The sequence below is a fragment of the Ralstonia sp. 25mfcol4.1 genome (genome assembly GCF_900104095.1).
Lineage (GTDB): Bacteria > Pseudomonadota > Gammaproteobacteria > Burkholderiales > Burkholderiaceae > Cupriavidus.
On record NZ_FNJO01000015.1, the window covers coordinates 1 to 57671 of the forward strand.

The 57671-nt window shown below is 64.6% G+C and carries 48 protein-coding genes, 1 pseudogene and 2 riboswitches (1 of these 51 running past the window's edge); of the genes and pseudogenes, 41 read left to right on the plus strand and 8 right to left on the minus strand.

The annotated features are described in order from the left end of the window. From BLQ58_RS22630 to BLQ58_RS22675, 10 genes are all read left to right on the plus strand, one after another. On the plus strand, positions 1-408 hold a 408-nt coding region (locus tag BLQ58_RS22630; RefSeq protein WP_139186148.1), incomplete at its 5' end, for an ATP-binding cassette domain-containing protein. A 111-nt stretch (positions 409-519) separates the two neighbouring features. After that, positions 520-1728, plus strand: a complete 1209-nt coding sequence (locus tag BLQ58_RS22635) for an ABC transporter substrate-binding protein (RefSeq protein WP_029051214.1) — start codon at positions 520-522, stop codon at positions 1726-1728. Positions 1729-1887: 159 nt separating this feature from the next. Further along, positions 1888-2772 (plus strand): branched-chain amino acid ABC transporter permease, encoded by an 885-nt coding sequence (locus BLQ58_RS22640; RefSeq protein ID WP_029051213.1) that lies wholly within the window; start codon positions 1888-1890, stop codon positions 2770-2772. Then, positions 2772-3815 (plus strand): branched-chain amino acid ABC transporter permease, encoded by a 1044-nt coding sequence (locus BLQ58_RS22645; protein ID WP_029051212.1) that lies wholly within the window; start codon positions 2772-2774, stop codon positions 3813-3815. Before BLQ58_RS22640 ends, BLQ58_RS22645 begins: the two co-directional genes overlap by 1 nt. A 379-nt stretch (positions 3816-4194) precedes the next feature. Then, complete coding sequence (locus tag BLQ58_RS22650) at positions 4195-4686, plus strand: hypothetical protein (protein ID WP_139186149.1); 492 nt, start codon at positions 4195-4197, stop codon at positions 4684-4686. A gap of 127 nt (positions 4687-4813) precedes the next feature. Next, positions 4814-5572: a sulfite exporter TauE/SafE family protein gene (locus BLQ58_RS22655; RefSeq protein ID WP_029051210.1), complete on the plus strand. Its 759-nt coding sequence runs from the start codon at positions 4814-4816 to the stop codon at positions 5570-5572. A 349-nt stretch (positions 5573-5921) separates the two neighbouring features. Then, positions 5922-7070 (plus strand): ABC transporter substrate-binding protein, encoded by a 1149-nt coding sequence (locus tag BLQ58_RS22660; RefSeq protein ID WP_029051209.1) that lies wholly within the window; start codon positions 5922-5924, stop codon positions 7068-7070. A 214-nt stretch (positions 7071-7284) separates the two neighbouring features. Further along, a complete protein-coding gene (locus tag BLQ58_RS22665; RefSeq protein ID WP_029051208.1) occupies positions 7285-8337 on the plus strand; it encodes a branched-chain amino acid ABC transporter permease in 1053 nt (350 codons plus the stop codon). Positions 8338-8445: 108 nt separating this feature from the next. Then, positions 8446-10221 (plus strand): branched-chain amino acid ABC transporter ATP-binding protein/permease, encoded by a 1776-nt coding sequence (locus tag BLQ58_RS22670; RefSeq protein WP_175459979.1) that lies wholly within the window; start codon positions 8446-8448, stop codon positions 10219-10221. 10 nt (positions 10222-10231) lie between these two features. Continuing rightward, on the plus strand, positions 10232-10975 hold the full coding sequence (locus tag BLQ58_RS22675; protein WP_029051206.1) for an ABC transporter ATP-binding protein: 744 nt from the start codon (positions 10232-10234) through the stop codon (positions 10973-10975). Between the two features lie 143 nt (positions 10976-11118). Here BLQ58_RS22675 and BLQ58_RS22680 read toward each other — a convergent pair whose 3' ends face one another. After that, the gene (locus tag BLQ58_RS22680) at positions 11119-12042 is read right to left on the minus strand and encodes a LysR substrate-binding domain-containing protein (RefSeq protein WP_029051205.1); all 924 of its coding nucleotides are present in this window, start codon (positions 12040-12042) and stop codon (positions 11119-11121) included. Between the two features lie 127 nt (positions 12043-12169). Between BLQ58_RS22680 and BLQ58_RS22685 the strand changes: the two genes are divergently transcribed. From BLQ58_RS22685 to BLQ58_RS22815, 28 genes and pseudogenes are all read left to right on the plus strand, one after another. Beyond that, a complete protein-coding gene (locus tag BLQ58_RS22685; RefSeq protein WP_029051204.1) occupies positions 12170-13186 on the plus strand; it encodes a Bug family tripartite tricarboxylate transporter substrate binding protein in 1017 nt (338 codons plus the stop codon). A 3-nt stretch (positions 13187-13189) separates the two neighbouring features. Next, entirely contained in the window at positions 13190-14080 is an 891-nt protein-coding gene (locus BLQ58_RS22690; protein WP_029051203.1) for an N-formylglutamate amidohydrolase, read from the plus strand. Between the two features lie 245 nt (positions 14081-14325). Further along, positions 14326-16281 (plus strand): tRNA uridine-5-carboxymethylaminomethyl(34) synthesis enzyme MnmG, encoded by a 1956-nt coding sequence (gene mnmG / locus BLQ58_RS22695; RefSeq protein WP_029051298.1) that lies wholly within the window; start codon positions 14326-14328, stop codon positions 16279-16281. After that, complete coding sequence (gene rsmG / locus BLQ58_RS22700; protein WP_029051309.1) at positions 16282-16989, plus strand: 16S rRNA (guanine(527)-N(7))-methyltransferase RsmG; 708 nt, start codon at positions 16282-16284, stop codon at positions 16987-16989. A gap of 76 nt (positions 16990-17065) precedes the next feature. Then, on the plus strand, positions 17066-17839 hold the full coding sequence (locus tag BLQ58_RS22705) for a ParA family protein (protein WP_029051308.1): 774 nt from the start codon (positions 17066-17068) through the stop codon (positions 17837-17839). A 32-nt stretch (positions 17840-17871) separates the two neighbouring features. After that, positions 17872-18765, plus strand: coding sequence for a ParB/RepB/Spo0J family partition protein (locus BLQ58_RS22710; protein ID WP_029051307.1), 894 nt, complete (start codon positions 17872-17874; stop codon positions 18763-18765). Positions 18766-19242: 477 nt separating this feature from the next. After that, positions 19243-19728 (plus strand): ATP synthase subunit I, encoded by a 486-nt coding sequence (locus BLQ58_RS22715; RefSeq protein ID WP_092602229.1) that lies wholly within the window; start codon positions 19243-19245, stop codon positions 19726-19728. Between the two features lie 284 nt (positions 19729-20012). Next, positions 20013-20882, plus strand: a complete 870-nt coding sequence (gene atpB / locus BLQ58_RS22720) for a F0F1 ATP synthase subunit A (RefSeq protein WP_029051305.1) — start codon at positions 20013-20015, stop codon at positions 20880-20882. A 62-nt stretch (positions 20883-20944) separates the two neighbouring features. Further along, entirely contained in the window at positions 20945-21211 is a 267-nt protein-coding gene (gene atpE / locus BLQ58_RS22725) for a F0F1 ATP synthase subunit C (protein WP_008650162.1), read from the plus strand. Positions 21212-21316: 105 nt separating this feature from the next. Next, positions 21317-21787: a F0F1 ATP synthase subunit B gene (locus BLQ58_RS22730; RefSeq protein ID WP_029051304.1), complete on the plus strand. Its 471-nt coding sequence runs from the start codon at positions 21317-21319 to the stop codon at positions 21785-21787. 2 nt (positions 21788-21789) lie between these two features. Next, entirely contained in the window at positions 21790-22332 is a 543-nt protein-coding gene (locus BLQ58_RS22735; RefSeq protein WP_029051303.1) for a F0F1 ATP synthase subunit delta, read from the plus strand. Positions 22333-22371: 39 nt separating this feature from the next. Further along, positions 22372-23913 carry a F0F1 ATP synthase subunit alpha gene (atpA, locus tag BLQ58_RS22740; protein WP_029051302.1) on the plus strand — a complete coding sequence of 514 codons (1542 nt, stop codon included), beginning with the start codon at positions 22372-22374 and terminating at the stop codon, positions 23911-23913. 71 nt (positions 23914-23984) lie between these two features. Further along, positions 23985-24860 carry a F0F1 ATP synthase subunit gamma gene (gene atpG / locus BLQ58_RS22745; protein WP_029051301.1) on the plus strand — a complete coding sequence of 292 codons (876 nt, stop codon included), beginning with the start codon at positions 23985-23987 and terminating at the stop codon, positions 24858-24860. A 33-nt stretch (positions 24861-24893) separates the two neighbouring features. Then, positions 24894-26297: a F0F1 ATP synthase subunit beta gene (gene atpD, locus BLQ58_RS22750; protein WP_029051300.1), complete on the plus strand. Its 1404-nt coding sequence runs from the start codon at positions 24894-24896 to the stop codon at positions 26295-26297. Between the two features lie 129 nt (positions 26298-26426). Next, positions 26427-26843: a F0F1 ATP synthase subunit epsilon gene (locus tag BLQ58_RS22755; RefSeq protein WP_029051299.1), complete on the plus strand. Its 417-nt coding sequence runs from the start codon at positions 26427-26429 to the stop codon at positions 26841-26843. 820 nt (positions 26844-27663) lie between these two features. Then, positions 27664-28620: an alpha/beta hydrolase gene (locus tag BLQ58_RS22760; RefSeq protein ID WP_092602231.1), complete on the plus strand. Its 957-nt coding sequence runs from the start codon at positions 27664-27666 to the stop codon at positions 28618-28620. Between the two features lie 102 nt (positions 28621-28722). Continuing rightward, positions 28723-29826, plus strand: coding sequence for a uroporphyrinogen decarboxylase (gene hemE, locus BLQ58_RS22765; protein ID WP_092602398.1), 1104 nt, complete (start codon positions 28723-28725; stop codon positions 29824-29826). A gap of 512 nt (positions 29827-30338) precedes the next feature. Continuing rightward, positions 30339-32639: a primosomal protein N' gene (locus tag BLQ58_RS22770; protein WP_092602400.1), complete on the plus strand. Its 2301-nt coding sequence runs from the start codon at positions 30339-30341 to the stop codon at positions 32637-32639. 194 nt (positions 32640-32833) lie between these two features. Next, positions 32834-36787 (plus strand): trifunctional transcriptional regulator/proline dehydrogenase/L-glutamate gamma-semialdehyde dehydrogenase, encoded by a 3954-nt coding sequence (gene putA / locus BLQ58_RS22775; RefSeq protein ID WP_092602233.1) that lies wholly within the window; start codon positions 32834-32836, stop codon positions 36785-36787. A gap of 158 nt (positions 36788-36945) precedes the next feature. Next, entirely contained in the window at positions 36946-38097 is a 1152-nt protein-coding gene (locus BLQ58_RS22780) for a branched-chain amino acid ABC transporter substrate-binding protein (RefSeq protein WP_092602235.1), read from the plus strand. A gap of 250 nt (positions 38098-38347) precedes the next feature. Next, positions 38348-38935 (plus strand): PAAR domain-containing protein, encoded by a 588-nt coding sequence (locus BLQ58_RS22785; RefSeq protein WP_092602237.1) that lies wholly within the window; start codon positions 38348-38350, stop codon positions 38933-38935. Positions 38936-39063: 128 nt separating this feature from the next. After that, positions 39064-39791, plus strand: a pseudogene (locus BLQ58_RS22795) (DUF6402 family protein). Continuing rightward, positions 39775-40140, plus strand: coding sequence for a hypothetical protein (locus BLQ58_RS28920; protein ID WP_139186151.1), 366 nt, complete (start codon positions 39775-39777; stop codon positions 40138-40140). Before BLQ58_RS22795 ends, BLQ58_RS28920 begins: the two are co-directional and overlap by 17 nt. Positions 40141-40331: 191 nt before the next feature. After that, a complete protein-coding gene (locus BLQ58_RS22800; RefSeq protein WP_092602243.1) occupies positions 40332-40484 on the plus strand; it encodes a M35 family metallo-endopeptidase in 153 nt (50 codons plus the stop codon). Positions 40485-40509: 25 nt separating this feature from the next. Then, positions 40510-40878: an OmpA family protein gene (locus BLQ58_RS28925; protein ID WP_175459973.1), complete on the plus strand. Its 369-nt coding sequence runs from the start codon at positions 40510-40512 to the stop codon at positions 40876-40878. Between the two features lie 175 nt (positions 40879-41053). Then, positions 41054-43021 carry a tetratricopeptide repeat protein gene (locus tag BLQ58_RS22805; RefSeq protein ID WP_175459974.1) on the plus strand — a complete coding sequence of 656 codons (1968 nt, stop codon included), beginning with the start codon at positions 41054-41056 and terminating at the stop codon, positions 43019-43021. A gap of 184 nt (positions 43022-43205) precedes the next feature. After that, entirely contained in the window at positions 43206-44420 is a 1215-nt protein-coding gene (locus tag BLQ58_RS22810; RefSeq protein ID WP_092602404.1) for a cation:proton antiporter, read from the plus strand. Then, on the plus strand, positions 44420-45535 hold the full coding sequence (locus BLQ58_RS22815; protein WP_092602245.1) for a YbdK family carboxylate-amine ligase: 1116 nt from the start codon (positions 44420-44422) through the stop codon (positions 45533-45535). Before BLQ58_RS22810 ends, BLQ58_RS22815 begins: the two co-directional genes overlap by 1 nt. 65 nt (positions 45536-45600) lie before the next feature. Here the strand turns inward: BLQ58_RS22815 and BLQ58_RS22820 are convergent, their stop codons facing one another. From BLQ58_RS22820 to BLQ58_RS22850, 7 genes are all read right to left on the minus strand, one after another. Beyond that, positions 45601-46365, minus strand: a complete 765-nt coding sequence (locus BLQ58_RS22820) for an MBL fold metallo-hydrolase (RefSeq protein WP_092602406.1) — start codon at positions 46363-46365, stop codon at positions 45601-45603. A gap of 78 nt (positions 46366-46443) precedes the next feature. Next, entirely contained in the window at positions 46444-47820 is a 1377-nt protein-coding gene (locus tag BLQ58_RS22825; protein ID WP_092602247.1) for an L-serine ammonia-lyase, read from the minus strand. Between the two features lie 57 nt (positions 47821-47877). After that, complete coding sequence (locus tag BLQ58_RS22830; RefSeq protein WP_092602249.1) at positions 47878-48423, minus strand: DUF421 domain-containing protein; 546 nt, start codon at positions 48421-48423, stop codon at positions 47878-47880. Between the two features lie 108 nt (positions 48424-48531). Further along, a complete protein-coding gene (gene gcvP, locus BLQ58_RS22835) occupies positions 48532-51456 on the minus strand; it encodes an aminomethyl-transferring glycine dehydrogenase (RefSeq protein ID WP_092602251.1) in 2925 nt (974 codons plus the stop codon). Positions 51457-51535: 79 nt separating this feature from the next. After that, positions 51536-51916: a glycine cleavage system protein GcvH gene (gene gcvH, locus BLQ58_RS22840; protein WP_092602253.1), complete on the minus strand. Its 381-nt coding sequence runs from the start codon at positions 51914-51916 to the stop codon at positions 51536-51538. 112 nt (positions 51917-52028) lie between these two features. Continuing rightward, positions 52029-53156 (minus strand): glycine cleavage system aminomethyltransferase GcvT, encoded by a 1128-nt coding sequence (gene gcvT / locus BLQ58_RS22845; RefSeq protein ID WP_092602255.1) that lies wholly within the window; start codon positions 53154-53156, stop codon positions 52029-52031. A gap of 89 nt (positions 53157-53245) precedes the next feature. Beyond that, positions 53246-53366, minus strand: a riboswitch (glycine riboswitch). Positions 53367-53387: 21 nt separating this feature from the next. Continuing rightward, positions 53388-53475: riboswitch (glycine riboswitch) on the minus strand. A 93-nt stretch (positions 53476-53568) separates the two neighbouring features. Beyond that, positions 53569-53793 (minus strand): glycine zipper 2TM domain-containing protein, encoded by a 225-nt coding sequence (locus BLQ58_RS22850; RefSeq protein WP_066736784.1) that lies wholly within the window; start codon positions 53791-53793, stop codon positions 53569-53571. A 282-nt stretch (positions 53794-54075) separates the two neighbouring features. Here BLQ58_RS22850 and BLQ58_RS22855 point away from each other — a divergent pair, with 282 nt between their 5' ends. The 3 genes from BLQ58_RS22855 to BLQ58_RS22865 form a co-directional block, all read left to right on the plus strand. Then, positions 54076-56163 (plus strand): UvrD-helicase domain-containing protein, encoded by a 2088-nt coding sequence (locus tag BLQ58_RS22855; protein WP_092602257.1) that lies wholly within the window; start codon positions 54076-54078, stop codon positions 56161-56163. A 351-nt stretch (positions 56164-56514) separates the two neighbouring features. Continuing rightward, positions 56515-57246 carry a response regulator gene (locus tag BLQ58_RS22860; RefSeq protein ID WP_092602259.1) on the plus strand — a complete coding sequence of 244 codons (732 nt, stop codon included), beginning with the start codon at positions 56515-56517 and terminating at the stop codon, positions 57244-57246. Positions 57247-57250: 4 nt separating this feature from the next. Continuing rightward, positions 57251-57671, plus strand: the 5' portion of a protein-coding gene (locus tag BLQ58_RS22865) for an ATP-binding protein (RefSeq protein ID WP_092602261.1). Its footprint extends 878 nt past the window's final position; 421 of the gene's 1299 nt are visible here — the first part of the coding sequence; it begins with the start codon at positions 57251-57253; the stop codon falls past the right edge of the window.

Here is a 57671-nt window from a genome sequence, read left to right on the forward strand (position 1 = left end):
GTGCTCAAGGGCGCCCGTGGCGGCGACACCCCCGGCATGAGCGAGGCCGAGATCTACGAGATGTTCCCGAACCTGCGCGAGCGCAAGCAAAGCCAGGGCACGCGCCTGTCGGGCGGCGAACAGCAGATGCTGGCCGTGGGCCGCATCCTGCGCACGGGCGCGAACCTGCTGCTGCTCGACGAGATCTCCGAGGGCCTGGCGCCGGTGATCGTGCAGGCGCTGGCGCGCATGATCCTGATGCTCAAGAAGAAGGGCTACACCGTGGTCATGGTGGAGCAGAACTTCCGCTTTGCCGCGCCGCTGGCCGACCGCTTCTACGTGATGGAGCACGGCACCATCGTCGAACGCTTTGCCGCCAGCGAGCTGCAGGCCAAGATGCCGGTGCTGAACGAACTGCTCGGGGTCTGACCCGCTGCGCCCCACCGGCGCCAGGGTCGCAATTTCGGATCGTGTGAATCGTATTTTTACGAGATGGCAGGAACGGGTGGCAGCTTGCCGCCGCAACTCAGGAGACAAGACATGAAGATGAATCGGCTGGCTGTCGCAGTGGCGGCAACTGTCTTTGGCGCGTTTGCAGGGGGCGCCTCGGCGCAGGTATCGAACGATACGGTGAAGATCGGCTACATCACCGACATGTCGGGCCTGTACGCGGACATCGACGGCCCGGGCGGCCTCGAAGCGATCAAGATGGCCATCGAGGACCACGGTGGCAAGGTGCTGGGCAAGTCGATCGAACTGGTCAGCGCCGATCACCAGAACAAGGCCGACATCGCCGCGTCGAAGGCGCGCGAATGGATGGACCAGCAGGGTCTGGACATGCTGCTGGGCGGCACCAACTCCGCCACGGGCCTGGCCATGAACAAGGTGGCGCAGGAAAAGAAGCGCGTGTACTTCAACATCGGCGCCGGCACGGCCCGCCTGACGAACGAAGAGTGCTCGCCGTACACGGTGCACTACGCCTACGACACGGTAGCGCTGGCCAAGGGCACCGGCAGCGCGGTGGTGAAGCAGGGCGGCAAGAAGTGGTTCTTCCTGACCGCCGACTACGCCTTCGGCCATTCGCTCGAAAGCGACACGGCAGCCGTGGTGAAGGCCAATGGCGGCACGGTGGTGGGCCAGGTGCGCCACCCGCTGTCGGCGTCGGACTTCTCGTCGTTCCTGCTGCAGGCGCAGGCATCGAAGGCTGACATCCTGGGCCTGGCCAATGCCGGCGGCGACACGATCAACGCGATCAAGGCCGCCAAGGAATTCGGCATCACCAAGACCATGAAGATTGCCGGCCTGCTGATGTTCATCAATGACGTGCACAGCCTGGGCCTGAAGAACACCGAAGGCCTGCTGATGACCGACAGCTGGTACTGGGACATGAACGACGACACCCGCAAGTTCGCGAACCGCTTCTTCGGCAAGATGAAGAAGATGCCGAGCAGCCTGCAGGCCGCCGACTACTCCGCCGTCAGCACGTACCTGAAGGCCGTGGAAGCCGCCAAGACCGATGATCCGGACAAGGTCATGGCCGAGCTGAAGAAGATGAAGATCAACGACTTCTACAACAAGAGCTACATCCGCGCCGATGGCCGGAACATCCACGACATGTACCTGATGCAGGTCAAGGCTCCGGCGGATTCGAAGAAGCCTTGGGACTACCTGAAGGTGGCGGCGACGATCCCGGGCGACCAGGCGTTCACGACGGTGGCCGAGTCGAAGTGCTCGATCTTGAAGAAGTAAGTTGTGTTGTCTTGCTCCCTTCTCCCGTGCGGGAGAGGGGCGGGGGGAGAGGGCGGGCGGTCCTGACGGGAGGGATCCCGATTTGAACCGCTGAACCCTCTTCCCCGAACCCCCTCCCACGCGTGGGAGCGGGGAGAAACAATCAGGCAATCGACGCCCATGGATATTTTCGGAATTCCGCTACCCGCCATGCTGTCCCAGCTGCTGCTGGGCCTGGTCAATGGCGCTTTCTACGCGATGCTGAGCCTGGGTCTGGCCGTGATCTTCGGCCTGCTCAACGTGATCAACTTCGCGCACGGCGCGCTGTTCATGCTCGGTGCCGTGCTGGCGTGGGCCGGCATGGAATACGCCGGCCTCAACTACTGGGTGATGCTGGTGCTGTCGCCGCTTGTGGTGGGCCTGCTGGGCGTCGTCATCGAGAAGACGATGCTGCGCTGGATCTACAAGCTCGATCACATCTACGGCCTGCTGCTCACGCTGGGCATCACGCTGATCATCGAAGGTATCTTCCGCTCGATCTACGGCGTGTCCGGCCTGCCGTATTCGCCGCCCGACGCGCTGCAGGGTGCCACGGACCTGGGCTTCATGATCCTGCCGAACTATCGTGCCTGGGTGGTGGCCGCGTCGGTGGTGGTGTGCCTGGCTACGTGGTTCACGATCGAAAAGACCAAGCTGGGTGCCTACCTGCGCGCCGGCACCGAGAATCCGAAGATGGTGGAAGCCTTCGGCGTCAACGTGCCGCTGATGGTGACGCTGACCTACGGCTTTGGCGTGGCGCTGGCGGCGTTTGCCGGCGTGCTGGCGGCGCCGGTCATTCAGGTGTCGCCGCTGATGGGCCAGAACCTGATCATCATCGTGTTCGCCGTGGTGGTGATCGGCGGCATGGGATCGATCATGGGATCGATCATCACGGGCCTCGGGCTCGGCGTGATCGAGGGGCTGACCAAGGTGTTCTATCCGGAAGCATCGTCGACCGTGGTGTTCTTCATCATGGTGATCGTGCTGCTGCTGCGCCCGGCCGGGCTGTTCGGGAGGGAAAAGTGATGAGCGGGCAGACTGGACAAACGGCCGTGGCCGTCGAGGCCAAGGGCTTCAAGGAAGGGACCGGATTGCAGAAGAAGGTGCTCTACGGCCTGCTGCTGCTGGGCCTGATCGTGGCGCCGCTGGCCGGCGCCTACCCGGTGTTCGTGCTCAAGGTGCTGTGCTTCGCGCTGTTCGCGTGCGCGTTCAACCTGCTGATCGGCTTTACGGGGCTGCTGTCGTTCGGCCATGCGGCGTTCTTCGGCGGTGCGGGCTACGCGGCCGGCCATGCGATGAAGGTGTGGGGCGTGACGCCGGAACTGGGCCTGCTGTTCGGCACGCTGTCGGGCGCCGTGATTGGCTACGTGGTGGGTTCGCTGGCCATTCGCCGCCAGGGCATCTACTTCTCGATGATCACGCTCGCGCTGGCGCAGATGCTGTTCTTCTTCTGCCTGCAGGCGCCGTTCACGGGCGGCGAGGACGGGCTCCAGGGCATTCCGCGCGGCAAGCTGTTCGGCGTGTTGTCGCTGGCCGACGACATGACGCTGTACTACGTGGCGCTGCTGATCATCGTGCTTGCCTTCGCGCTGATCGTGCGTACCGTGCACTCGCCGTTCGGCCAGATCCTGAAGGCCATCCGCGAGAACGAGCCGCGCGCGATCTCGCTGGGTTACGACGTCGACCGCTTCAAGCTGCTGGCCTTCGTCATCTCGGCGGCGCTGTCGGGCCTGGCCGGGTCGATCAAGGCGCTGGTGCTGGGCTTCGGCACGCTGACCGACGTGCACTGGTCGATGTCGGGCTCGGTGATCCTGATGACGCTGGTGGGCGGGCTGGGTACGCTGTCGGGCCCGATCGTCGGTGCCTTCGTGGTCGTGGCGCTGGAGAACAAGCTTGGCGACATCGGCACGTTCCTGGCCAACCTGACGGGCATTGGCTGGTTCAACGCGCTGGGCGAGTCGGTGACAATGGTGACCGGCGTGATCTTCGTGATCTGCGTGCTGACCTTCCGCCGCGGCATCATGGGCGAACTGATTGCGCTGACGGGCCGGAAATCGGACAAGCCCTAGCCGGCACCCAGAGTGGAGATCGGGCAACATGCCCGATTTTGGGGCTAGGGTTATTGCTGACTTGTTTCATACGCACCGGTTCGTTACATTGCATATACGGTTTTCGCAGGTTACTTGGAGGCGGAAGCGAGGAGACGACAGGCGCGCACCCGGTGTCGGGTAGCAGCAGCCAATACGATAAAGAGGCGTTGCTGGGTGATCCCTGGCAACGCCTTTTTCATTTCGGCCTCCCGGAAACCGCCGCTCGCGCCACCTGCCCGAGTGGATGTGCGGCTAATGCATCTTTGGCATGACCGCCCGCCAGCCCCCATGCGACAATGCCGGCAGCTTCCTTCGCCCGGCCATGTCCATCCCTTCCGCATCTCCCCGTTTCCAAAAAGTGCAGTATCAGCTACGCGTTGGCGTCAGCGCCGATGGTCCCGCCATCGATGGCTGGCTGAATGCGCGCGCGCCACTGCCGGTGCCCGAAGCACGCGCCAGGCGACTGTCTCTGGATGCCTTGCTGGAGCAGGGCGGCCACGGCATCTGCCTGCTGGGGGGCTGCACCAGCGCGGTGCGCGAAGGCGGCGATTCCCTTGAGGCCGATGCTGCGCTGGCCTGCCTGATGCCTGTCACGCTGGTTCACAGCCTGGCGCTGGGCGGGCGCGTGGCGATAGCGGCCGAGTGGTGGCCGCCGGCCGCCGATGCTGCGGGCTGGCTCGACGCCGCCTCCCAGCTGCTGGCCGACTGGTGCCGTGCTCATGGCATCCGCCATATCCGGCTGGCGCCGGGGCTGGTGGCCGACACTTCGGGGCCGCCGGAAGGATTCGCGCGCGATGCCGACGGCCTGTGGCTGCGCAGCCTGATTCCCACGCCGAAACGCCTGGGCTGACCCGCACAGCGGGCCGTTTTGCCGCCGGGGCGCTGCGGCGCGTTCCGCCGATTCCGCCGATTCCGCAGTTTTCCCCGATTCCTTTCGAATCCCTTCACCGCTTCTCGACCGTTCGGACTGTTCGACCATGGAGTTTGTATTTCTGGCCGCCGCCGCCTTTCTGGCCGGCATGATCGACGCCGTGGCGGGCGGGGGCGGCCTCGTGCAGGTGCCGGCGCTGTTCTCGACCTATCCCAACATGTCGCCGGCCACGCTGATCGGCACGACCAAGGTAGCGTCGCTGGCCGGCACGTCCAACGCCGCCTATCGCTTTGCGCGCAAGGTGCGGATCTACTGGGGCGCCACCGGCCCCGCGATGCTGGCGGCCTTCGTGTTCTCGATGGCCGGCGCGTGGACGCTGACGATGATCCCCGCCGAGCCGCTGCGCAAGGCGCTGCCTTTCGTGCTGCTGATCCTGCTGATCTATACGGTGGTGAAGAAGGATCTGGGCACCGAGCACGCGCCGGTGCTGTCGGGCGGGCGCGAACGGCTGGCGGCGCTGCTGGCCGGCGCGGCGATCGGGTTCTACGACGGCGTGTTCGGGCCTGGCACGGGCAGCTTCCTCATGATCGTGTTCGTGCGCGTGTTCGGCTACGACTTCCTGCACGCATCGGCTTCGGCCAAGATCGTCAACCTGGCCACCAACCTGGCCGCGCTGCTGTTGCTGGCGGCGAAAGGCCATGTGTGGTGGCAGCTCGGCATCGTGATGGCCCTGGCCAACGTGGCCGGCAGCCAGGTGGGCAGCAAGCTGGCGCTGCGCCACGGCAGCCGCTTCGTGCGCAAGGTGTTCATCGCGGTGGTCAGCGCGCTGATCCTGAAGACGGCCTACGACGCGTTCCTGCGCTAAGCCGCCGCAGGTGTCCGCGGCGGGCTGTAAACGCCGCCGGACAACGGAAACCCGCGACTGTTGCGCCTGCGCTGCTGCGGGTTAATCCGGCCTTTTCGTATCACATCGCTGTGTTAGACTCGATTCGCATTCCCGACCGAGCGGTCGGGGAATGCAACTGCGCAATCCGGGGGTAATGGCGCAGGACGGGAAAAAACGGGACGAACTTCGATGTTCCCGGCTGAGATCGGATGCCAGCGTTGCATCCGCCAAAGAGCCCGCCAGAGTGGGCCACAAAAAACTGAAGGCATCCGTCGGCCGGAAGCCGGCGGATGCCTTTTTCCGTTTTTGGAATCGAAGGAGACAAGCCATGACGTTCAAGCGCGCCAGCCTGCTGGCACTTGCCGCCGCCAGTCTGTTCTCGGGCGCGGTCAGCGCCCAGGTGAAGGTCGGGGTCACGGTTTCGGCCACCGGGCCGGCCGCCTCGCTCGGCATCCCCGAGAAAAACACCTTCACGCTGCTGCGCAAGGAAATCGCCGGCAAGAAGATCGAGTACATCGTGCTTGACGATGCTACCGACACGACCACGGCGGTCAAGAACACGCGCAAGCTGATCAGCGAAGACAAGGTCGATGTGGTGGTGGGCTCCACCGTCACGCCCAATTCGCTGGCCATGGTGGATGTGGCTGCCGAAAGCGAGACGCCGATGATCTCGATGGCCGCCTCGGCCCGCATCATCGAGCCGATGGACAGCAAGCGCGCCTGGATCTTCAAGACGCCGCAGAACGACTCGCACATGGCAACCGCCCTGGCCGAGCACATGACCAGCAACAACGTGAAGACGGTGGCATTCATCGGCTTCGCGGACGCCTATGGCGACAGCTGGGCACAGGAATTCGCCAAGGTGGCGGAAATGCGCAAGCTCAAGGTGGTGGCCAACGAGCGTTTCGCGCGTACCGACAATTCGGTGACGGGCCAGGTGCTGAAGATGATGGGCACCAATCCGGACGCCGTGCTGATCGCCGGTTCGGGTACGCCCGCCGCGCTGCCGGCCAAGGCGCTCAAGGAGCGCGGCTACAAGGGCAAGATCTACCAGACGCACGGCGTGGCCAACCCCGACTTCCTGCGCGTATGCGGCAAGGATTGCGAAGGCACGTTCCTGCCGGCCGGCCCGCTGCTGGTGGCCGAGCAGCTGCCCGACAGCAATCCGATGAAGAAGCCGGCCATGACCTACAAGACCGCGTACGAGAAGGCGTTCGGCGGACAGGTATCCACCTTCGGCGGCCACGCCTGGGATGCCGGCCTGCTGCTGCAGAACGCGATTCCAGAGGCGCTCAAGAAGGGCCAGCCCGGCACGAAGGAATTCCGCAAGGCGCTGCGCGATGCGCTGGAGCAGACGAAGAACCTGCCGGTATCGCACGGCATCATCAACATGAGCCCCACCGACCACCTCGGCATGGACCAGCGCGCGCGCGTGATGGTGCAGATCGTCGATGGCAAGTGGAAGCTGCAGAAGTAAGCCGGCAAAGACGACCGGCTGGCAGGGGTCACACGCTGGCAGCGTAGCAACGCAGGGCGCATGGCAGACCATGCGCCCTTTTTTTGCCTCCGTGATTTCCCGCCACCCTCTAGGCATTGCGCGGGGGAGTCTCTAAGCTGAGGCTGCGGTAGCGGCAAGCAGGCAATTTTCAGGCACGGGCGCCCACCACGCGCGCACATAACACGGGCAGACAATGGACCTATCGATTGCGGCCATTCTGGCGCAGGACGGCATCACCTCCGGCGCGATCTACGCGCTGCTGGCACTGGCACTCGTGCTGGTGTTTTCGGTGACGCGCGTCATCTTCATCCCCCAGGGCGAGTTCGTGGCTTACGGCGCGCTGACGCTGGCCGCGATGCAGGCCGGCCATGCGCCGCAAACCACGTGGCTGCTGCTGGCCATGGGCGTGCTGACGTTCCTCTACGATGGCGTGGCGGTGCTGCGCAGCCCCGAACTGCGGCTGAGCGCGCCGCGCCGCATCCTGGTCCTGGCGGGCAAGTACCTGCTGTTCCCGGGCGTCGTGCATGTCCTGGTGCAGCAGTACGGCGGCATGCCGCTGCCGATGCTGGTGCAGATCGCGCTGACGCTGCTGATCGTGATCCCGCTGGGCCCGATGCTCTATCGCCTGGCCTATCAGCCGCTGGCCGAGGCCAGCACGCTGGTGCTGCTGATCGTGTCGGTCGGCGTGCATTTCGCGCTGGTGGGATTGGGGCTGGTGATGTTCGGTGCCGAAGGCTCGCGCACGAATCCGTTTTCCGATGCACGCTTCGATGTGGGCAGCCTCAGCGTGTCGGGGCAGAGCCTGTGGGTCGTGGTGGTGTCAGGTGTGCTGATCGCCGCGCTGTACTTCTATTTCGAGCGCACGCTGCAGGGCAAGGCACTGCGCGCCACCGCCGTGAACCGCCTGGGCGCGCGGCTGGTGGGCATCGGCACGACGCAGGCCGGGCGCCTGTCGTTCACGCTGGCCGCCGCGATGGGCGCGCTGTGCGGCATCCTGATCGCACCGCTGACGACGATCTACTACGAGTCGGGCTTCCTGGTGGGGCTCAAGGGGTTCGTTGGCGCCATCGTCGGCGGCCTGGCCAGCTACCCGGTGGCGGCGCTGGGCGCGCTGCTGGTGGGACTGCTCGAATCGTATTCGTCGTTCTGGGCCAGCGCGTTCAAGGAGGTCATCGTCTTCACGCTGATCATTCCGGTGCTGCTGTGGCGTTCGCTGACCAGCAAGCATGTCGAGGAAGAGGAGTAAGCCATGACGATGCTGACCGACAAGCCGCTGGAGAAGAACGTGGAGTCGCAGAACGGGAATTCCCAAGGCCGGCCGCAATCGCGACGTGACGGACACCTGCGCGGCGTCATGCGCAATCGTGTGCTGGCGCTGGGCTTTGCCGTCGTGCTGGCGCTGCTGCCGGTGCTGCCGACACCGGAGTTCTGGATCACGCTGGGCAACTACATCGGGCTCTACAGCATCGTGGCGATCGGCCTGGTGCTGCTGACCGGCGTGGGAGGCATGACGTCGTTTGGCCAGGCCGCCTTCGTTGGGCTGGGCGCCTACAGCACGGCGTACCTGACCACGCAGTTCGGGCTGTCGCCATGGCTCGGACTGATCGTCGGACTGGTCATCACGATTGCGTCGGCCTATGTGATTGGCCTGATTACGATGCGGATGTCGGGCCACTACCTGCCGCTGGCGACGATTGCCTGGGGCCTGTCGCTGTTCTTCCTGTTCGGCAACCTTGAATTCCTGGGCAAGTACGACGGCCTGAACGGTATTCCGGTGCTGTCGTTCCTGGGTATCGAACTGCAGTCGGGCCGGTCGATGTTCTACCTGATCTGGGCCGTGGTGCTGCTGGCGGTGGTGGCCATGCAGAACCTGCTCAATTCGCGGCCGGGCCGGGCGATTCGCGCGCTGAAGGGCGGCGGCACGATGGCCGAGGCGATGGGCGTGAATACCGCGTGGATGAAGGTGGTGATCTTCGTCGTGGCGGCGATCCTCGCGTGCGTGTCGGGCTTCCTGTACGCGCACCTGCAGCGCGCCGTGAATCCGACGCCGTTCGGGCTCAACTACGGCATCGAATACCTGTTCATGGCCGTGGTGGGTGGGGTGGGGCACGTCTGGGGTGCCGTGCTTGGCGCGGGCATTTTGACCATCCTCAAGGACGTGCTGCAGGGCTTGCTGCCGAGGCTGCTCGGCAGCACCGGCAACTTCGAAATCATCGTGTTTGGCGTGCTGTTGGTGCTGCTGCTGCAATACGCGCGCGATGGCATCTGGCCGTTCTTGCGCAAGCTGATGCCCTCGGGGCCGCCCGTCGTCGCGCCGGAACATGCCGAGGCGCTGGCGGTACGACAGAAGCCCGAGGCCGGCGAGCTGATCCTCGACGTGCGCGCAGCGCGCAAGCAGTTCGGGGGCCTCGTGGCGGTGAACGACGTGAGCTTCCAGGTGCATGCCGGCGAGATCATCGGGCTGATCGGGCCGAACGGCGCGGGCAAGTCCACGACCTTCAACCTGGTGACGGGCGTGCTGCCGCTCACGCGCGGCGAGGTGCGCTATCGGGGCGAGGTGATCTCGGGCCTGCCGTCGCGTGAGATCGTCAAGCGGGGCGTAGGCCGCACCTTCCAGCACGTGCATCTGCTGTCGACGATGACGGTGCTGGAGAACGTGGCCATCGGCGCGCACCTGCGCGGCGATTTCCGCGCGCAGGGCGGCGTATCGGCGGCAATCCTGCGCATGAACCGTGCCGAGGAACAGAAGCTGCTGTTCGAGGCCAGGCGCCAGCTGGAGCGTGTGGGCCTGGCTGACTGCATGTACATGGAAGCCGGCAGCCTGGCGCTGGGCCAGCAGCGCATTCTCGAAATCGCACGCGCGCTGTGCTGCGACCCCGCGTTGCTGCTGCTCGACGAGCCTGCGGCGGGGCTGCGCTACAAGGAAAAGCAGGCTTTGGCGGAACTGCTATGCAAGCTGAAGGGCGAGGGCATGAGCGTGCTGCTGGTGGAGCATGACATGGACTTCGTGATGAACCTGACAGACCGGCTGGTGGTGATGGAGTTTGGAACGCGCATCGCCGAAGGGGTACCGGAAGAGGTGCAGAAGAATCCGGCCGTGCTGGAAGCCTATCTCGGCGGCGTCGAGTGAGGGAAATGAGATGAGTCTGATTCTGGAGGTAAAGGATCTGCATGTGCGCTACGGCAAGGTGGAGGCCGTGCATGGCGCCAATCTGCAGGTGCAGGCCGGCAAGATCGTCACGGTGATCGGCCCGAACGGTGCCGGCAAATCGACCATGCTCAACGCGATCATGGGCGCGCTGCCGGTCAGTGGGTCGTCCAGCGGGACGGTCCGTTACCTGGGCCACGACATGGCCGGCATTCCGGTGGAGGGGCGGGTGGCGCGCGGCATGTGCCTGGTGCCCGAGAAGCGCGAGCTGTTTTCGACGATGACCGTCGAAGACAACCTGCAGCTGGGTGCCTTCCGCCGCAAGCGCGCCGGCGAGCGTAACTATCTGGATCAGATGGATGTGGTCTACGACCTGTTCCCGCGCCTCAGGGAGCGCGCCAAACAGGAGGCCGGCACGCTGTCAGGCGGCGAGCGCCAGATGTTGGCGGTGGGCCGGGCGCTGATGGCCAAGCCGCAGTTGCTGATGCTGGACGAGCCCAGCCTGGGCCTGGCGCCGCTGATCGTGAAGGAGATCTTCCACATCATCAGCAACCTGCGCCAGACCGGCGTGGCGACGCTGCTGATCGAGCAGAACGCGCGTGCGGCGCTGCAGGTGGCGGACTATGGCTACGTGGTCGAGACTGGCGATATGGCCATGGAGGGCGAGGCCGCCGCGCTGGCCAGCAATCCGAAGGTTATTGAGACGTATCTGGGGCTGGCCAAGAAGGCGGCCTAACGTGCACCTGGGAACGCCTAGGGCACGCCAGGAACGTGTTCCGGGTACGTATACATCAGCGGTGAATATAGCGGCGCCCATTTTGGCGCCGTTTTTATTCATCGGGACGATGTTGTTCACAAAACTATCCACAGTGTGGATAACTATTGGCGGACCAGTTCGATGATATCGATGGCCGCCGCCGAAAGCAGCCACTCGCGGAAGACCGCCAGGGCCCGATGGTCGCCTTTTTCACGTGGCGCGCAGAGGAAATAACCCCGGTTCAACGTGACTGGCAGATCGAACGGCGCCACCACCTGACCGGCCTGCAACGCATCCCTGACAAGGCATCGCTGCAAAACGGCCACTCCCATGTCGGCCTTCACGGCCTCCAGCAGGATCGACACCTGATCGAATCCACGGGCCAGCGCGGGCGCAGCGTTGGGTACGCCCGTGGCACGCAGCCAGTTCTCCCAGTTCCTGGGGGCAGTTGTGTGGAAAAGCAGCGGTTCGCCCATCAGGTCCGAGGGAGTTTTCCACAGATTGGCAGCCTGCCGGGCATGGGCCCGGGCGGGGTGGCAGACCGGCACCATTTCGCGGCCGATCACATAGTCGACCTGCAGGTTAGGCCAGTGGCTGGCCTCGCCGGTCAGGATCGCCGCATCGGGCTTTGCGCCGGCAAAGTCTTCGTCACGCCGGTAGGGCACGAAGTCGAGTCGGATATCGGGATGCCTGCGGTGGAAGTCGGGCAGGCGGGGGACGAGCCATACGCTGGCCAGTGTGGGCACCGCAGACAACGTCAGGTGATGCTGACGATCTTCTCCCAGCATCGCCGCGCTGGCGGTCTCGATGGCGGCCAGCGGTGCCGTGATGGCGTCGAGGTATTGGCGGCCCGCGTCAGTCAGCGTGAGCTTGTGGGCGTTGCGATGGATCAGCGGCTGGCCAAAGTGTGATTCCAGGCGGGAGATGGCGCGGCTGATGGCGCCCTGCGTGACGCACAGCGTTTCTGCGGCACGGGTGAAGCTGCCCAGCCTGGCAGCCGTCACAAATGCATGTAGCTCGGACATCGAAGGTGAGCGTATACGCATGACGACGTGAGCATGAGCTTTGGTAATGGAAGCGTGCAATATAGTCGTTTGTGCGGGACCGGTAAACTGCCGAAACTCCCAGCTCGGTCCCCAGATTCGAGAACGAAAAAACGAGGAGTTTCACGCCATGAATCGAGCCCTGCCTGCCCGCGCGACGCGCCGCCGACTGATGTTTTCCACAATGTTGTCCACAGCCATCGGCGCCGTTTTTGGCGGTATGGCGATGCCGGTGGCAGCACAATCGAACTACCCGAACAAGCCCATCCGTCTGGTTGTGCCATTCGCCGCAGGTGGCACGACCGACCTGTCGGCGCGTCTGGTCGCCGAGTACGCCGGGCGCGAGCTGGGCCAGACCATCGTGGTCGATAACAAGGGTGGGGCGGGCGGTTCGATCGGCATGGAGCAGGTGGCCCGCTCGGCGCCGGACGGCTACACGATCGGCATGGCCACGGTCAGCACCCATGGATCCAACCCGGCGGTATACCCGAAGCTGGGCTACGACCCGATCAAGGATTTTGCGCCAGTCACCAACGTGGCAGCAGTTCCCAGTGTCTTTGCCGTGCATCCGAGCGTACCCGCCAAGACCATGCAGGAGTTCGTCGCACTGGCCAAGGCCAACCCGGGCAAGTACACGTTTGCGTCGCCCGGCGCCGGCTCGCTCGGGCACGCGAACATCGAGAACTTCATGATGCTGGCCAAGATCGACCTGCTGCACGTGCCGTACAAGGGCGCCGGCCTGGCACTGAACGATGCGCTGGCAGGGCAGGTGAACGCGATTACCGACAACCTGTCGACCACGCTGCCGCACGTGAAGGCGGGCCGTTTGCGCGCGCTGGCCCTGCTGGGCGCGCAGCGTTCGCCACAACTGCCGAATGTGCCGACGTACGGCGAGCTTGGCTACAAGGACATGGGTGACGGTGGCTGGTTCGGCATCGTCGCACCGGCAGGTACGCCCCAGCCCATCATCGACAAGCTGAATGCCGCCATCCACAAGGCGATGCTGAACCCCGAGTTCAAGCGCAAGATCGAGGAGTCGGGCGGCACGCTGGTGCCGACTACGCCCGACCAGTTCAAGGCCCAGATCCAGCAGGCCATGGCGCGCTACGCCCGTGTGGCCAAGGCTGCCAACATCAAGCTGGATTGAGCCATGACGACGTTCGATACACCGTACCGGGCGGTACAGGGCGATGCGCCTGGCGGCCCCTATACGCTAGCATCGCCGGAAGGGTTGCCGCTGCCGCTGGTCTGCGATTCGCCACATAGCGGCGTCTATTATCCGGCGGACTTCCAGGCCGCCGTCCCCTTGGCGCGACTCCGCGGGGGCGAGGATACCCACATCGATACGCTGTGGTCGGCTATCCCCAAGGTGGGCGGCACGCTGATCGGGGCTACGTTCCCGCGCGTCTATATCGATCCGAACCGGATGCTGGAGGACCTGGACCCGGAACTGCTGGATGCGCCGTGGCCCACACCGCTGTCTCCCGGCGAGAAGACGCGACTGGGCTATGGGCTGATCTGGCGGAAGCTCGACGCGGCCACGCCCATCTATGACCGCCAGCTGTCGGTGGCTGAGGTACAGAACCGGATCACACGCTACTACCGCCCGTACCACGCGGCGCTGGCCGAAGCCGTGGAGACGGCGTATCAGCAATTCGGCGCGCTCTGGCATCTGAACCTGCATTCGATGCCGAACAATGCCTACGAGCGGCTGAAGATCAATAGCCCGCGTCCGTTGGCGGACTTTGTGCTGGGCGACCGCGATGGCACGACCTGCGAGCCCGGCATCGTCGATCTGGTGGAGCGGGAGCTGAAGTCCATGGGCTACACAGTGGCGCGCAACGACCCCTACAAGGGCGTGCAGCTGATCGCCAAAATCGGGCGCCCCGCCGAGCGGCGCAACAGCCTGCAGATCGAGATTCGTCGCCCGCTATATATGGATGAGGCGACCAAGGCGCCGAACGAAGGGTTCGAGACCTTGCGCCGCGATCTGGCCACGCTATCGGCGCGCATCGCCAACTACATCCGCAGCCAGATCTGATCCATGTTTCACGTGAAACACTGGCGCTAAGGAGAGGCCCCGTGCAAGCGGGGCCTTTTCTTTTTGTCCCGAGTTGTCCACAGGAGGAAGGCGAGTGTTTCACGTGGAACACACTAGCCATTCGCCGAGTATCTTCCGCGCCATGTTTCACGTGAAACATCGCCGAGGGCAGAGTCCGCCCAACGAATGCCGCTATAATTCGACATCCCGAATTTTCCCGCCCAGCCTCCCGGAGGAGGTGTCCCATGCTTTACCCGAAAGAATTCGACGTCATTGTCGTCGGCGGTGGTCACGCCGGCACCGAAGCTGCCCTCGCCGCCGCGCGCATGGGCTGCCAGACGCTGCTGCTCTCGCACAACATCGAGACGTTGGGGCAGATGAGTTGCAATCCGTCGATCGGCGGCATTGGCAAGGGGCATCTGGTGAAGGAAGTGGATGCCATGGGCGGTGCGATGGCCGCAGCCACGGACGAGGCCGGTATCCAGTTCCGCATCCTTAACTCCAGCAAGGGCCCCGCCGTGCGGGCTACGCGGGCGCAGGCCGACCGTGTGCTGTACCGTAAGGCGATCCGGACTCGCCTGGAAAACCAGCCGAACCTGATGCTGTTCCAGCAGGCAGTCGATGACCTGATAGTGGAGGGCGACCGCGTGGTGGGTGCCCGTACCCAGGCAGGCATCGACTTCCGCGCCCGGGCTGTAGTGCTGACGGCGGGGACGTTCCTCGACGGCAAGATCCACGTGGGGCTGGATAACTACACCGGCGGCCGTGCGGGCGATCCGGCAGCCGTATCGCTGTCGGCACGCCTGAAGGAATTGAAGCTGCCGCAGGGTCGGCTGAAGACAGGTACGCCGCCGCGTATCGATGGCCGGACCATCGATTTTTCCGTCATGGAAGAGCAGCCCGGCGACCTGGACCCGGTGCCGGTATTCTCGTTCCTGGGCCGCCCTGAGCAGCATCCCCAGCAGTTGCCGTGCTGGATCACGCATACCAACAGCCGTACCCACGACATCATTCGGGGCGGTCTCGATCGCTCGCCGATGTACACCGGCGTCATCGAAGGGGTAGGGCCGCGCTACTGCCCAAGCATCGAGGACAAGATTCACCGCTTCTCGGGCAAGGAAAGCCATCAGATTTTCCTTGAGCCAGAAGGGTTGACCACCAACGAGTTCTACCCGAACGGCATCTCCACAAGCCTGCCGTTCGATGTGCAGTTGGACCTCGTGCATTCGATCCGAGGTATGGAGAACGCGCACATCCTGCGCCCAGGCTATGCCATCGAGTACGACTACTTCGACCCGCGCGGCCTGAAGGCATCGCTGGAGAGCAAGGCCATCCAGGGACTGTTCTTCGCCGGTCAGATCAACGGCACGACCGGCTATGAAGAGGCCGCAGCGCAAGGGCTGCTGGCGGGTATCAATGCGGGATGTTTCGTGCGCGAGCGCGACGCCTGGACCCCGCGCCGCGACCAGGCATACCTGGGTGTGCTGGTCGATGACCTGATCACCCGGGGCGTAACCGAGCCGTACCGGATGTTCACGAGCCGCGCCGAATTCCGCCTGAGCCTGCGCGAGGACAACGCCGACATGCGCCTGACCGAAGTCGGCCGCGAACTTGGCGTCGTGGACGATGTACGCTGGGATGCATTCAACCGCAAGCGTGACGCTGTTTCACGTGAAACAGAGCGCCTGAAATCGACGTGGGTCAATCCGACGCTGCTGCCGGAAGCCGACGCCGTCCCGCTGCTCGGCAAGGCGATCGAGCGTGAATACTCGCTGGCCGATCTGCTGCGTCGTCCGGAAGTCCGCTACGAGGCACTGGTAGCCCTGCAGGACGGTCGCTACGCACCGGAAACGCCGCTTGCCGACGATGCCATGCTGGCCGAGCAGATCCGCGAGCAGATCGAGATCGGCATCAAATACCACGGCTACATCGCGCGGCAGGCTGCCGAGGTAGACAAGCTCGGTGCCAACGAGGCTACCAAGCTCCCGCTGGACTTCGACTACACCGAGGTCCGTGGCCTGGGATTCGAGGTCAGCCAGAAGCTGAATCAGCACCGTCCGGAAACGCTGGGCCAGGCGTCGCGGATTTCAGGCATCACGCCGGCGGCGATCTCGCTGCTGCTGGTCCATCTGAAGAAGAAGGGCATGGGGCGTACAGCGCAGACGAACGGTAAGGCCGGTGACGGTCAGGAGGCTGCCTGAGTGGGTGGCTTCCGATACACCGTGGTCGACGAGGCCGCCCAGCGCCAGCGCCTGGAGGCCGGGCTCGGAGCCATCGGCCTGGCACTGGCGACTGCCCAGATCGAGACGCTGTTTGCGTACCTGACGCTGCTCCGCAAGTGGAACAGCGTCTACAACCTCACCGCGATCCGTCATCCCGACGAGATGCTGACCCACCACATGCTCGATTCGCTGGCGGCGGTTCCTGCGCTGGCCGAAGCCGCGCGCAGCTCCGCCGTACCTGACGCGGCGCGGGGCAGGGTGCTGGACGTGGGCTCGGGGGGCGGCATGCCGGGCATGCCGCTGGCCATCACTTGTCCCGATGTTTCGGTGCTGATGGTGGATATCGTTCAGAAGAAGACGGCGTTCCTGACGCAGTGTCGCGCACAACTGCACCTGACCAACGCCGCAGCCCACTGGGGCCCGGTGGAAAAGATCGAGGATGCCAATGGCTATGCGGTGATTACGTCGCGCGCATTTGCGGAGCTGACGGACTTTGTGAACCTGTCCGGGCACCTGCTGGCGCCGGGCGCCAAGCTGCTCGCCATGAAGGGTGTTTATCCCCAGGCCGAGATCGACCGGATGGAAGCCGCCGGGTTGATGCAGACATGGCAGGTGGAATCGGTGCCGAAACTGGTCGTTCCAGGCTTGGATGCGGAACGGCATCTCGTAGTGCTATCGCGGCGTTGAATTCGCTGGTTTAGAATTTGGTAAGTGTTATTCGTCGTATGAATACGAAGACACGCACAGGGAGCTGCAAGCGCATATGGCCAAGGTATTCGTGATTGCAAACCAGAAGGGCGGCGTCGGCAAGACCACCACTACGGTGAATCTGGCCGCCGGTCTGGCCGCGCAGGAGCAGCGCGTGCTGCTGGTCGACCTGGACCCCCAGGGCAATGCCTCGATGGGTTCGGGTATCGACAAGCAGTCGCTGGAACATAGTGTGTACCAGGTGCTGGTGGGCCTGGCATCCGTGCAGCAGGCAACCCGTCGGTCCGAGTCGGGCCGCTACGACGTGCTGCCGGCCAATCGCGAACTGGCCGGTGCCGAAGTCGAGCTGGTGGAGCTTGACCAGCGCGAGCGGCGCCTCAAGCAGGCGCTGGCCGAAGTGGACGACCAGTATGACTTCGTGCTGATCGACTGCCCGCCGTCGCTGTCGCTGCTGACGTTGAACGGCCTGTGTGCCGCGCATGGCGTGATCGTGCCGATGCAGTGCGAATACTTCGCGCTGGAAGGGCTGTCCGACCTGGTCAACACGATCAAGCAGGTGCATGCCAACCTGAATCGCGAACTCAAGGTGATCGGCTTGCTGCGGGTGATGTTCGACCCGCGCGTGACGCTGCAGCAGCAGGTGTCGGCGCAGCTGGAGGCCCACTTCGCGGAAAAAGTATTCAAGACCGTGATTCCGCGCAATGTGCGGCTGGCCGAGGCGCCGTCATATGGCATGCCGGGCGTGGCATTCGATGCGTCCTCGAAGGGCGCCAAAGCGTATCTCGATTTCGGCGCGGAAATGATTGCGCGCGTACGCCAGCTCGGTTGAGCGGCACGAACAGACAGGGAAGGGTGGCGAGCATGGTGACCGCTAAGAAGAAGGGTCTGGGCCGGGGACTGGAAGCACTGCTCGGCGGGCCCGCCGAGATTGTCGAAACCGCGAAGCAGGAAGGTTCGCCGTCGGTACTGGGCGTCAATCAGCTCCAGCCGGGCAAGTACCAGCCGCGCACCCGCATGGACGAAGGCGCGCTGCAGGAACTGGCGGCGAGCATCCGCGCGCAGGGCCTGATGCAACCGATCCTGGTGCGCCGCGTGGCCGAACCCGATCGGTACGAGATCATCGCCGGCGAACGCCGATTCCGCGCCTCGAAGCTGGCGGGGCTGGACAAGGTGCCGGTGCTGGTCAAGGACGTGCCCGACCAGGCCGCCGCCGCGATGGCGCTGATCGAGAACATCCAGCGCGAAGACCTGAACCCGCTGGAAGAGGCGCAGGGCATCATGCGTTTGATCCGGGAATTCAGCTTCACGCACGAACAGGCGGCCGAGTCGGTGGGCCGCTCGCGCAGTGCGGTATCGAACCTGCTGCGATTGCTGAACCTCGCGTCGCCGGTGCAGACCATGCTGATGGCCGGCGATCTCGACATGGGGCACGCGCGTGCGTTGCTGGCCGTGGACGGCGCCAACCAGATCACGCTGGCCAACCAGATCGTCAACAAGCGGCTGTCGGTCCGCGAAACCGAGAAACTCGTCGCGTCGACGCTGAAGCCGTTCGACCTGAAGTCGCTCAAGCAGAAGCAGGGCAACGGCACACGCGATGTGGCGCGGCTCGAAGAGGAACTGTCGGACACGCTGGGGCTGGCGGTGCAGATCAAGCTCGGTGCACGCGGCAAAGGTCAGTTGACCATCCACTTCACCAGCAACGACGCGCTCGATGGCGTGTTGATCCGTCTTCGCGAACCGGCCGCCAGCGCCTGATAGCGGCAAACGCCGCCAGACGTAGGCTCCTCTATACGTTTACCCGGTATACGGCAATCGTTTTACCGATGAAATTGTCGGGCTGTCGGTATCACGCGACAGCCCGCCGCTCATGCACCGTGTCGTGGCATGAATCTGCGCGATAACCGCACGGCCTCCAGCCGATGACCTTTCGGAATGCACGCCCTAAGCGGCGCTAACGATGGCCGATTCGCCATCATGCGCGCGATGGCGGGCGCAATCCAATTACGTTACGCATCATTGGCGCGCAATTTCGCACCATCCATCATGAACGCGTGATAGCAACCGTTGTGCGAAATTCACTGCAAGCTAACTGAAAGCAGATTGACGCGTGTCGGCGATTGCTAATAGAATCGTGCGGTTTGAATTCTGGCCGGACGCGAAAAAGTTCCGGCCTGGAACGAGGCTAGGCAGGTGGTGGTACGAGACCGTCAGCAGGAAAAATCGCAAGCCGGTATGGCATCCCGCGGCAATCATCGAGACGATGGTTGGCGTGATGACTGGGATGATAGCGCCGCGCGCGAAGATGAAGCTGTCGATCCGCTGTCGCATGCCGAAGCGGTGAAGCTGCTTGGCGAGCGCGCATTGCGTCCGTCGCGCATGACGCCGGGAAAGGTCGTGCTGGCGCAGGTCATCGTGACGCTGTTGTCCGCTACTGCCTGGGCGGTGTTCGCGCAAGCGCATGCACCGTCGGGCTGGTCGGCCTTCTTCGGCGGCATGGCGTGTTTCGTCCCCAGCGGCTTCTTTGCGCTGCGTCTGTATATGTCGCGCAAGCAGCCGTCGGTCGGCGGCCTGGTGGCCGGCGAAGCGATCAAGGTCTTCGGCACGATGGCACTGCTGGTGCTGGTGATCGTGCTGTACCGGGATCTGCGCTGGGTGCCGATGCTGGTCACGTTCCTGTTGGCGCTCAAGACTTATTGGGTGGCGCTCGCGGTCCGCTAGGCGGAGATACGCGGATCCCGTCGCCCTTGGCAATGCATGAAGCAGAGCCACGGCGTGGGGTTCGGTCTCAGATGAGGCACCCATCCGGAATATCAAGTGGTTTTACGCGCAGGGCGTCACAACCGTGAAGTGCTGCGTGAGTAAGGTTTTGCCCAGAACAATAGCGCGGGCTTGCCCAGGCGGTGACCGGTCATGTGACCGAAGGCTAAAGCAAGACGCATACCGGGCGACCGCCAAAGCGGTTGCCGGAAACAAAGATTTCGCAATATACCGATCGTTTCGACATGTCAGCTGAAGCTACTCAAGGCGCTGGGCACACGCTCACACCCTCAGGCTATATCGCCGAACACCTGCAGAACTTTAATTCGGTCGGCGGCAAGCAGCATTCCGTCGTCGATTTCAGTGTCCTCAACTACGACACCGTGTTCTGGTCGGTGCTGTGCGGCTTCATCGCCGTGCTGTTCCTGTACATGGCCGCGCGCCGTGTCACGGCTGGCGTACCGGGCCGCTTCCAGGCCTTCGTGGAAATGATCGTCGAGATGGTCGACGACCAGGCCAAGGGCATCATCCACGGCGACCGCTCGTGGATCGCTCCGCTGGCGCTGATGGTGTTCTGCTGGATCACCATGATGAACGCGATCGACTTGATCCCCGTGGACTGGGTCACCGGCCTGAACAACGTGCTGGGCATCTTCCACATCCATCTTCCGCACCACCGCGCGGTGGCCACGGCCGACCTGAACGGCACGCTGGGCATGTCGTGCTCGGTTCTGGTGCTGATGATCTACTACAGCTTCAAGATCAAGGGCGCGGGCGGCTTCATGCACGAGCTGTTCTCGGCCCCGTTCGGCGCAAAGTGGTACCTGGCCCCGTTCAACCTGATCCTGAACATCATTGAATTCCTGGCCAAGGCCGTGTCGCTGGGCATGCGGTTGTTCGGCAACATGTACGCCGGCGAACTGGTGTTCCTGCTGATCGCGCTGCTGGGTTCCATCTGGACGTTCAGCGCCGACCTCTCGGCACTGGGCTTCATCGGGCACGTGGTTGCCGGCACCGTATGGGCCATCTTCCACATTCTGATCGTACTGCTCCAGGCATTCATTTTCATGATGCTGACGCTGGTGTACATCGGCCAGGCTCACGATCACCACTGATTTTCCGGTTCTTCGTTTTTTGGTTTTTTGGTTCTAAGTCTCTCTAAATTAAAGGAGTCATCATGCAAGCATATCTCGCCAACATCCAGGGTCTGACCGCAATCGGTATCGGCATCATCATCGGTCTGGGCGCTATCGGCGCCTGCCTGGGTATCGCCCTGATGGGTGGCAAGTACATCGAAGCCTGCGCACGTCAGCCCGAACTGATGAACCCGCTGCAAACCAAGATGTTCCTGCTGGCTGGCCTGATCGACGCTGCATTCCTGATCGGTGTGGGTGTTGCAATGCTGTTCGCCTTCGCCAACCCGCTGCTGTCGGTCATTCAGTAAGTCTTTTCGGTCTGCATGATGCTGACGGGCGGCGCAGGCCTCAGTCCGATGGCCTGGCCGCCCTTGTGCATTTATCTGTAGTTTGATTACCGAAAGGAACACACCATGAATCTGAACGCAACGTTTTTTGCGCAGATGGTCGTGTTCTTCATCCTGTGGTGGGTTGTTGCCAAATTCATTTGGCCGCCGCTGGTGAAGGCGCTCGACGAACGCGCAAAGAAGATCGCCGATGGCCTCGCCGCTGCCGAAAAGGGCAAGGCGGAGCTTGAACTCGCCAACAAGCGTGTGGACCAGGCCATGGCCGAAGCCCGCACCGAAGGCGCACAACGCGTGGCCGACGCTGAGAAGCGCGCCCAGGCCGCCGCTGACGAGATCAAGCAGAACGCCCAGGCAGAAGCCGCACGCATCATCGCCCAGGCCAAGGCCGAGGCAGAGCAGCAAGTGACCCGCGCCCGCGAAACGCTGCGCGACCAGGTCGCCGTGCTTGCCGTGAAGGGTGCAGAGCAGATCCTCAAGCGTGAAGTGAACGCGCAGGTGCATGCAGACCTGCTCAATCAACTCAAGGCTGAGCTCTAATCATGGCTGAAACCGCAACCATTGCCCGTCCCTACGCTGAGGCGCTGTTCCGCGTCGCGAGCGAAGCCGGTGCAGGCAACCTGGGTGCATGGTCTGAACTGGTGTCGGAGATGGGGCTGATTGCCGCCAACCCCGACATGCAGGCGCTCGCCACCGATCCGAACGTCCCGGGCGACAAGCTCCAGGAATTGTTCCTCTCGGTGCTGAAGAGCCCGGTGAACGATGAAGCCCGTCGCTTCGTCAACCTGCTGGTGGAGAACAACCGCCTGACGGTGCTGCCGGAAGTCGCCGAACAGTTCCATGCGCTCAAGAATGCCCGCGAGGGTTCGTCCGACGTCGAGATCACCAGCGCATTCCCGCTGGACGATTCGCAGACGAAGGAACTGGTCGCCGCACTCGAACGCAAGTTCGGTCGCAAGCTGTACGCAAAGGTGGCGGTGGACCCGTCGCTGATTGGCGGCGTGAGCGTCAAGGTCGGCGACGAAGTGCTCGACACCTCCGTGCGCGCGCGCCTGGCTGCCATGCAAGCCACGCTGACCGCCTGACCGCAACGGCCGACGGATTGAAGAATTAGGAGCATTGTGATGCAACTGAACCCCTCAGAAATCAGCGAGCTGATCAAGTCCCGCATCTCGGGTCTTGGCGCCGACGCTGAAGTGCGCAACACCGGCACGGTGATTTCCGTGACCGATGGTATCTGCCGCGTGCATGGCCTGTCCGGCGTGATGCAGGGCGAGATGCTGGAATTCCCGGGTAACACGTTTGGCCTGGCACTGAACCTCGAGCGTGACTCGGTGGGTGCCGTGGTGCTGGGCGATTACGAACACATTTCGGAAGGCGATACGGTCAAGTGCACCGGCCGCATTCTGGAAGTGCCGGTTGGTAAGGAACTGCTGGGCCGCGTGGTCAACACGCTGGGTCAGCCGATCGACGGCAAGGGCCCGATCAACGCCAAGGAAACGGACGTGATCGAGAAGGTGGCACCGGGCGTGATCGCACGTCAGTCGGTGAGCCAGCCGGTCCAGACCGGCCTGAAGTCGATCGACGCGATGGTGCCGATCGGCCGTGGCCAGCGCGAGCTGATCATTGGCGACCGCCAGACCGGCAAGACCGCCGTGGCTGTCGATGCCATCATCAACCAGAAGGGCAAGGGCGTCTTCTGCGTGTACGTGGCAATCGGCCAGAAGGCTTCGACGATCTCGAACGTTGTGCGCAAGCTCGAAGAGCACGGCGCCATGGAATACACGATCGTCGTGGCCGCATCGGCCTCCGACTCGGCCGCCATGCAGTATCTGGCTGCCTACGCCGGCTGCACGATGGGCGAATACTTCCGCGACCGCGGCGAAGACGCGCTGATCGTTTATGACGACCTGACCAAGCAAGCCTGGGCCTACCGCCAGGTGTCGCTGCTGCTGCGCCGCCCGCCGGGCCGTGAAGCCTACCCGGGTGACGTGTTCTACCTGCACTCGCGTCTGCTGGAGCGCGCAGCCCGCGTGAACGAAGACTACGTGGCCAAGTTCACGAACGGCGCCGTCACCGGCAAGACCGGTTCGCTGACCGCGCTGCCCGTGATCGAAACGCAGGCCGGCGACGTGTCCGCGTTCGTTCCGACCAACGTGATCTCGATTACCGACGGTCAGATCTTCCTGGAAACCGACCTGTTCAACGCCGGTATCCGCCCCGCTATCAACGCCGGTATTTCGGTGTCGCGCGTGGGTGGTGCTGCACAGACGAAGGTCATCAAGAAGCTGTCCGGCGGTATCCGTACCGACCTGGCCCAGTACCGTGAACTGGCTGCGTTCGCGCAGTTCGCCTCGGACCTGGACGATGCCACCCGCAAGCAGCTGGAGCGCGGCCGCCGCGTGACGGAACTGCTGAAGCAGCCGCAATACCAGCCGCTGCAGGTGTGGCAACTGGCCGCGTCGCTGTATGCCGCGAACAATGGTTTCCTCGACAACGTCGACGTGAAGGACATCCTGCCGTTCGAAAAGGGCCTGCACGACCATCTGAAGACCAAGTTCGCCGACCTCGTCAACCGCATCGAAGATACCAAGGATCTGTCGAAGGACGACGAAGCCGCCCTGCGTGCAGCGATCGAGGATTTCAGGAAGTCCGCCGCGTTCTAACCGCGTGATTCCACGGACCGCGCCGTAGCTGCCGCAAGGCATGCGGCGCGGCACGAATGGAGAGGAAAGATATGGCCGGAACGAAAGAGATTCGAACCAAGATCAAGAGCGTGCAGAACACGCGAAAGATCACCAAGGCGATGGAAATGGTCGCCGCATCCAAGATGCGCAAGGCGCAGGAACGGATGCGCAACGCCCGTCCGTACGCTGAGAAAGTGCGCAATATCGCAGCGCACCTGGCCACCGCCAACCCCGAGTTCAAGCACCCCTTCATGGTGGCACGCGATGTAAAGCGCGTCGGCATGATCGTGGTGACGACCGACAAGGGTCTGTGCGGCGGCATGAATACAAACGTGCTGCGAGCCGTGACCAATGAACTGAAGACCCTGCAGAACCGCGGCGTGGACGTGCAAGCGACCGCGATCGGTACCAAGGGCATGCAGTTCCTGGGTCGCATCGGCGCCAAGGTGGTCTCGAACGTGGTGCACCTCGGTGACACCCCGCATCTGGAAAAGCTGATCGGCGCGATCAAGGTCCAGCTGGATGCCTTTACCAACGGCGAAGTCGACGCGGTGTACCTGGCTTATACCCGGTTCATCAACACGATGAAGCAGGAGCCGATGGTCGAGCAACTGCTGCCGCTGGCCGCAGACAAGCTGAGCCAGACCGAAGATGAAAAGCGCGCCTACTCGTGGGATTACATCTACGAGCCCGACGCCCAGACGGTTGTGGAAGAGCTGCTCGTCCGCTACGTCGAGGCGCTGGTGTACCAGGCCGTGGCCGAGAACATGGCGTCGGAGCAATCCGCACGCATGGTGGCCATGAAGGCGGCTTCCGACAACGCCAAGAACGTGATTGGTGAACTGCAGCTGGTCTACAACAAGACCCGCCAGGCAGCGATCACGAAGGAACTGTCGGAAATCGTCAGCGGCGCAGCTGCGGTCTAAGGCGTCAAGAATTCAAGCTATCGGAGATACGAAATGAGTATCGGAAATATTGTGCAGTGCATTGGCGCCGTGGTGGACATCGAGTTCCCGCGCGACGCAATGCCGAAGGTGTACGACGCACTCGTGCTCGAAGAGGGCAACGACAAGTCGTTCGCCGAGAAGGGTCTGACCTTCGAAGTGCAGCAACAGCTCGGTGACGGCGTGGTGCGTACCATCGCCCTGGGTTCGTCGGACGGCCTGCGCCGTGGCATGTCGGTGAAGAGCACCGGCGCCCCCATCTCCGTGCCGGTTGGCCACGGTACGCTGGGCCGCATCATGGACGTGCTGGGTCGCCCGATCGACGAAGCCGGCCCGATCGCCGCTGATGAAAAGCGCGCGATTCACCAGAAGGCACCGAAGTTCGACGAACTGTCGCCCTCGGTTGACCTGCTGGAAACCGGCATCAAGGTGATCGACCTGGTGTGCCCGTTCGCAAAGGGCGGCAAGGTGGGCCTGTTCGGTGGCGCCGGCGTCGGCAAGACCGTGAACATGATGGAGCTCATCAACAACATCGCCAAGCAGCACAGCGGTCTGTCGGTGTTTGCCGGCGTGGGCGAGCGTACCCGTGAAGGGAACGACTTCTACCACGAAATGAAGGACTCGAACGTGCTCGACAAGGTGGCCATGGTGTTCGGCCAGATGAACGAGCCGCCGGGCAACCGTCTGCGCGTGGCGCTGACCGGCCTGACGATGGCCGAGCGTTTCCGCGACGAAGGCCGCGACATCCTGTTCTTCGTCGACAACATCTACCGCTACACGCTGGCTGGTACGGAAGTGTCGGCACTGCTGGGCCGTATGCCTTCCGCCGTGGGCTATCAGCCGACGCTGGCTGAAGAAATGGGCAAGCTGCAGGAACGTATCACGTCGACGAAGACTGGCTCGATCACGTCGATCCAGGCCGTGTACGTGCCTGCCGATGACTTGACCGACCCGTCGCCAGCTACGACCTTCCTGCACCTGGACTCGACCGTCGTGCTGTCGCGTGACATCGCCGCGCTGGGTATCTACCCGGCCGTCGACCCGCTCGACTCGACCTCGCGCCAGCTGGATCCGCAAGTCGTGGGCACGGAGCATTACGAAGTGGCCCGCCGCGTTCAGCAGACCCTGCAGCGTTACAAGGAACTGCGAGACATCATCGCGATTCTGGGCATGGACGAACTGTCGCCGGAAGACAAGCTGGCCGTGTCGCGCGCTCGTAAGATCCAGCGTTTCCTGTCGCAGCCGTTCCACGTGGCCGAAGTGTTCACGGGTTCGCCGGGCAAGTACGTGCCGCTGAAGGAAACCATCCGTGGTTTCAAGATGCTGGTGGATGGCGAGTGCGATCACCTGCCGGAACAGGCCTTCTACATGGTCGGTTCGATCGACGAAGCCTTCGAGAAGGCCAAGAAGCTTCAGTAAGCGGCGTCTTTCGCCTTTGCGCCAACAGGTGGCCGCCGTGCTCCGGCACGCGGCCGCGGCCGGCGCGAAGGCGAAGACCGTGCTTCCTGATTTGCGGGAAGCCAACGCTTTCTGGAGAAAGGATCTTATATGGCAACCATTCTTGTAGACGTCGTCAGCGCGGAATCGTCGATCTTCTCCGGTCAGGCGAAATTCGTGGCGCTGCCGGGCGAGACGGGTGAGCTGGGTATTCTGCCGGGCCACACGCCGCTGATCACCCGCATCCAGCCGGGTGCGGTGCGCATCGAGAAGGAAGACGGCAGCGAGGAATTCGTGTTCGTTGCTGGCGGCATTCTTGAAGTGCAGCCTCAGCACGTGACTGTCCTGGCCGACACCGCCATCCGCGGCAGCGACCTGGACGAAGCCAAGGCGCAGGAAGCCAAGCGCGCCGCAGAGGAATTGATGCAGAACCAGAGCAGCGATCTCGACCTCGCTCGCGCCCAAAGCGAGCTGGCCGTGGCCGCAGCACAACTGGCTGCTATCGCCCGTCTGCGTCGTAAGAAGTAAGCAACTCCCTGCAGTCGCCACGCTGTTGTTTTTTCGGCGTGGCAAATGAAAAAGGCAGCCAATCGGCTGCCTTTTTTTCTTCCGGACGCTATATTTCGTTGCCTGGACCACAAAAAAAAGCGCGCGGGCCGGGGAGGCTCCGCGCGGACGGGAAAATCCCTTCGAGGGGTCAATTCGAAGGAACGGGTTCGGTCCAGGTTTCACTTACAAGCGCAGCGGAACTTCTTGTCCGCATTATCGGCGAGTTTCCAATCATCGGAACCTCAAGCCGCGCGCTACAGGTCTTCCTGGTGTCCGGATCAGTCGATGTTGCTCGGCTGGTCCGGATAAATCGGGGAACTGCTCAGGCTTTCTTCCACACCCCTCATTTTTCAAGGCTTTAGCGGCGGGGGTGCCTCACACCAAGCTCAGGTCTGTCAATGCATTGTGGGGGAAACTTCTTGGGATGGCAGTAACAAAATGTATCCTTTTGCAAGAAGATGAAAGCCCGCGACCGAGAAATCCGGCGTTTTGAACACTTTTATTCGTTTTTGAAAGCGTTTTCACGACACCGCCTGGCAATTTCTTTAGTCGATAATGTTAAGACATTGTGAGCGTAGTGTACTGAATGCATTACGTTTTTTCGGCTGACGCTTAATACGCTCCCCACTTTCGAGGGATGTCCGAAATGCATCCGTGAATATTGTGTTCGCTGGCGCATTCAGCGTTACGATTCGAAACGGTTCCAAGTGCACATTCAGACGCTATCAAAGAGACCCCGGCGTAGGCGTCGCTGCCGCTACACTGGCGCACGTTCGTCATTCCCCTAGATTTCCCCGCCATGGCCATCGATCCCCAGTTGCAAGACTATTACCGCCGGATGGCGGAAGTGTATGCCGGCCAACCCCCTGCCCAGAGTCCCATCGAACGCCGTGCGCGTTTCGAGGACGTGGCCGCGCGCTCGCAGCTGCCGGACCCCGATGGGCTTGCGATCACCGAGATCGGGCTGCCAGTGGGTGGCGCGGTGCTGCCCGTGCGGCTGTTCCGACCCGTGGATGCCGACCGCCCACGCCTGATCGTCTATTTTCACGGGGGCGGCTGGGTCGTCGGCTCGCCTGACACGCACCACACGGTGGCAGTACTGCTGGCCGCCGATACGGGCTGCGCAGTGGCCAGCGTCGACTATCGGCTGGCGCCTGAGCATGCATTTCCCCAGCCCTGCGACGACGCCATCGCAGCGGTCCAGTGGCTTGCCGATGCACGCGAACGCCTGGGCTTCGCGCCGGAGTTCCTGGCTGTCGCCGGTGACAGCGCGGGAGGCCACCTGGCCGCGGTTGCGGCCCGGCATCTTAACGAGGCTGCCGGCCGTCACGTGGTCAACGCCCAGTTGCTGATCTACCCCGTAGCCGCGCCTGTGCTGACGACCGAGAGCTACCGGGCCTTTGCCGATGGCCCAGGCCTGACCCGCGACGAAATGGCATGGTTCTGGACCCAGTACATCGGCGCCGATGCCCTGGCGCTTGGCGCCGCGCATACCGACCCGCGCATTCACCTGATGGCCACGCCGCCGCGCCATCTGCCGCCGGCCAGCGTGGTCATCGTGGCTTCCAACGACGTGCTGCGCGACGATGGCCTGGCGTACGCCGATTTCCTGGTGCGCCACGATGCGCCCGTAGTCACGATCGAGGCCAGCGGCATGACGCACGGTTTCGCGCGGCTCCAGCCCGATGCGCCGCGAGCGCGCGAATGGATGCGGCGCGCGGCGCAGGCCTTTGTCGCCGCGTTCGACGAAATCTGAAATACGCGTGCCGGAAGCTGCGGCGGATATGACGGCCATCAGTCCTCGGAGCGGCAGGTGGGGTCGGCGTTCCCGTAGAATGGCGGTCTTACGAGGATGACCATGACCGTACTGCAGAACGACACCTTCCTGCGCGCGCTGCGCCGGCAACCCACCGAATACACGCCGCTCTGGCTGATGCGTCAGGCTGGCCGCTATCTGCCCGAGTACAACGCCACGCGCGCACGCGCCGGCAGCTTCCTGGGGCTGGCGAAGAACCCGGCGTATGCCACGGAAGTTACGCTGCAGCCGCTGGACCGTTATCCGCTCGATGCCGCGATCCTGTTCTCGGACATCCTGACCGTTCCAGACGCCATGGGCCTGGGCCTGTCGTTTGCCCAGGGCGAGGGCCCGCGCTTTGCCCACCCGCTGCGCACCGAAGCCGACGTGGCCAAGCTGGCCGTGCCGGACATGTCGTCGCTGCAGTACGTCTTCGACGCGGTCAGCGAAATCCGCCGTGCCCTGGTGCAGGATGGCGCCCAGCGCGTGCCGCTGATCGGATTCTCGGGCAGCCCGTGGACGCTGGCCTGCTATATGGTCGAGGGCGGCGGTTCGGACGACTTCCGCACCGTCAAGGCCATGATGTACGGTCGGCCCGACCTGATGCACCGGATCCTGGAAATCAACGCGCAAGCCGTTTCCGCTTACCTGAACGCCCAGATCGACGCTGGCGCGCAGGCCGTGATGGTGTTCGACACCTGGGGCGGCGCGCTAGCCGACGGCATGTACCAGACCTTCTCGCTCGCCTATATGCGGCGTGTGTTGCAGGGTCTGAAGCGCGAGCACAACGGCCACCAGATTCCGGTCATCGTGTTCACGAAGAGCGGCGGCATCTGGCTGGAGCAGATCGCGGCGATCGGGCCCGATGCGATCGGGCTGGACTGGACGGTCAACCTGACCCAGGCGCGCCGTCGCACAGAGGGCAAGGTTGCGCTCCAGGGCAACATCGATCCCACCGTACTGTTTGCGCCGGAAGCGGCAATCCGCGATCAGGTGCGCGGCGTGCTCGACAGCTACGCGGCAGCCGGCGGCAGCGATGGCCATGTCTTCAACCTCGGACATGGCATTTCGCAGTTCACGCCACCGGAAAACGTCTCCGTGCTGGTAGACGAAGTGCACAGCTACAGCCGTAAGCTGCGCAGCGCAGAGGTTGCACCTGCCGCCTGACCAGGCAGTTACCTCGCGACGCAACGATGTGATGCGTATCTGCCCCGCAGTGTCGCGGCAGGCGCAGCGCGCGTCCTGTCAAGTAAACTATTTAGCGATATTTCGCCAAAAAGGTGCCAGGGGCTTGCTGTCAAGGCTTGACTTATGCACACCGATAGGTTTGCGGCACTGCACGAGCGGGTAACCCCTTAACTCAGTTGGGGGGTGCTTGCAAGTCCTTGATTCATAAGGCTTTGAATGTTCTGCAAAGGTGGTTGCAAGGGCGATGAAAGCCTTGTGTCAAGCGCCTTGCCGGGAAGTCGGTGCGACTTTTCAACAAAGTTATCCACAGGGTCGATGGAAGGGGTGGAAAACCATCCGTGGATCATCGACTTAGGGTCACATTTGAAGTTTTACTTTAAGTTGATGTTGCGCCGCACACAGACATTCGCCCCGCTCCGTCGTATCCCGCGCGTGCACAAGATCAGCGCACCCGGGCTGCACCATGCGGGGGGCTGCGTATGACCTCGAACATGGCCCAACCCGCTCATCACGGCGCCGAGGCCCGGTTTGTGGCATCTTCCCCACAGTCGTCCCCGGGCGCCATCGTCCGTGTCGCATTGGATACCCCCGCCGACGATTGCTTCGACTATCTGGCCGATGACGGGGTGGCGCCGGGCGAGTTGGTCGTGGTGCCGTTTGGTCGGCGTCAGGCGGTCGGGGTGGCCGTCGCGCGTGTAGATCACTCCGACGTCCCGGAAGACAAGCTTCGCCCCCTTGTGCAGCGAAACGACTGGATGCCGCCGCTGAGCCTCGAATGGATCGCGTTGGCCCGCTTCGCCGCCCGCTACTACCATCGCCGGCTCGGGGAAGTGATGCTACCTGCGCTCCCGCCGTCGCTGCGGGAGTCCGAAACCTGGGAGCGTCTGGGGCAGCGTGCGCGCACCACGCAGTACCGGGTACGCGCAGACCAGGCCGAAACGCTGCGTGAGGCGGCCCCCCCGCGCGCGCGCACCGTTCGCGCGTTGGCCGATGCCCTGATCGATACGCAGGACTGGGTACGCCTGGCCGACGCCCGCGAACTCTGCGCGGCGGCGCCGGCACGACTGGACGAATGGACCGCGGCCGGCTGGATCGAATGCATGCATGTCGACCGGCCCTTGCTGGAAACGGACGCGACCCGCGCGCCGTCCGTGGCGCCCACCCTGCATGCCGAGCAGCAGCTGGCGGTAGAGGCCATTGCGGCGGCGCAAGGCTACGCGGCTTTCCTCCTGCACGGCGTAACGGGAAGCGGCAAGACCGAAGTCTATCTTCATGCCATGGCCCAGCAGCTCGCGGCCGATCCCACGGCGCAGGTGCTGATGCTGGTGCCTGAGATCAATCTCACGCCGCAACTGCAATCGCGCATCGCCGAACGGTTTCCCCATCTGCCGCTGGCGGTGCTGCACAGCGGCCTGGCCGACCAGGAGCGCAGCCTGCAATGGCTGGCGGCCCATCGCGGCGAGGCACGCATCGTCCTGGGCACCCGCATGGCGGTGATGGCGTCGATGCCGCACCTGCGTCTGATCGTGGTCGATGAGGAGCACGATACTTCCTACAAGCAGCAGGAAGGCCTGCGGTACTCGGCACGCGACCTCGCCGTGTGGCGCGCGAACCAGCTTGGCATCCCCGTGGTGCTGGGGTCCGCAACGCCTTCGATGGAGACCTGGTACCGGGCGGAGCAGGGCGCGTATCGCAAGCTGGTCCTGCGCGAGCGCGCCCAGGCCGACGCGGCGCTGCCGGCTGTGCGACTGATCGATCTCAACCACGAACGTCAACGGCAGCGGGCGCTGTACGAAGGGCTGTCGGTGCCGCTGCTCGACGCCATCCAGCAGCGCCTGGATCGTGGCCAGCAGAGCCTGCTGTTCCTGAACCGGCGCGGCTATGCGCCCGTGCTGGCTTGCGACAGCTGCGGCTGGCTGTCCGGTTGTCCGCGTTGTTCCGCGTATCTGGTGCTGCATCGTCCCGAGCGGCGCCTGCGTTGCCACCACTGCGGCCTGGAATCGCCGGTGCCGCACCATTGCCCCGACTGCGGCAACGTGGATATCGCGCCACTCGGACGCGGTACGCAGCGGATCGAGGAAGCCCTGGCCGCGCGCTTTCCGCAGGCGCGCATCGCCCGGATCGATGCCGACTCCACGCGCCGCAAGGGCAGCGCCCAGGCGATGTTCGACGAGGTGCATGCGGGCGAGGTCGATATCCTGGTCGGCACGCAGATGGTGGCCAAAGGACACGACTTCCAGCGCGTGACGCTGGTGGGTATCGTCCACCCCGATGCCGCAATGTTCAGCCACGACTTCCGCGCGGCCGAGCATCTCTTCGCGTCGCTGATGCAGGTGTCGGGCCGGGCGGGCAGGGCGGGGCTGGGCGGCGAAGTGATGATCCAGACGCGCTACCCGGACGCCCCCGCATTGCAGGCGCTGGCGCGCCATGACTATGATGGATTCGCGGCCAGCCAGCTGCGCGAGCGGCGGCAGGCCGGGTTGCCCCCGTTTGCCTACCAGGTCTTGATTACGGCCGAGCACGGCCAGTTGGAGCGGGCCCTCGCGTTTCTGCAGGCGGCGCGCGAACAGGCCGACGCCTGCCCGCTGGCGCCCGAGGTGCAACTGCACGACCCGGTGCCGATGTCGATGGTGCGGCTTTTCAACAAGGAGCGCGCCCAGATGCTGGTGGAAGCGGGCTCGCGCCCCGTCCTGCAACGTTTCGTGAGTGAGTGGGTGCCGACTTTCGAAGGCGTCGGCACGCGTGTAAAGGGTGTGCGCTGGCAGTTGGAAATCGATCCGCTGCGGATCTGAGAGCCCGTCGTCACCCACGAATGTTGCGCCAGTGCAACCTTTTCGTGATGGCGGCACTAAGTGGTTGCACTAGGTTGCACCTAGTAAATCTCCGAGAGTAAGATCGCGCCAGCCCCGTAGTCTGGCCCGGTACGCTTGCCCGTGTCGCCAGGACTGCCCACCGTCTTACCAAGATCCGCTGGAGAACTCCCCGCATGGCCACCACCACCCTTGGCGTCAAGCTCGACGATGCTTCGCGCGAACGCCTCAAACGTGTTGCCCAATCGATCGACCGCACGCCGCACTGGCTGATCAAGCAGGCGATCTTCACGTATCTGGAACAGGTGGAGCGCGGCCATCTGCCGCACGAGGCCGGTTCGGCCGCGCTGGGCGACGGGGAGGCTGCCGACGCTGGCGATGCCGCGCACGGCGACGCCATGCCGCAGCCGTTCCTTGAATTTGCCCAGAGCATCCAGCCGCAGTCGGTGCTGCGCGCCGCCATCACGTCGGCCTATCGCCGGCCCGAAACCGAATGCGTGCCGGTGCTGCTGGAGCAGGCCCGCCTGCCCCAAGCGCAGGCTGACGCCGCCATCAAGATGGCCAAGGCACTGGCGCAGAAGCTGCGGGAGCAGAAGGTTGGCACCGGCCGCGAAGGCCTGGTGCAGGGGCTGATCCAGGAATTCTCGCTGTCGTCGCAGGAAGGCGTGGCGCTGATGTGCCTGGCCGAAGCCCTGCTGCGCATCCCCGACAAGGCCACGCGCGATGCGCTGATCCGCGACAAGATCAGTGGCGCGAACTGGCAGTCGCACCTGGGCCAGAGCCCGTCGCTGTTCGTCAACGCCGCCACCTGGGGCCTGCTGCTGACCGGCCGGCTGGTGGCCACCCATACCGAAGCAGGCCTGTCGAAGGCGCTGACGCGCATCATCGGAAAGGGCGGCGAGCCGCTGATCCGCAAGGGCGTGGACATGGCCATGCGCCTGATGGGCGAACAGTTCGTCACCGGCGAAACCATCTCCGAGGCGCTGGCCAACGCGCGCAAGTACGAGGCCGAGGGCTTCCGCTATTCGTACGACATGCTTGGCGAAGCGGCCATGACCGAGGCCGACGCCCAGCGGTATCTGGCATCGTACGAGCAGGCTATCCACGCCATCGGCCAGGCGTCGCGCGGCCGGGGCATCTATGAAGGCCCGGGCATCTCGATCAAGCTGTCGGCGCTGCACCCGCGCTACAGCCGCGCCCAGCACGAGCGCGTGATCACCGAACTCTATGGCCGCCTGAAGAGCCTGACGATGCTGGCCCGCCAGTACGACATCGGCATCAACATCGACGCCGAGGAAGCCGACCGGCTGGAAATCTCGCTCGACCTGCTGGAACGCCTGTGCTTCGAGCCCGAGCTGGCCGGCTGGAACGGTATCGGCTTCGTGGTGCAGGGCTACCAGAAGCGTTGCCCGTTCGTGATCGACTACCTGATCGACCTGGCGCGCCGCAGCCGCCATCGCCTGATGATCCGTCTGGTCAAGGGCGCCTACTGGGACAGCGAAATCAAGCGCGGCCAGGTGGACGGCCTGGAGGGCTATCCGGTCTACACGCGCAAGGTCTATACCGATGTGTCGTACGTGGCCTGCGCGCGCAAGCTGCTGTCGGTGCCGGACGCGATCTATCCGCAGTTCGCCACGCACAACGCGCACACGCTGTCCGCCATCTACCAGATCGCCGGCCAGAACTACTATCCGGGCCAGTATGAGTTCCAGTGCCTGCACGGCATGGGCGAGCCACTGTACGACCAGGTGGTGGGCGCCAAGGCCGACGGCAAGTTCGGCCGCCCGTGCCGGATCTACGCCCCCGTGGGTACGCACGAGACCCTGCTGGCGTACCTGGTGCGCCGCCTGCTGGAAAACGGCGCGAACACGTCGTTCGTGAACCGTATCGCCGATGACTCGATTCCGCTCGACGAACTGGTGGCCGACCCGGTGGCCGTGGTCGAGCAGATGCACAAGACCGAAGGCACGCTGGGCCTGCCGCACCCGCGCATCCCGCAGCCGCGCGCGCTGTACGGCAAGGCGCGTGCCAATTCGGCCGGTATCGACCTGTCGAACGAGCATCGCCTGGCGTCGCTGTCATCGGCGCTGCTGGCCGGTACCAGCGAGGTGCTGCGCGCCGACCCGCTGCTGGGCGCCGAGGTGGATCGTGGCGACGCCAAGTCCGAACCGGTGCTGAACCCCGCCGATCACCGCGACGTGGTGGGCCACGTCAGCGAAGCCACGCCGGCCGAGATCGAAGCCGCGCTGACGGCCGCCGTGAACGTGGCGCCGATCTGGCAGGCCACGCCGCCGGAAGTGCGTGCCGCCGCGCTGGAACGCGCCGCCGACCTGATGGAAGCCCAGATGCAGTCGCTGATGGGCATCATCATGCGCGAGGCCGGCAAGACGTTCTCGAACGCCATCGCCGAAGTGCGCGAAGCCGTGGACTTCCTGCGCTACTACGCCGTGCAGGTGCGCGAGACGTTCTCGAACGACACGCACCGTCCGCTGGGCCCGGTGGTCTGCATCAGCCCGTGGAACTTCCCGCTGGCGATCTTCACCGGCCAGGTGGCCGCCGCCCTGGCCGCCGGCAACCCGGTGCTGGCGAAGCCGGCGGAACAGACGCCGCTGATCGCCGCCGCCGCCGTGCGCCTGCTGCGCGATGCCGGCGTGCCGGCCGGCGCCGTGCAACTGCTGCCGGGCCGTGGCGAAACGGTGGGCGCCGCGCTGGTGGGCGATGCGCGCGTGAAGGGCGTGATGTTCACCGGCTCCACCGAAGTGGCGCGCCTGCTGCAGCGTAACGTGGCGGGCCGCCTGGACGCCGCGGGCCGTCCGATCCCGCTGATCGCCGAAACCGGCGGCCAGAACGCGATGATCGTCGATTCGTCGGCGCTGGCCGAGCAGGTGGTGGGCGACGTCGTGAACTCGGCGTTCGATTCCGCCGGCCAGCGTTGCTCGGCGCTGCGTGTGCTGTGCCTGCAGGAAGACGTGGCCGACCGCATCCTGGAAATGCTCAAGGGCGCGATGGGCGAACTGACGCTGGGCAACCCGGATCGCCTGTCCACCGACGTCGGCCCGGTGATCGACGACGAGGCGCGCGGCAACATCGTGCGCCATATCGAGGCCATGCGGGCCAAGGGCCGCCGCGTGCACCAGGCCGACGCCGATCCGGCCGCCTGCCGCAACGGCACGTTCGTGCCGCCGACGCTGATCGAACTCGATTCGATCGGGGAACTCAAGCGCGAGGTGTTCGGCCCGGTGCTGCACGTGGTGCGCTACCCGCGCGCCGCGCTGGACACGATGATCGGCCAGATCAATGACACCGGCTACGGCCTGACGCTGGGCATCCATACGCGGATCGACGAAACCATCGCGCATATCGTTGACCGCGCGCACGTGGGCAACCTGTATGTGAACCGCAATATCGTGGGCGCCGTGGTGGGCGTGCAGCCGTTTGGCGGCGAAGGCCTGTCGGGCACCGGGCCGAAGGCCGGCGGCCCGCTGTACCTGCATCGCCTGCTGTCGGTGTGCCCGCAGGATGCGGTGGTACGTGGCGTGCGCACGTCCGACATGGGCGGCGCCACGCCGGCCGCGCCGGAAAACACCGCGCTGGCCGCCCTGCAGGCCTGGGCAAAGACCAGCCTGCCGGACGTGGCGGACGCCTGCGGGCGCTTCGCCGCAGCTTCGGCCTCGGGCCTGTCGGTGACGCTGCCGGGCCCCACGGGCGAGCGTAATACGTACTCGCTGCTGCCGCGCGAACGGGTGCTGTGCCTGGCCCAGCAGGAATCGGATCTGGCGCTGCAACTGGCGGCCGTGCTGGCCGTCGGCTCCGAAGCGTTGTGGACTGACACACCCGTCGCAAAGACCCTGTTGGCGCGCCTGCCTGCCGCAGTACAATCGCGCGTCCGCGTGGTTTCCGACTGGCAGGGTACCGATATCGCCTTCGACGCGGTGCTGCACCACGGCGATTCCGACCAGCTGCGCACGGTCTGCGAGCAGGTGGCCACGCGCCCCGGCCCGATCGTCAGCGTGCAGGGCCTGGCTCAGGGTGAACCGAATATCGCGCTGGAGCGTTTGTTGATCGAGCGTTCGCTGTCCGTCAATACGGCGGCGGCGGGCGGCAATGCAAGTCTGATGACGATCGGCTGAGGCCAGGGGCCTGGCGGATTGTCAGCAAAGCGCGTGGCGGGGGCCGGCGATCCCGACCCTGCCGCGCAACCCAGGAACGGAACGGTGCCGCCAACGCCGATCCGCAAATATGCCGACACCGGCACCATATGGCACCCTATGGGACCCAAGGAGAACTGATGAGCTCGACATTCCGCAAGACGGCCATGACCGTTGCCATGGCCGTTGCAGGCCTGACCGCCGCCTCGGCCGCATTCGCCCAGGCGCAGGAAATCAAGCTGGGCTACGCCGGCCCGCTGACCGGCGGCCAGGCACAGTACGGCAAGGACATGCAGAACGGCATCGTCCTGGCCATCGACGACATGAACGCCACCAAGCCGAAGATCGGCGGCAAGGATGTCAAGTTCGTCCTGATCTCCGAAGACGACCAGGCCGACCCGAAGACCGGTTCGGTGGTGGCGCAGAAGCTGGTGGACGCCGGCATCCAGGGCATGCTCGGGCACTTCAACTCGGGCACCAGCATCCCGGCGTCGATGGTCTACAACCGCGCCGGCATTCCGCAGATCGCCATGGCCACGGCGCCTGAATACACCAAGCAGGGCTTCAAGACCACGTTCCGCATGATGACGTCCGACACCCAGCAGGGTTCGGTGATCGGCGCCTTCGTGGTGAAGAAGCTGGGCGCGAAGAACATCGCCATCGTCGACGACCGCACCGCCTACGGCCAGGGCTTGGCCGACGAGTTCGAGAAGGCCGCCAAGGCCGCCGGCGGCAAGATCGTCCGCCGCGAATTCACGAACGACAAGGCCGTGGACTTCAAGGCCGTGCTGACCAACATCAAGCGCAGCAACCCGGACGTGATCTTCTATGGCGGCGCCGAGACCCAGTCGGCCCCGATGGCCAAGCAGGTCAAGGAACTGGGCATGAAGGCCCCGATCGTGTCGGGCGAGATGTCCAAGACCGACAACTTCCTGAAGCTGGCCGGCCCGGCAGCCGAAGGCACCGTGGTGTCGCTGGCCGGCCTGCCGCTGGAACAGATGCCCGGTGGCGCCGCCTACGAAAAGAAGTACGAGAAGCGCTTTGGCTCGAAGGTCCAGACGTACTCGCCGTACGCCTATGACGGCGCCACCGCGATGATGACCGCCATGATCAAGGCCGGCTCGGCCGATCCGGCGCGCTACCTGCCGGTGCTGGCCGCCACGAACATGCAGGGCGTGACGACCAAGACCCTGGCCTACGACGCACGCGGAGACCTGAAGGACGGCGGTATCACCGTCTACAAGGTCGAAGGCGGCAAGTGGACCGTGCTGGAAACGGTCGGCGGCAAGTAATCGCCCCGATTGCCACAGTTTTGATGCATTTCCTGTAGTACCTCAGCACACCGGACGGCTTTCCTACGGACGATGTGTTCTGAACCAGTAGCACTGACGCCACCCGGGCCTGGCCCGTGGTGGCGTTTTTTGTTTTGGGCGGGACGTAACCCATTTCAAGGGTACGGCGATTGTGCTCCGGGTACGGGCGTCGCTAGCCTGCTGCGCAATGCTGTCGAGGGCGATGGCATTTCGTCATGGGGGCGGCGGCATGGTGATCTTCTATACGGCAGTGATGGGCGATCCGCTCGATACGGACGGCAACGGTCAAATTATCGAAGGCGCGCAGGACAACACAATCGACGGCCCGGATGGTCGGAGCCGCCCCGTCGCACTAATCGGACACCGGGCATGGTGCGATGCATGCAAGAGCGTTGGCTTGATAGTGGAGGCGCCTGGATCGCCATATCACAACAGGATGGTGGATTTCGTGGCAGGCGGAGCGCGGGAAGCCTTGGGCGGTGATCTCGTGATGTGCAAGTGCAAGTCACCGGCTCGCATTATTGCCGTCTATGGCCGCAGCTCGATGATTCTTCCCGATTCCGGTCCCGCTTTGGAGACGGCTGAGGCACGAGCCAATCCCGCAGGAAACCCCGACGACTACGACGAACACTTTGTCCTGACGGACTTGCGCACGGGCCGGCCACTGGCGGGCTTCGCATGGGGCATCGATACACCGGACGGGCCACGCGAAGGTTGCACGGGCGCAGACGGGAAGACGGCCACCATTTGCGGCTGCGACCGCGAGCCAATCACCCTCTCATGGATCGCGCAGACGGAAATGGGGATTCGATCATGAGCATCGCTACGTCCAATCTCAGCCCGAAAGACAACCGTCAAGGCGCGGTTGTGAAGGTCGACCAGATGTATCTCGACGAGATACCTGGCGCCATGGACAAGATGGGCTGGCGGGTGTCTGCCGCATTGATGCGCAGATGGTTTGCAACGAAGCCGGCTTGGGTGATGGGGCCGGAAGATAGGGTTGAGGCTGATGTTTTGAAGCACCCGGCATCGCGTGTGGATAACCGACTGATAACCATGAAATGGTTGCTGAGCCACGAATCGGTACTCCAGCGTTTGATGAACTAAGTTCTGCTTGGGACACGGCCGGTGGCCGGAGAGAATTGATGAAACGGTTAAAAGCCGCAGGCTGGAAACCTGGCGTCCGCACCAAGCTAGGTTATGGGGTCACCAACGCAATGCAGGCGGAGACGACGTGTCAGGTGAACTACAGCATCTTCGGTGCTTACCGGGACACATTTAACGATCTATTTGGTGCTATTAACAAGGGTTTGTTCAAACTGGCGTTGAAAGGTCAGACTACCGAATCACCGATAACGGGGCGTGAAGTTTTCGAAATCCACAAGATCGGAATCTATTGCCGGGACACGTACGACTTTGGTGCGGAGTGGTGGGTTGATAGCGCCTTCGGACTTGGTGTGTGGAGTCGCGATCGCTGCTTGTCTAAAGCAGAAATGGCGGCTTATGTCAGCGCCCCCGCCCCTTTTAGAGCAGCGCGATTCCCTGGCTTTGTGCCCCTGCGCAATGTCGATTTTCGGCGTTGGCAGCAAGCGAGAAACGAGGGTGGGGATTTCTATGTCTTTTCAGACATTCTCTGGATCGAGCCGCATATTGATCATGTCCCTCTGGCGTAAGCGCAGCTGGCTGTTGGGCGCTTTACTGCTTGGCGCAAGCGTTGTCGCCTACAACAGTCGGCAGGGCGTTCCGCTTGGCGGCAACTGCTGGAGTCCGAACGGCGAGTACTTTTTGGTGCGTAGGCAGACTTTGACGTCGGCCGTCATCTCGGAGCCCGATTTTGAGACCGGATGGATCCTTATATTCGACAAATACGGCAATCTGATACATCGCTGGGATGGGAGTCTTCACCCGGCAGGCGGCCCGTTTTGGGATGATGATGCCGTAATTGTCGGGGGGGTGGACGGGGCCGTTTTGCCCTTGCCAACGGCTGCTGGAAGCGGTGATCTTGCTCAGCGCTGTTATTGAACGCGCGACTGTTCGGTAGCCACGAATGATAATTAAGCGCTTGTTTTACCAATGGCTTCAACGGAAACGGTGGTATTTCCTTCCACTCATCCCATTCCTTCTCATGGCCGCCAACTTCTCTTACAGCCTCCTGTTTGGCGAGCGCTGCTGGAGTCCCAATCGTCAATACTATTTGATACAGGTCATCGACATTGATCCACGAACTTACGCACTTCGAGGACACATTTTCAGCGCGCGACTGGCAGTATTCGATGCGAGAGTGCTTGGGATTTGCCAGAACACACCCTCATTTGGCTACGCAAAACGCGGACAGCATTACCGGGTATGTCATCTATGAGCGGTAAATGCTACTTGGCGTGGTTCGTTGGCATGCTGTCAACCCAGATCGCGTTTGCGTGCGTGCCAAGCCGGAACGTCGATATCTATTTTGCGTTCGACTCGGCCGAAATATCGGCGGCCGAATTTCGCAGATTAGCTGATTGGGCGCTGGAGCAACGCAAAAACTATCCGAATCAGCAGGCGATCTACCTGGACGGCTATGCGGAAGAAGTCGAGTCTGCCCCGCGCGCGCTTGCCAGCCGAAGGGCCTCGGAAGTCGAAAGATTGCTTGTCCAGCTTCGATTCAACAGCATCCCGATGGAAACATCGGCAGCCGTATATCGAACAGGCAACGTCAGCAATGGCAAGCGAGTTGAGGTTTCCCTGCTTCCCGCCTGCCCGAACGATTGCTGTCGATGAGGGCTCGCTGGTGCAACGGCGCAAGCTACAGCATTCCGGCCCCTGATTCCGACGATCCCGCGCTCCGCAGACCCACTTCCCACGCCCGTCAACCCAAATCAGACCCCTTTCCGCCCCTGTTCTCTCCCAAGCGTGCCACGGCAATGGCGCATAATTCCGCCTTTGCCGAATTCTGATGAAGGAGCGGACCGTGCAGGATGTCCGTTACGAGCACGCGATCGCGCTGGCCAATGCCGGGCGCCATGACGAGGCGTTGCAGGTTGCCGACCAGCTGTGGGCGGCGCACCCCGAGGTAGTGGATTACGCCGCGTTGCGGGCGCAGATCCAGTCCGACCGTGGCGACGTGGCTGCCGCGCTGGCTGCGCTGGACGAAGCCATGGCGCGCCTGCCCGAGCTGTCGCTGGCGCCGATGCACCGCTGGGCGTCGCGCGGGGCGCTGGTCCATATGTATGGCACCTTGCTGATGCGCGATGGCCGCGACACCGAGGCGCAGCCATGGCTGCACGAGGCGGCGCGCCGCAATGGGCTGGCCACCGGCGAATGGGCCGCGCACTTCTATGCGGGTTTTGTCGCGTTCCGGCTGAACGACTTCGCGCTGGCCGGGCGGTACTGGCACGATCTGCTGTACCGTGCCCCCGACCTGGGCGCCAGCGACATCCTGCCGCTGGTACAGGATTACGTGGCGCGCAGCGATGCCGCCGAACTGCTGGGCGAACCGCTGCTGCGCATCTGCCTGGGGCGCATCGCGCTCGATTCCCCCGAACTGCTCGACCTGACGCCTGCACAAGGCGATGCGCTGGCCGCTGCCCAGGCCGAGCGCGTGCTGGCCGAACAGCCCGATCACCCCGAGGCACGGCGCCTGCGGGCGCCGCTGCGGCTGGGATCCGAACCCGCCGCTGCGCTCGACGATCTGGAGACGTACCTGCGCCAGCGGCCCGACCCGCTCGCGCAGGTACGTGCCCTGACGTGGCGGCACCAGGCGAATGTGACCGCCGGCGCCAACGCTCCGGCGCAACCGGCGTGGACCGGTTTCGCCGTGACGGCGGATGCCGACGATGGCGCGCTGTATTTCCATGCGGCGACTGCGCTGGGCAGCTTTCTGGATGAGGTACCCGCCTCGCAGGCGGCGCTCAAGCCGACGCTGGAGGCTATGTGCCGCAAGGGTCTCTCGTGCTTCGAGGCGTATTTCGAGACCGGCGAGGGCGATGCCCAGGGCCACGGCGGCAATGCCGACCCCCATCTCTATTCGCTGCTGTGCCGCCTGCTGGGACGTACGCTGCCGGCCGGTGCGGCGCACCTGGACGAGAAGGTCGCGTTGCACCGCAAGGGCATGGCGGCCAGCGATTTCATCGACCACTGGATCGACCTGCTCGACGCCTATGCGTCGGCGGGCCAGCACCAGCAGGTCGTCGACATGGCCGGCGAGGTGCTGAACCGCTATCCGGTGGAGCGCAATCCGGCCGGCGTGAGCTGGGCCTTCAGCCGTCTGGTGGCGGCCTGGGCGGCGATCGGCGGGCGCGAAGCCACCGAATCTGCCAGTGCCGCGCTGGCGCATATGGATGCCCGGCTCGATGCATTGCCCGTGGAAGCGCGCACCGAGGGCGCCCACGCGATGGCCCACGCGCGTGCCCATTACGGCGCGTTACTGCAGACCGGCATGGCGTCGATGGACGAGCACGACAAGGCGGATGCCGTCGCCGAGCTGGAAGCCCTGCAACGTCGCTCGCTGCTGATCGAGGATGCCTGGGTGTCGGCCCGTTTCGGCCAGATCTGGCGCGACCTCGGTGACAACGAGCGCGCCATGCCGCTGCTCGAACAGGCGGTGCAACTCGGCGAGGGCGATGCACGACAGCAGGCGCCGGCTCGCGTGCAGCGCGCCAGGCTGCTGGTGGACCTGGAGCGTCACACCGAGGCGCTGACCGACTTCCAGATCGCCTTCGCGGCGCGCGAGGACTGGGACGCACAGACCTGGCTGGCCGCAGTGCAGGCCGCCCTCGGCATGGGACAGCGCGAAACAGCGTTGGGATGGTTCGAGCGCGCGCGCGGTCTCGATGCCGAAAAGGGCGCTACCCGTGGCCTGTTCGCCAAGGTGGAAACGGCACTGAAGGCCACACGGCCCAAATGGAAGCTCTGGGGCGTCTGAGTGTCCGGCCGGACAATGTGACCCACCGCACCAGAGACGATTCTGATTTTGCAAGTCCTACAAAAGCGCTATCGAAGACGATAGCGCTTTTTCTTTGCAGAACGCGAAAGTTGGTCGCGCGTTCGGGAAAGTGTCGGACAAGCACTTACATTTCCCGACGTGTCCTTCCGTTACCATGTCGCGCATGAACGGATTGAGCCAACTTTTTCCCTCGCTGCCGCTGGCGCCGGGCGGACTGTTCTGGGTGGGCCTTGCGCTGGTTGGCGCGGGCCTGGCCGGTGAAGTCTGCCGCCGCTGGCTGGGCTGTCCGCGTATCGTCGGCTACGCGGTGGTAGGGCTGTTCGCCGGTATGCTCGGGCGCAGCATTGTCGACGACAACATGATCGCGCAGACCCGGGTGCTGATCGACATGGCGCTGGCGCTGGCGCTGTTCGAGCTGGGCCACCGGCTGTCGCTGTCCTGGCTGCGCGCCAATCCCTGGCTGCTGATCACCAGCGCCGCGGAAAGCCTGCTGACCTGGGGGCTGGTGTCCACGGTGCTGCAGTGGATGGGGGCCTCGCCGGGCGTGGCCATCCTGGCCGGTGGTATCGCGGTCAGCACTTCGCCCACCATCGTGCTGCAGCTCAAGAACGAGCTGCGCGCGGACGGCCAGGTTACCGAACGCCTGATGGCGATGTCGGCACTCAATTCGATCTACGCCGCGGCCATCGTGCAGGTGGCCACCGGCTGGCTCCATTCCGAATACGGCAACCTGGGGGCGGCACTGCTGCATCCGCTGTACCTGCTGGTGGGCTCGTGCCTGCTCGCGTGGGTGGTCGGCAAGTTCGGGCATGCGATCTACGCGCGCATGTCGGCCGACGATCACTACAGCTTTCTGGTACTGGTGGGGCTGGTGCTGTTCACGCTGGCGCTGACGCGGGTGCTGAAGCTGTCGATGCCGCTGACGCTGATGCTGGCCGGCGTGGTGTTCAAGCACCAGGATCGCCAGCCGCATGTGTGGCCCACGCACTTTGGCAGCGCGGGCAGCCTGCTGATCATCGTGATGGTGGTGTCGCTGGGCCTGCCGCTGACCGCGAGGGACTGGGTGGTGGGCGGGTCGCTGGCGGTGGCGCTGGTGTTCTTCCGTCACGTAGCCAAGCTGGCCGGCGTGGTATCGCTGGGTTCGTTTTCGGGCCTGAGCCTGCGCCAGTGCGCGGCGCTCGGGCTCGCGCTGGCGCCGATGTCCGGGCTGGCTTATCTTTTGATGAGCGACGTGGCCCGCCTGTACCCGGGCACAGGGGCGCCGCTCGCATCGATCATCCTGTGCGCGCTCGCGATCGAGCAGCTGCTTGCGCCGATCATCGCGGCATGGGCGCTGCGCTTCGCCGGCGAGAGGCGTGACCATGGAGGAGGGCGCTGATGTCGCTCGAACCGTTCAAGCATTCCGAGGCGCTGACCTTCGGCGTCGAGCTGGAACTTCAGCTCGTCAACCGGCACGACTATGACCTGGCGCCGTTCGCCCCGGATCTGCTGCGCGCACTCAAAGGCGCGCAGCACGCCGGCGACATCAAGCCGGAAATCAGCCCGTCGATGATCGAGATCAGCACCGGTATCTGCCATGACTATGCGCAGGCGCTGGAGGAACTGACCGTGATGCGCGACCTGATGGTCAATGCGTCGCGCGGGCTGAACCTTGGCATCTGCGGCGGCGGCACGCATCCGTTTCAGGTCTGGTCGGAGCGCACGATCTCGAATTCGCCGCGTTACCAGTACATTTCCGAACTCTATGGCTATCTGGCCAAGCAGTTCACTGTGTTTGGCCAGCACGTGCACATCGGGTGTCCGACCCCCGATGAGTCGCTGTTCCTGCTCCATGCCATCGGGCGATACGTGCCGCACTTTATCGCGTTGGCCGCTTCGTCGCCCTACGTGCAGGGCGTGGATACGGGCTTCGCATCGGCGCGCCTGAATTCGGTAGCGGCGTTCCCGATGAGCGGCCGTGCCCCGCATGTGCTGACGTGGGACGGCTTCGAGGCGTATTTCAACAAGATGCGCGCCACCGGCGTGATCGAGAGCATGAAGGACTTCTATTGGGATATCCGTCCCAAGCCGGAGTTCGGCACGATCGAGGTGCGCGTGATGGACACTCCGCTGACCGTGCAGCGGGCCTGCGACATCGCCGCCTATATCCAGGCGCTGGCGCGCTACCTGCTGTTGTCGCGGCCGTTCATGCCGCAGGAAGACGACTACCTGGTGTACACGTTCAATCGCTTCCAGGCTTGCCGCTTCGGGCTGGAAGGCGAATACGTGCATCCGAACGAACTCACCCGGATGCCGATCGCGGACCATATCCTGTCGATCTGCGACGCGCTGGAGCCCCACGCCGAAGCGCTGGGGTCGCTCCAGGCGCTGGCCAATATCCGGGCGCAGGCGGCGGCACGCGACAATGATGCACGCCTGGTGCGCACGGTAAACGACGAGGCGCACAGCCTGCGTGACACGGTGCGTCGTACCTGCGAATTGTGGGAGTCCTGACGCACTACCCGGGCCCAGGCTGAGGCCGGGCCTATCCTGGGGCCAGCCCGCAGAAAGCCCCTCCCTCAACCCCGAAAACCGCCCTGGATGCCGTGCGGTACGCTTTCCCCGTCGCGGCCGCTGGCCAGCCCGAGCTGCTGGTTGGCCGGGACGGCGACGTCGATCAGCTTGGGCCGCGGCAGGTTCAGGTTGCGCATCATCACGATGAACTCGTCGCGCGTGCGGCCGGCTATCCGGCTGTTGGTGGCGCGCTCGTGGCCGATCGTGGATTCGGTCCGGCCCTTGTAGTCGTGGGCGGGATAGACGCGCGTGTCGTCGGGCAGGCGGAAAAGCTTCTGCGTCAGGCTGTCGAACAGCGTGCCGGCGTCGCCCGACTGGAAATCGGTACGCCCGCAGCCGTCGATCAGCAACGCGTCGCCGGTGAAGATGCGCCGCGTTGTGCCTTCAAGCGATGACTCTTCCCACAGGTAGCTCATGCTGCCGGCGGTATGGCCGGGGGTGTGGATCGCGCGCAGCACCTGGCGACCGAACGGGATCGTATCCCCATCGATCAGTTGCTTCAGCGCGGGCTTGATGTCGCAGCCCGAGGGCGCGGCGGTGCTGGCGCCCGTCAACTGGGCAAGGTGTCCGGCTGACGTGATGTGATCGGCGTGCGCGTGGGTCTCCACTACCCAGGCCAGTTTGGCGCCGGTCTGCTCTAGCAGCGCAAGGTCGCGCGCGTACTGACGGTCGACGGGGTCGATCAGCACGGCCTCGCGCGTGTCCGCGTCGATCAGCAGGTAAGTGAACGTGGACGAAGCCTCGTCGAACAACTGGTGAAAGGTCTGCATGGCGGTATTGTTGTGGCAAACCGGAAGTGCTTCCATGATACGTCGCCGGCCGGCGCCGGCCAACGGAAGCCGTGTGCGTCAGCACTCGACGATATTCACGGCCAGGCCGCCGCGCGCGGTTTCCTTGTACTTGGTCTTCATGTCGGCGCCGGTTTCGCGCATGGTCTTGATGACCGAGTCCAGCGACACATAGTGCGTGCCGTCCCCCCGCAAGGCCATGCGGGCCGCGTTGACGGCCTTGACCGACGCCATGGCGTTGCGCTCGATGCAGGGAATCTGCACCAGGCCACCGACCGGATCGCAGGTCAGGCCCAGGTTGTGTTCCATGCCGATCTCTGCCGCGTTCTCCACCTGTTCGGGCGTGCCACCCAGCACGGCGGCCAGCGCCCCGGCTGCCATCGAACAGGCCACGCCAACTTCGCCCTGGCAGCCCACCTCCGCGCCCGAGATCGACGCGTTGAGCTTGTAGAGCAGACCGATGGCCCCGGCTGTCAGCAGGAAGTCGACCACGCCCTGGGCGTTGGCGCCGGGCACGAAGCGGTCGTAGTAGTGCAGCACGGCAGGGATGATGCCGGCCGCGCCGTTGGTTGGCGCCGTGACCACGCGGCCGCCGGCGGCGTTCTCCTCGTTGACGGCGATGGCGTAGAGATTGACCCAGTCCATGACCGACAGCGGGTCGGACAGCGTGCGCTCGGCACGCAACGTCAGATGCCGGTGGAGTTCCGGCGCCCGGCGCTTGACCTTGAACGGGCCGGGCAGTTCGCCGTCCGTGCGGCAACCGCGCGCCACGCACTGCTGCATGACATCCCAGATATGCAGCAGACCGTCCGTGACCTCGTTCTCCGGACGCCATGTCAGCTCGTTCTCGAGCATGAGCCGGGCAATCGACTTGCCGCTGGCATGGGCCATGTCGAGCATCGCCCGACCCGTGCGGAATGGATGCGGCAACTGCTTGGCGGCGGCCAGCACCTGCGTATTGGGCGCGCCGGCGGTGACGACGAAGCCGCCGCCCACCGACAGGTAGCGGGCCTCGCGCAGCGACGCGCCATCGGCATCATAGGCGTGGAATTTCATGCCATTGGGATGCTCGGCCATGGCTTCGCGCCGATAGAAGACGATGTGCTCGCGTTCCACGAACGGCACGGTGTGCTGGCCCAGCATCGACAGCTGCTTGCTGGCGCGCAGCGCCGCCAGCTTGCCGCCGATCGCTTCGGGATCGACTGTATCGGGCGATTCCCCCATCAACCCGAGGATCACGCCCTTGTCGGTGCCGTGCCCCTTGCCCGTGGCGCCGAGCGATCCGTAAAGCTCCGCGCGCACGCTGGCCACCCGAGGCAGGAGGCCGTCGCGTTCCAGGCCATGCGCAAACATGAGGGCCGCCCGCATCGGGCCCACTGTGTGGGAGCTCGACGGGCCGATGCCCACCTTGAACAGATCGAAGACGCTGACTGCCACGGCTGAACTCCAGATTGGTTGCCGGCGCGGTCCGTGGGACCGTTGGCCGGAAGGCCGCTAGGCCGGCTTGTCCTGATCGGAATGGGCCGGATGACGCCATAGTGCGCCGGGTACGGCCGGTCCGGAAGCGTCCGGGGGCGGCTCCTTCATCTTCACGCTGATGGAGCCGTCGGTTTCAAGAATCGCGAAATGCACGTCTTCCACGCGGGCGCAGCCATTGCGGCGCAACACCTTGTGCAATTCGTGCGTACTGATGCGTTCGCGGCGCATGACTTCCTCGTAGATCTCGCCCTGGTGGATCACGATCTGCGGTCGCCCGTCGACCAGCATTTCCAGCGGCCGGCTACGCCACGTGACGTACCCGAGCAGCGCATCCGCTCCGAACAACGTGCCCGCAAGGATCAGCCCCGCCAGCACCGAGTTGTCGCCCGCGTTCATCGCGTTCTGGACCGCATTCGAGATGATCAGCAGCAGCACCAGGTCGAACGGCGTGAGCTGGCCGATCTGCCGCCGGCCCGAAACGCGCATCAGCACCAGAATTGCGCCATAGACGATCAGTCCGCGCAGGACGAATTCCCACCAGGGCGCGCTGAGATTCCACATGAATGAGGCCTCCGCTCAAGGACGGCGCCGGACACCGGCGCCCGCTCCCCTGAGCATAGTCCGTCGGCGGCATCCGCGTGTATCGGACGCCGCCTGACGGCCCGGCACTCACTCGTCGGCGTACTCGCTCATCGGCACGCACGAGCAGAACAGGTTGCGGTCGCCGTACACGTTGTCGGCACGGCCAACCGGCGGCCAGTACTTCTGCGTGCGCAGCGATGCCAGCGGGTAGGCCGCTTCCTCGCGCGTGTACTTGCGCGTCCACTCGTTGCCGACCACCACGGCCGCGGTGTGCGGCGCGTGCTTCAGCGGGTTGTCCTCGCGGTCGAAGCTGCCGTCTTCCACGCGCGCGATCTCGCCACGGATGGCGATCATGGCGTCGATGAAGCGGTCCAGCTCGTGCAGCGATTCGCTCTCGGTCGGCTCGATCATCAGCGTACCCGGCACCGGGAAGCTCATGGTCGGGGCGTGGAAGCCGTAGTCCATCAGGCGCTTGGCCACGTCCTCGTTGGTGATGCCCGTGGTCTTCTGCAGCGGGCGCAGGTCCAGGATGCACTCGTGCGCCACCAGGCCGTGCTGGCCCGTGTACAGCACTGGGAAGTGCGGCGACAGCCGGCGTGCCACGTAGTTGGCGGTCAGGATCGCGTTCTCGGTGGCGGCGGTCAGGCCGGCCGAGCCCATCATCGCGATATACATCCACGAGATCGGCAGGATGCTGGCCGAGCCGAACGGCGCGGCCGAGATGCCGCCGATACCGTTGTCGTCGCGACGATAGCCGACGCTGTCCTGGTTGGGCAGGAAGTCAGCCAGGTGCGCACCCACGGCTACCGGACCGACGCCCGGGCCGCCGCCGCCGTGCGGAATGCAGAACGTCTTGTGCAGGTTCAGGTGCGACACGTCGCCGCCGAACTGGCCCGGCGCGGCCACGCCGACCATCGCGTTCATGTTGGCGCCGTCGACATAGACCTGGCCGCCGTGCTTGTGCACGATGTCGCAGATCTGCTGCACGCCCTGCTCGAACACGCCGTGCGTGGACGGGTACGTGATCATGATCGCCGCCAGGTTCCTGCTGTGCTGCTCGGCCTTCTTCGCCAGATCGTCGAGGTCGACGTTGCCGTTGTCGTCGCAGGCCACCACCACGACCTTCATGCCGGCCATCTGCGCCGACGCGGGGTTGGTGCCGTGGGCCGACGACGGGATCAGGCAGATGTCGCGATGGCTCTCGCCACGGCTGGCGTGGTACGCGTGGATGATCAGCAGGCCGGCGTATTCGCCCTGCGAGCCGGCGTTGGGCTGCAGGCTCACGGCGGCGTAGCCGGTGGCGGCGCACAGCATGGCCTCCAGCTGGTCGATCATCTCGCGATAGCCGACCGTCTGGTCCAGCGGAGCAAACGGGTGGATGTTGCTGAACTCGGGCCACGTCACCGGAATCATCTCGCTGGTGGCGTTGAGCTTCATCGTGCAGGAGCCCAGCGGAATCATCGTGCGGTCCAGCGCCAGGTCCTTGTCGGCCAGCGAGCGCAGATAGCGCAGCATCTCGTGTTCGGCATGGTGCGTGTTGAACACCGGATGCGTCAGGTAGGCGCTCTGGCGCGCCACGTTGCCCGGGAAGCCGTCGCCCACCGATGCCTCGATCGTGTCGAAGTCGGGCACCGGCTTGCCGTGCGCGAAGATCTCCCACAGCGTGACCACGTCGTCGCGCGACGCGGTTTCGTCCAGCGAGATGCCGATGCGCGATGCGCCGGCGTGGCGCAGGTTGATGCCGCGCTGCGTGGCCGTGGCGTGGAACGCCTCGGTGTTGAAGCCGGTTTCCAGCGTCAGCGTGTCGAAGAACGTCTCGTTGACCGGGGCCAGGCCCAGCGCCTTCAGGCCGGCGGCCAGCGTGGCGGTCAGGCGGTGCACGCGTTGCGCGATGCGCTTCAGGCCCTGCGGGCCATGGTAGACCGCATACATCGACGCCATCACGGCCAGCAGCACCTGCGCGGTGCAGATGTTCGAGGTGGCCTTCTCGCGGCGGATATGCTGCTCGCGCGTCTGCAGCGCCAGGCGGTAAGCCTTGTTGCCCTGCGCGTCGATCGTGACGCCGACCAGGCGGCCCGGCATCGATCGCTTGAATTCATCCTTCACGGCCATGTAGCCCGCGTGCGGGCCGCCAAAACCGAGCGGTACGCCGAATCGCTGCGAGTTGCCCACGGCCACGTCGGCACCCCATTCGCCCGGCGCGGCAATCAGCGTCAGCGCCAGCAGGTCGGCGGCAGCCACCACCCGGCCCCCGGCCGCATGCACGGCGTCGGCAATGGCGCGGTAGTCGGCCACATCGCCATTCACGCCCGGATACTGCAGCAGCACACCGAAGGCGTGGGATTGCGCGGCGTCGGTGGCGGGGCCGACCTTCACCTCGATGCCCAGCGGCAGCGCGCGGGTGCGTATCACCTCCAGCGTTTGCGGCAGCACATCGTCGGCCACGTAGAACGTGTTCGACGCATGCTTGTGAACGCGTTGCAGCAGCGTCATGGCCTCGGCCGCGGCCGTGCCTTCGTCGAGCATCGATGCGTTGGCGATGTCCAGGCCCGTCAGGTCCGTGATCATCTGCTGGAAGTTCAGCATCGCCTCCAGGCGGCCCTGCGAGATTTCGGGCTGGTAAGGGGTGTAGGCGGTGTACCAGGCCGGGTTTTCGAAGATGTTGCGCAGCACCACGCCCGGTGTGAGCGTGTTGTAGTAGCCCTGCCCGATGAAGCTCTTCAGAACGCGGTTCTTGCCGGCCAGGCCGCGCAGGCGGGCCAGCGCGGCTTCCTCGGTCAGCGGGGCGGTGAACTCGCCCAGCGACATGCCGTCGCGGCGGCGGATGGCGGCGGGCACCACGGCGTCGATCAGCGCGGCGCGGCTGTCGAAGCCAAGCACCTTGAGCATGTGTTGCTGTTCGGCGCTGTCGGGGCCGATGTGGCGGGCTGCGAAGGCGTCGCGCGCCTCCAGTTCGGCCAGCGTGGGCCGTGTACCTTGGGCGGCGGCATTCATGGGAAGCGGGGCGTTCATGGCAAGGAATCTCGGGGGAGCGGGCGGCGGACAGGTGGTCGGCCTGTCCGCCGCGCGCGGCATCAAACAGTCAGCGCGATCAGGCGCCGACGCTGGCCTTGTAGGCGTCGACGTTCATCAGGCCGTTCACGTCGTCGGCATTGGCCGGCTTCAGTTTGAACAGCCAGGCGTCGAAGGCGTTGGCGTTGACCGATTCCGGCGATGCCGAGGCGGCGTCGTTGACGGCGATCACTTCGCCAGCCACCGGGGCGTAGATGTCGGAAGCTGCCTTCACGGACTCCACCACGGCCAGGGCGTCGCCGGCACCCACCGACTTGCCCACTTCGGGCAGTTCCAGGAAGACGATGTCGCCCAGGGCGTCCTGGGCGTGGTCGGTAATGCCGATGGTCAGCGTGCCGTCGGCTTCGACGCGCACCCACTCGTGCGACTCGGTGTACTTCAGGTCAGCGGGGAAGTTCATGAGGTTCTCCGGGATACAGTTCGTTTCTTGTTTCATTCACCCGGTCCGCAGCAGGTTGGGCTCGAGCGGACGGGCGGAAGGGCGACCGTTTGATGTGAAGCCGGGCGATGCCTCAGCTCACGAGTGCCTTGCCATTACGCACAAACGGCAGTTTAACCACAGTCGCGGTCAGTTTGCGGTCACGAATCTCGACCTGGACGTCGGTGCCGGGCGCCACGTCCTTTGGCAGGCGGGCGAAAGCGATCGACAGCTGCAGGCTCGGGCTGAACGTACCGCTGGTGATTTCGCCGGCGCCGGCAGCCGTGATGACCTTCTGGTGCGCACGCAGCACGCCGCCCTTGTCGCGCAGGATCAGGCCCGCGAACGTCTGCTTCTGGCCGCCGGCCATCAGGGCCTGCTTGCCGATGAAGTCCCGTTCGCTCTGCAGGTCGACCGTCCAGGCCAGGCCCGCGTCCAGCGGCGACGTATTGATATCCATGTCCTGGCCGTACAGGTTCATGCCGGCCTCCAGGCGCAGGGTGTCGCGCGCGCCCAGGCCCGCCGGGCGAACGCCCGCGGCAATCAGCTTTTCCCAGATGCCGGCGACGTTCTCGGCCGGCACCACCAGCTCGAAGCCGTCTTCGCCGGTGTAACCGGTGCGGGCGACCATCAGTTCGCCCATCTCGGGGTCTTGCACGACCAGCGCGTTGAATGGCTTCAGGGCGTCGGCCGGCTGGGTGGAGGGGAAGGCCTGGTAGACCTTGGCGCGGGCGTTGGGCCCCTGCACGGCCACGATGGCCAGCTTGCCGGTGCCGGCCGGTGCCACGTCGCCACGGCGCGGCGTGATCGTCACGCCGCTGCCGGTGGCTGCATTGCGCGACTGGATCCATTCGATGTCGCCAAGGGCCGTGCTGGCGTTCACCACTAGGCGGAATTGGTCCTCGGCAAAGAAGTAGACGATCAGGTCGTCGATGACGCCGCCTTTCTCGTCGAGCATGCATGAATACAGCGCCTTGCCCGGCGTCTGCAGCTTGTCGACGTTGTTGGCCAGCAGGCCGCGCAGGAAGGCGCGCGTGCTGGCGCCATGCAGGTCGACCACGCACATGTGCGACACGTCGAACATGCCGGCATCGGCACGCACGGCATTGTGTTCCTCGATCTGCGAACCGTAGTTGACCGGCATGTCCCAGCCGCCAAAGTCGACCATGCGGGCGCCGAGGGCGCGGTGGATAGCGTTGAGGGGCGTGGCCTGGAGCGTCATGGAAATCCTCGGGGGCGGTTCGAAAACGAAAAAAGGGTCATCCGCCGCAACGATCGGGCGCACCAATGTGCATCCAATCCGCTGCGGCGGATGACCCCTCTGTCCTCGATACCTGAGAGATTACGAAGCCTGGACTTCGTGCGCCCCTTCGGTGGACATGCTCACCCTGCGCGAAGGCAGCGGCGGATGTCGCTCTCCAGAGTGCGGCATGCATCGTGTGCATGTTGCATGCCGATCCGGTCGGTCCATGGTGCCTGAGAGTTTGTGGGTGGTTCCCCTTCGGCGGCGCAATCGATGCGCGCTCTCCCGGCCGGATGCGCGAGAATGTACGGGACCGGTCAGCCTTTGTCAAACGTACGCCTGACGCCGGCCGGCGGCCCCGCCCCCGGGATTGGAATCCACGGCGGGCCGGTTAGCGACGGTCCTTCGTCACCACGTTGCCGACCACGCCGCCCACGGCCGCGCCGCCCAGCGTGCCCAGCGCGCTACCGTCGGTCAGCACGGCACCGCCCAGCGCGCCGGCGCCCGCACCAATGGCGGTATTCCGCTGCTTCGGGGTCATGTCCGCACAGCCGGCAAAGCCCACCAGCGTCACGCCGATCAGGGCAACTTTCGAAAGAGTGCGAAGCGTCTTCATGATTGGCTCCTTTGTTGTCATCGAGATCATCGTTTCCGATTTGTGGATGTGTCCCGAACCGGTCGCGCTGCGCGCAAGACCCGTGCGGTCCTGTCCGATAAGAGGCAAGCTCCATGCCCCGGGATCCGCCGCTTTACGATTGTTACCAGCCTGAAACGCCTCTTGTCGGACGCCGCCCGACACGCCCGTGCCTGCCTCCGGCGCGTGTTAACATCGACGCCTTCGGCGCGCCGCCCCGCAGGTGCGCCATGAGCCATCCCGCCTGCCACACTCCCCAGCCTCATGACTCACGGACTCAATGCCGCGCAATCCGAAGCGGTCCGCTACCTGGACGGCCCCTGCCTCGTGCTGGCCGGCGCCGGGTCGGGCAAGACGCGCGTGATCACGCAGAAAATCGCCCACTTGATCGAGGACAAGGGGTTCGAGCCGCGTCACATTGCCGCCGTCACCTTTACGAACAAGGCGGCGAAAGAGATGCAGGAGCGCATTGGCAAGCTGATGGAAGGCAAGACCACGCGCGAAGGGAAGCGCATTCCACTCAAGCAGCTGACGGTTTGTACGTTTCACTCGCTGGGCGTGCAAATCTTGCGCATGGAAGCCGAGCATGTGGGGTTGAAGCCGCAATTCTCGATCATGGATTCGGACGACTGCTTCGGGCTCGTCCAGGAGCAACTGGGGACCACCGACAAGAAGCTGATCCGCAGCGTGCAAAGCACCATTTCGCTGTGGAAGAACGGCATGGTCGATCCCGAGACCGCGCTCGCGCAGGCCGCCAATGCCGACGAGCACCAGGCCGCGATGGTCTATCGCAACTACGTGGCCACGCTGAACGCGTACCAGGCGGTGGACTTCGACGACCTGATCCGCCTGCCGGCCGAACTGTTCGCCCGCGACGAGGCCGTGCGTTTGAAGTGGCAGAACCGCCTGCGCTATTTCCTGGTCGACGAATACCAAGACACCAACGCGTGCCAGTACCAGTTGCTGAAGCTGCTGGCGGGCGGCTCGCACCTGCGCGCGCCGGCTTTCACGGCGGTGGGCGACGACGACCAGGCCATCTACGGCTGGCGCGGCGCCACGCTGGACAACCTGCGGCTGCTGCAGTCCGATTTTCCGGACCTGAAGGTGGTCAAGCTGGAGCAGAACTACCGCTCGACCGTGCGCATCCTCGAAGCGGCCAACGCGGTCATCGCCAACAACCCGAAGCTGTTCGACAAGAAGCTGTGGTCGGAACACGGCATGGGCGATCCGATTGCCATCCACGCAATGAACGACGAGGAGCACGAGGCCGAGTCGGTGGTGTTCCGCCTGTCCGCGCACAAGTTCGAGCGACGCGCGCAGTTTCGCGATTACGCCATCCTGTATCGCGGCAACCACCAGGCGCGGCTGTTCGAGCAGATCCTGCGGCGCGAACGCATCCCGTACGTGCTGTCGGGCGGCCAGAGCTTCTTCGACAAGGCCGAGATCAAGGACATCTGCGCCTACCTGCGCCTGATCGCCAACCCGGACGATGACCCGGCATTCATCCGCGCCATCACCACGCCGCGCCGTGGGGTGGGCAACACCACGCTCGAGGCGCTGGGCACATTTGCCGGCCAGGCCAAGGTGTCGCTGTTCGAGGCGGCGATGATGGGCGGCATCGAGGCCAGGCTGCAGCCACGCCAGCTGGAACCGCTGCGAACGTTCTGCGAATCGATGGTGCGGCTGGCCGACCGCGCGGCCAGGGACCCGGCCACCGTGGTGCTGGACGACCTGATGGAAGGCATCCACTACGAGGCCTATCTGTACGACACCTTCGACGAACGGCAGGCGCAGTCGCGCTGGACCAACACGCTGGAATTCCTGGACTGGCTCAAGCGCAAGGGCACGCGTCCGGAGACCGAAGGCGAGGGCGAGGCCACCGGGTTCGACACGGCAGACGGCTTCGGCAACGAAGGCAAGAACCTGCTCGAACTGACCCAGACGGTGGCGCTGATGAGCATGCTCGAAGGCCGCGACGAAGATCCTGACGCCGTGCGGCTGTCGACCCTGCACGCGTCGAAAGGCCTGGAATATCCGCACGTGTTCCTGGTGGGCGTGGAAGAGGGCATCCTGCCCCACACACGCGAGGACGAAGACCTGGACGACGGGAAGATCGAGGAAGAGCGCCGGCTGATGTATGTGGGCATCACGCGTGCACAGCGCAGCCTGCAGATCAGCTGGTGCAAGAAGCGCAAGCGGGCGCGCGAGACCTATTCGGTCGAGCCGTCGCGCTTTATCGCCGAGATGAAGCTGGAGGAAGCCCCGGCACCGCAGGACACCACCCCGGCGATGAGTCCGAAGGACCGGCTCGCCGGCCTGAAGGCACTGCTCAACAAGCCCGTCGCGGGCTGACTTGATACAAGGCCGACAAGACTGCCGGGGGCGGGCTCACTACGATGGGCGGCGCGTGGAAACGTCTCTCGGACGTTCCCGCGACGCACCGCGCCCGCCCTTCGGCTGCGGTGTGGCTGGGCGCATGCGAGCCCGGCTTCTTCCCTGTTGAACGCTCCCGGATGCGGCAGCACCGGGGGCGTATTTTTCTCCTGGCCGTACCCGCTGCGCCGACCACCTCCCGGCGCCCCAACGCGGCCTATGTGCCGTGCGCGGCACGTATCAAAACTGATACAAAGCGGGCATCGCCTGTAATCTCCCGACTGGTACATTGGCCGATCGGATGTCCCGCGTATTCCTCACATTTTCTCCATGGACCTGTCGCCCAACCTGCCCATTCGTCTGCTGATCGTCGATGACGATCCCCAGATCCGCTCCATGCTGGCCGAATACCTGGCCACGTTCGGCATGGAGGCCGAGGGCGCGGAAGGCGGCGCGGCGATGCGCGCGGCGATAGGCCGCCAGGAATACGACCTGGTGATCCTCGACCTGTCGCTGCCGGGCGAAAACGGCCTGACGCTGTGCCGCGAGATTCGCGAGCAGAGCAACCTGCCGGTGATCATGCTGACCGCGCGTGCCGAACTGGCCGACCGCGTGGTGGGGCTGGAAGTGGGCGCCGACGACTACGTGACCAAGCCGTTCGAGATGCGCGAGCTGGTGGCGCGCATCCACACGGTGCTGCGGCGCAGCCGGGGCGACGTACGCCGCACGACGCCCGCCACGGCCGGGCACGAGATGCGCTTCGGCTGCTGGCGCCTGAATGCCACGCTGCGCCAGCTGGTCGATGCGGAAGAAACCGTGGTGCCGCTGTCCAACGCCGAATTCCGCCTGTTGCTGACGTTTATCGAGAATCCGAACCGCGTGCTTGACCGCGAGATGCTGATCAACAATGCGCGCGGCCGCGACCTGGACGTCTTCGACCGCAGCATCGACCTGCTGGTATCGCGGCTGCGCCAGAAGCTGCGCGACGATCCGCGCGACTCGTCGCTGATCCGCACCGTGCGTGGCGAAGGTTACGTGTTCACCGGCAACGTGGAGCACTGAAGGCATGGCTGCCGCGATTCCGCCGTCCACGGGCGGCGCTTCGGCGGTGCGGCCCGAGCCGCGCGCCGCCGAACCGGCCAGACGCCGCCGGTTCAATTCGATGTTCATGCGGTTGTTCTTCGTGATGACCGCCATCATGCTGGCCGTGCATGTGCTGGGCGTGACCGTGATCGAGAGCGTGTTTCCGCGCCCGGGGTCGGAACGCTACATGGAGCGCATGCGCCGCGCCGCTTCCGATGCCGAGGCGGCGGGCCGGCTGGTGCCGAGCGGCCCGCCTTCGCATCCGCTCGAAGGCGTTTTCATGCCCGACCGGCCGCCTGGCCCGCCGCCCGGCATGCGCGGCAATGAACCGTTCGATTTCGATGGCCCGCCGTTGCGCCCCGAGGCGTTCGGCGAGCGCCGGCCATTCGACCGTCCATCCGGGG

Bases quoted from the DNA above. Each gene is read 5' to 3' on its own strand.
- BLQ58_RS22635 (WP_029051214.1), top strand. From the start codon at position 520: ATGAAGATGAATCGGCTGGCTGTCGCAGTGGCGGCAACTGTCTTTGGC.
- BLQ58_RS22640 (WP_029051213.1), top strand. From the start codon at position 1,888: ATGGATATTTTCGGAATTCCGCTACCCGCCATGCTGTCCCAGCTGCTG.
- BLQ58_RS22645 (WP_029051212.1), top strand. From the start codon at position 2,772: ATGAGCGGGCAGACTGGACAAACGGCCGTGGCCGTCGAGGCCAAGGGC.
- BLQ58_RS22655 (WP_029051210.1), top strand. From the start codon at position 4,814: ATGGAGTTTGTATTTCTGGCCGCCGCCGCCTTTCTGGCCGGCATGATC.
- BLQ58_RS22660 (WP_029051209.1), top strand. From the start codon at position 5,922: ATGACGTTCAAGCGCGCCAGCCTGCTGGCACTTGCCGCCGCCAGTCTG.
- BLQ58_RS22665 (WP_029051208.1), top strand. From the start codon at position 7,285: ATGGACCTATCGATTGCGGCCATTCTGGCGCAGGACGGCATCACCTCC.
- BLQ58_RS22670 (WP_175459979.1), top strand. From the start codon at position 8,446: ATGCGCAATCGTGTGCTGGCGCTGGGCTTTGCCGTCGTGCTGGCGCTG.
- BLQ58_RS22675 (WP_029051206.1), top strand. From the start codon at position 10,232: ATGAGTCTGATTCTGGAGGTAAAGGATCTGCATGTGCGCTACGGCAAG.
- BLQ58_RS22680 (WP_029051205.1), bottom strand. From the start codon at position 12,042: ATGCGTATACGCTCACCTTCGATGTCCGAGCTACATGCATTTGTGACG.
- BLQ58_RS22685 (WP_029051204.1), top strand. From the start codon at position 12,170: ATGAATCGAGCCCTGCCTGCCCGCGCGACGCGCCGCCGACTGATGTTT.
- BLQ58_RS22690 (WP_029051203.1), top strand. From the start codon at position 13,190: ATGACGACGTTCGATACACCGTACCGGGCGGTACAGGGCGATGCGCCT.
- mnmG (WP_029051298.1), top strand. From the start codon at position 14,326: ATGCTTTACCCGAAAGAATTCGACGTCATTGTCGTCGGCGGTGGTCAC.
- BLQ58_RS22705 (WP_029051308.1), top strand. From the start codon at position 17,066: ATGGCCAAGGTATTCGTGATTGCAAACCAGAAGGGCGGCGTCGGCAAG.
- BLQ58_RS22710 (WP_029051307.1), top strand. From the start codon at position 17,872: ATGGTGACCGCTAAGAAGAAGGGTCTGGGCCGGGGACTGGAAGCACTG.
- BLQ58_RS22715 (WP_092602229.1), top strand. From the start codon at position 19,243: ATGGCATCCCGCGGCAATCATCGAGACGATGGTTGGCGTGATGACTGG.
- atpB (WP_029051305.1), top strand. From the start codon at position 20,013: ATGTCAGCTGAAGCTACTCAAGGCGCTGGGCACACGCTCACACCCTCA.
- atpE (WP_008650162.1), top strand. From the start codon at position 20,945: ATGCAAGCATATCTCGCCAACATCCAGGGTCTGACCGCAATCGGTATC.
- BLQ58_RS22730 (WP_029051304.1), top strand. From the start codon at position 21,317: ATGAATCTGAACGCAACGTTTTTTGCGCAGATGGTCGTGTTCTTCATC.
- BLQ58_RS22735 (WP_029051303.1), top strand. From the start codon at position 21,790: ATGGCTGAAACCGCAACCATTGCCCGTCCCTACGCTGAGGCGCTGTTC.
- atpA (WP_029051302.1), top strand. From the start codon at position 22,372: ATGCAACTGAACCCCTCAGAAATCAGCGAGCTGATCAAGTCCCGCATC.
- atpG (WP_029051301.1), top strand. From the start codon at position 23,985: ATGGCCGGAACGAAAGAGATTCGAACCAAGATCAAGAGCGTGCAGAAC.
- atpD (WP_029051300.1), top strand. From the start codon at position 24,894: ATGAGTATCGGAAATATTGTGCAGTGCATTGGCGCCGTGGTGGACATC.
- BLQ58_RS22755 (WP_029051299.1), top strand. From the start codon at position 26,427: ATGGCAACCATTCTTGTAGACGTCGTCAGCGCGGAATCGTCGATCTTC.
- BLQ58_RS22760 (WP_092602231.1), top strand. From the start codon at position 27,664: ATGGCCATCGATCCCCAGTTGCAAGACTATTACCGCCGGATGGCGGAA.
- hemE (WP_092602398.1), top strand. From the start codon at position 28,723: ATGACCGTACTGCAGAACGACACCTTCCTGCGCGCGCTGCGCCGGCAA.
- BLQ58_RS22770 (WP_092602400.1), top strand. From the start codon at position 30,339: ATGGCCCAACCCGCTCATCACGGCGCCGAGGCCCGGTTTGTGGCATCT.
- putA (WP_092602233.1), top strand. From the start codon at position 32,834: ATGGCCACCACCACCCTTGGCGTCAAGCTCGACGATGCTTCGCGCGAA.
- BLQ58_RS22780 (WP_092602235.1), top strand. From the start codon at position 36,946: ATGAGCTCGACATTCCGCAAGACGGCCATGACCGTTGCCATGGCCGTT.
- BLQ58_RS22785 (WP_092602237.1), top strand. From the start codon at position 38,348: ATGGTGATCTTCTATACGGCAGTGATGGGCGATCCGCTCGATACGGAC.
- BLQ58_RS28920 (WP_139186151.1), top strand. From the start codon at position 39,775: ATGTCCCTCTGGCGTAAGCGCAGCTGGCTGTTGGGCGCTTTACTGCTT.
- BLQ58_RS28925 (WP_175459973.1), top strand. From the start codon at position 40,510: ATGCTGTCAACCCAGATCGCGTTTGCGTGCGTGCCAAGCCGGAACGTC.
- BLQ58_RS22805 (WP_175459974.1), top strand. From the start codon at position 41,054: ATGAAGGAGCGGACCGTGCAGGATGTCCGTTACGAGCACGCGATCGCG.
- BLQ58_RS22810 (WP_092602404.1), top strand. From the start codon at position 43,206: ATGAACGGATTGAGCCAACTTTTTCCCTCGCTGCCGCTGGCGCCGGGC.
- BLQ58_RS22815 (WP_092602245.1), top strand. From the start codon at position 44,420: ATGTCGCTCGAACCGTTCAAGCATTCCGAGGCGCTGACCTTCGGCGTC.
- BLQ58_RS22820 (WP_092602406.1), bottom strand. From the start codon at position 46,365: ATGCAGACCTTTCACCAGTTGTTCGACGAGGCTTCGTCCACGTTCACT.
- BLQ58_RS22830 (WP_092602249.1), bottom strand. From the start codon at position 48,423: ATGTGGAATCTCAGCGCGCCCTGGTGGGAATTCGTCCTGCGCGGACTG.
- gcvP (WP_092602251.1), bottom strand. From the start codon at position 51,456: ATGAACGCCCCGCTTCCCATGAATGCCGCCGCCCAAGGTACACGGCCC.
- gcvH (WP_092602253.1), bottom strand. From the start codon at position 51,916: ATGAACTTCCCCGCTGACCTGAAGTACACCGAGTCGCACGAGTGGGTG.
- gcvT (WP_092602255.1), bottom strand. From the start codon at position 53,156: ATGACGCTCCAGGCCACGCCCCTCAACGCTATCCACCGCGCCCTCGGC.
- BLQ58_RS22850 (WP_066736784.1), bottom strand. From the start codon at position 53,793: ATGAAGACGCTTCGCACTCTTTCGAAAGTTGCCCTGATCGGCGTGACG.
- BLQ58_RS22855 (WP_092602257.1), top strand. From the start codon at position 54,076: ATGACTCACGGACTCAATGCCGCGCAATCCGAAGCGGTCCGCTACCTG.
- BLQ58_RS22860 (WP_092602259.1), top strand. From the start codon at position 56,515: ATGGACCTGTCGCCCAACCTGCCCATTCGTCTGCTGATCGTCGATGAC.